Raw genomic sequence first — 57,671 nt, 5'->3', positions numbered from 1 at the left:
GTTGGTTGTTGTCGTGTTCCATAGAACAAAAGAATTTCAGTTCGCATACCAGCTGACGTTGGGCGTGCTGGGTAAATTAAGGAGAGTGAAGAAATGAATATTGCAGTTGCGGGTACAGGATATGTGGGTCTGGTTACGGGAGTTTGCCTGGCGGAGCATGGCCATGGCGTAACCTGTGTGGATGTAGATCAGCAGAAAGTGGAGATTATGCGCAAGGGTATCTCTCCGATATTTGAACCGGGCCTTGACGAGCTGATGTTAAAAAATATGGAACGGCTTACTTTTACCACGGACTATAAGGCGGCATACCGCGAGGCGGATGTGATCTTTATCGGTGTGGGAACCCCGGAAAAAAGAGACGGCTCGGCAAACCTGACTTATGTATACGAGGTGGCAGGGCAGATCGCCGCCAGCATCGAAAGGGACTGCGTTGTTGTGGTTAAGTCAACGGTGCCGATTGGAACAAACGATAAGATTGAAGCGTATATGAAAGCGCGCCTTGCACATCCCGTTCAGGTATGGATTGCCTCCAACCCGGAATTCCTGGCCCAGGGCACGGCCGTACAGGACACCCTGCATGCTTCCAGAATCGTTATCGGGGTCGAGGAGGATAAGCCTGGGGTTATCTTGCAGGAAGTTTATAAGGATTTTGACGCGCCGAAGCTTTTGACAAACCGCCGCAGCGCGGAGATGATCAAATATGCGTCCAACGATTTCCTGGCTCTGAAGATTTCCTACGTAAATGAGATAGCGAATTTGTGCGAGACGGTAGGCGCGGATATAGAGGATGTGACGAAGGGGATGGGATTTGACGGCCGTATCGGCAATCAGTTTCTGAGAGCGGGCATTGGCTACGGAGGTTCCTGTTTCCCGAAGGATACAAAGGCGTTGAGCTGGCTGGCCAGTTTTAATGACAATGAAATTAAGACCATTAAAGCGGCGATCGAAGTCAACGAGAACCAGAAATACCGGCTGATAAAAAAGGCGAGAAAATATTATGAGGATTTTAAAGGACTGACGGTTGCGGTATTGGGACTTACATTCAAACCCGGAACAGACGATCTGCGGGAAGCCCCTTCGCTGGTCAACATACCGGTATTCCTGGAGGACGGAGCGATTGTGAAAGCCTGGGATCCGGTGGGGGTTGGGAACTTTAAAAAGAAGTGTGACGGAGACATCAGCTATTGTGAATCCATTGAAGAGACCTTGCAGGATGCGGATATTTGCTTTATATTTACAGAGTGGCCTCAGGTAAAGGAATTGGATCCCCATATTTTTGCGGCATGTATGAAACACCCGATCATTTTAGACGGACGGAACTGCTATGAATTAGAGCGGATGGAACAGGCCGGTGTGATCTATGAAAGTATTGGCCGAAGAGCCGTCCAACCGGCGAAGGAGAACTGAAATGGGTAAAAAAATGGAATGGTATGCCGCCCGGGTCCGCAATATTTCCCGGAAAATATGTGGCAGAATTACCGGAAAACCGATGATCGGAAGCAGGTTCGGCAAAAAAGTGGTGCTGGAGCAGCAGATGGGCAACGAGCGGATTCAACAGCTGCTCAGCCGGAAGCAGCCGTTCATGGTGGGGCGGTTTGGCTCGACGGAGCTGGCCGTGATGCGTTCCGTGGTCGCATACCAGCTGGGAGTACGCAAAAACGTACACCCGGAGGTGGTGAACCGCATCTATGAGCTGTCCGGTTTTTTCCCGAAAGATGAGCAGTTAACGATCCGCTTCTCCGATCTCATGTGTGAGAGCTGTGCTCAGCTGGATCTGATCGGTACCTGGTTCAATCTGATGGAAGACTATATGATCGAGCATTTTGCGCCTCAGAGCGAGGTGACTTATCTGCGGGCCATCGAACCGTGGTATCATGAAAAGCCCTGGTCCAAAGCCCTGAAAGGCAAAAAGGTTCTGGTGGTTCATCCGTTTAAGAACACCATCGAGAGACAGTTTGCACGCAGGGAATTATTATTCCCCGGTACGGACATTCTGCCGGAATTTGATCTGCAGGTGATCCGGGCGGTGCAGACGCTGGCGGACCAGACCGATGAGCGTTTTGCCAACTGGTTTGAAGCATTGGATTATATGTATGAGGAAGCGATGAAACTGGATTTTGATGTGGCCATACTCGGCTGCGGAGCCTATGGGTTCCCGCTGGCAGCCAGATTAAAGGCAGCCGGCCGACAGGCAATCCATATGGGCGGAGCGACCCAGCTGCTGTTTGGTATCCGGGGATCCAGGTGGGACAGCCACCCGGTGATATCCAAATTATATAACGAAAACTGGGTGAAACCTAACGAAGATGAAAAGCCGGCCGGCTTCAAGAAAGTCGAAGAAGGCTGCTACTGGTAAAATAAAATGAAAATTGCCTTATGTGTAAACCATGATAAATATCTGAAGGACGGGATGTTTTCCGCGGACCGTTACGTGGAGAGCCATCTGCGGGAGTTCTACCGGCTGTTGAAGGAAGCGGTGGAGGACAAAGGAGACGAGATCCACACGCTGGACCTGTATGAGGATTTGGCCCAGCCGGACGTTTTCCTCTTTTTTGATTATCCGCTCTTTAATCCGTTAGAGTATTCTGCGGTGAAATGGAAAAACTACCGCCGAATGCGGAAGGTACTGCAGGATACGGGGCGCAAAATTCTGTATATTTGGGAAAGCCCGCTTTATAATAAGGGGAATTTCAACCCGGAGAATTACCGGCAGTTCGACAAAGTGCTGTGCTATTCTCCCCTGGAGATACCGAACTACGAATATTTCCCCTATTCCATCCGCAGGACGGATGTGAGCCGCTGCCGGGTTATCAGCCGGCAGGAGTTTGATAGCCGCAAGCTGTCCTGCATGATCACCTCCAACAAACTGATCCAGGGAAATGGCTATGATCTGCGCTATGAGATTGTGGATTATTTTGAGAACCGGTCGGATGGTTTTGACCTGTATGGCGTCAACTGGATTTTTGAGGGAATCAGCAAGGCGGCCAGGGTGATTCTGAGAAAGAAATATGCGGCGCGCCCGCCGAAGAATTATAAAGGCAGCTGCGATTCCAAGCAGGATACCTTTGAGCACTACCGTTTTGGGTTTGCCATTGAGAATCTGTATGGCTTTCCGGGATATGTATCCGAAAAATTGTTTGACGTGCTGACGGCAGACTGCGTTCCGGTCTATACCGGTTCGAATATTATGGAAGGCACCATACCGAAAGATATTTTCGTTGATATAGAGGCGTTTGCCTCTTTGAAACAGCTGGATGATTATCTCAGGGCGATGAGTTACGAGGAATACGCCGGTTTTCTGGAGAGGAAGATCGAATTTCTGCACTCACCTCAGTTTGCGGATTATTTTCATCAGGCGAACGTGGGGCGGATGATGGACGTTATTTATGGAAAGAATGAAGGATAGAGTCATGCGCGGTGTACGCGATACTGGAGGAAAGTATGAAGAGTGTATCTGTCATTGTACCGGTGTATAATGTAGAAAAATATCTTGCCAGATGCCTGGATTCCCTTTTGGGCCAGACACAGCCGGACATCGAAATTCTGGTGGTGAATGACGGCAGTACGGATACCTCCGGACGTATCGTTGATGAATACGCGCAAAAGTATCCGGACCGGATCCGGGCTTTTCATATGGAAAATGAGGGCGTTTCCGCGGCGAGAAACCGCGGGGTGGCGGAAGCGGAAGGGAAATATCTGACTTTTGTGGACAGCGACGACTATGTCACCGTGGATTATTTGGAACTCATGGTTGAGGCGGCTGAAAAAAATCATTCCGATCTGGTGGTCCAGGGGTTTCGGATGGTGGATGAAAGCGGTAATGTGCTGGCCGAGGTGTGCCCTACTGCGTATATTCCGGGAGAAAAGGAAGAATGGCCGCTGCGGATCATATCTGCCTGGGGACGGCTGTTCCGCCGGGAGTTCTGGATGCAACATAATCTGACCTTCCCGCTGGGAGTGCGGGCGGAGGATGCGCCGGTGAATCTGGCGGCCAATGCCCTGGCCCATCATATCCAGGTGGTTCCTCGCGCGGGGTATCAGTATTTTCAGCATTCCGCGTCCGCCATGCATAATTTTAAGGGTCTGCAAAAATACAGGCTGCCCTATGAGGCGCTGGAGAAAACGCTTCAATATATTCAGGAAACCGGCCTTGTGAACGATCGGTATTTTTATGAATATTGTGTGATGCGGATTCTGGCATTCTGGGTATTTGAATTCGCCAGAGGAAGTTCGGTTGCAAAAATCAAAGAATTGTGTCATTATATCATGGATATGTTAAATACCTACATACCGGAATATATGCGTAATCCTTATGTAAATCCGTTCCGAAAATTGGAGATACCGTTTGTACACCGGGCCTCCATTTGGGTACTGGCGGTTCTGTGTAAGCTGCATATATTAACGCCGGTAATCAGGGTTTATGCAAAACTGCTGCATTGATGAGAAGTTTGATGTCTTGCAAAACGGCTGCATTAATGGGAAGCTTGATGTCTTGCAAAACTGCTGCATTGATAGGAAGCTTGATGTCTTGCATAAATACAGGATACTGCATAGATGGATTCCGCGTCTGGAGGATCGGAAAAGTATGAAAAAATTAGTAATCATACCGGCATACAATGAGAGCAAAAGTATAGAGAGAACCGTACAGGACATTCTAACGAACGCGCCTGATTTTGATTATGTGATTATCAACGACTGTTCCACAGATAATACGCTGGAGGTTTGCAGAAAAAATAATTTTAATGTGGTAGATCTTCCGATTAACATGGGAATCGGAGGGGCTGTGCAGACCGGTTATCTCTACGCGTTCCGCAATGGTTATGATATGGCGGTCCAGTTTGACGGGGATGGCCAGCATGACGCGAAATATCTGGACTCCATGTCAGAGTATCTGACGGAAAACGCGCTGGATATGGTCATCGGGTCCCGCTTTCTGGAAAAAGAAGGGTTTCAGTCCACCGGGGCCAGGAGGATCGGCATCCGGTATTTCAGCCTGCTGATCCGTATCTTGACCGGTAAGAAGGTCAGTGACCCCACTTCCGGGATGCGTCTGATCAACCGGAGAGTCATGTCGGTCTATGCAAAGGATTATCCGAAGGATTATCCGGAGCCGGAGAGCGTGGTGGCTATACTAAAAGAGGGCATGGTGGTGAAAGAAGTGCCGGTGGTGATGAAAGAGAGAAGCGACGGGGTATCCTCCATTTCTTTCAAACGATCGGTTTATTATATGATAAAAGTAACCTTGGCGATTTTGATGGAGTGCTTAAGGCATTAGAAAGGGGGCGGCCGGTATGATGACACTGAAATTACAGATTATTCTGGGAGTGGTACTGATACTTGCGTTTCTGCTCCTGGTCAATATGATCCGAAAGAAAAGCCTGGAGTTAAAATACGCGCTGTCCTGGCTCATCGTCATATTTGCGCTGTTTATTCTGGACTGCTTTCCGGTTCTGCTGGATGATGTGGCCAGTTTTCTGGGGATCTTTTCCCCGGTCAATATGATCTTTTTCCTGGGGTTTGTATTTTCCCTGCTGATTATCTTCGTGCTGACCATCGCACTTTCCAGAATTTCCAACCGGGTGAGGGCTTTGGCGCAGAATCTGGCGTTGAGTACGAAAAAGCTGGAGATCCTGGAGAAAAAGCTTGAAGAGCTGGAAAAAGGGAATGAGCCAACGGAAACATAGTTACTGAGTGGAGTATGTATGTGAGGAGTATAAAATTAAAGTAAAGGAGAATTTGAAAATGAAGAAAATTATGGTTACCGGATGTAACGGACAGTTGGGCAGAGCGATCAATAAAGAGATGGGGCAGGATTCTTCTCTGGAATTCATAAATACAGATGTGGGAGAATTGGATATTACGGATGTGAATAAGGTCCTAAGCTTTGTGCAGGAGGTAAAACCTTATGCCATCATCAACTGTGCCGCTCATACCAATGTCAACAAATGTGAAACAGACGTGGACAATGCCTATAAAATCAACGCGATCGGCCCCAGGAATCTGAGCATTGCGGCGGCCAGAACCGGCGCGAAGCTGATGCATGTGTCTACGGATTATGTTTTTGATGGAAATGGTTCCAAACCTTATATTGAATTTGATCCGGTTGACCCGGTGGGGATGTACGGCGCCACAAAACTTGCGGGCGAGACTTTTGTACGGGAATTTGCGAAAGACTGGTTTATTATTCGGACCGCGTGGCTGTATGGGGACGGCAATAATTTTGTCAAAACGATGCTGCGCCTTTCGGAACAAAACGATACGGTGCGTGTGGTAGCGGATCAGTTCGGAACGCCTACCAGCGCGTCGGAGCTGGCAAAAGCCATCAAGGCGCTGATTTTTACGGATAATTATGGGATTTTCCACGGTACCTGTGAGGGGAGCTGCAGCTGGGCGGAGTTTGCGTCAGAAATTTTCCGTTTGGCAGGAAAGAGCACGAAGGTGGACTATATTACCACAGAGGAGTTTGCGTCTCCCGCGCCCCGGCCGGCCTATTCCGTCTTGGAAAATTATATGTTAAAACTGACCACGGATTTCAGGTTCGCGGACTGGCATGATGCGCTGGTGGAATATATGAACCAGGAGAAGTCTATTTGACGCATAGCTCCTTTGATGTTAGAATAAGTAAGTGTATGCCTATGAAAACAATAAAAGTTAAATGTATCGGATTTTGGGGGGCTTTTGATCCCCGGGATAATTTCATACTGGATCTGCTGAAGAAACGATATCAGGTGGAGCTGTCGGATGAGCCGGAGTACCTGTTTTATTCGACGTCCACGGAGGATTTTCTGGATTATGACTGCGTGCGGATCTTTTATACCGGGGAAAATGTCTGCCCGGATTTTAATCTATGCGATTATGCGATTGGTTTTGAACGGTTGACCTTCGCCGACCGCTATTTGCGCCGACCCTTTTATCTGGATGTCCCTATGTACCGGGAGGACCTGGACCGGGCCATGCATAAGCATGAGTTTCGTATGGAAGATTTGAAGGAAAAAACAGAGTTCTGCAGTTTTATTTATTCAAACAAAGAATCTGATCCGTTTCGCGACCAATTGCTGGACAAGATCAACAGTTACAAGGAGGTCCATTCCGGCGGACGCTACCGGAACAATATCGGGGGCAGCGTGGATGATAAGTTCGCGTATCAGTGGAAACACAAATTTTCGATCGCGTCCGAGAACAGTTATCATAGCGGATACAGCACGGAGAAGCTGGTGCAGTCGTTAGCGGCCCTGACCATACCGATTTACTGGGGAGATCCGTCGATTGCGCGGGATTTTAATGAGAAGGCATTTATCAATTGCCATCAGTACGATACCTTAGATGAGATTTTGGAACGTGTGATAGAAATAGACCAAAATGAGGAACTTTATCTAAAGATGCTCCGGGAACCTGCTTTTTATCCGGATTTTTCACTGGAAGAAAAGCGGCGGGAACTTGAGGAGTTTATTTATCATATTATCGACCAGCCATATGAGAAAGCCTTTCGGAAGACCCGGTACTGCTGGGGCGCCATCTATGAGGCCAATGCGAAGCGGCATCGGAAAATGGACCGGATGGCAGAGAAGTTGTTGAAAATTTTTCATAGATAAGAACAGGAGGGAACCCCATGGTGACCGTGGAACCCGGAGGCGGATTGTGTAACCGGCTGAGAACGGTGAATTCCGCTTACTTCCTTGCGAAGCAGCTGAATCAGCAGCTGAGGATTGTCTGGAAGTTGAATAAAGAATTGAATTGCGCATATGAGAAGCTTTTTAAAAAGCCCAAAAATATAGAAATTCTGAATTACCGCCATTCCTTTAACAGGGAACGAAAGAAATGGATTAGGACAGCGGATATGGTTCTCACGCAGGAGGATATCTCCTTGCAGACCGAGCGGGGGAACAGGATGCTTCCGCAGGAATTTATCGGTACGCTGGGGGAACAGATCTATATCAATACCTGCCAGCAGTTTATGGATCATCCCGACTACCATCTTTTTGTTCCGACGGAAGAAATGCAGAGCAGAATTGATGTGGTCAAGTCCAATTTTGGAAATGAGTGTGTCGGAGTGCACATCCGCAGGACCGACAGCATGAAGTCGATCGAGACCAGCACCACGGATGGGTTTGTGGATGCCATGCGTAAGGAATTGGAAAAAAATCCCCATGTCCGGTTTTATCTGGCTACGGACGATTTAAGTGAGGAAGAGAAGATCAGGAGGGAGTTTCCGGGAAAAGTGCTGACTCTGGGAAATAAGACTCTGGACCGGAACAGCGAAGACGGCGTCAAGGACGCCATGGTAGATTTTATGTGCCTGGCGGGGACAAAACGGCTGATTGGCAGCTACTGGAGTTCATTTACGGATATGGCGGCTGATTTCTATAAGATTCCGGTATATATCGTAGGTGGAGAAGCTAATACGGCGCAGTAGATGCGCCACAGGAGGAAAAGATGAAAATAATGCCGAACCGTATGGATCGAGGCTTTTATCTATATCAACAGGAATTTGAAGACAAGGCATTGGAAGTCCTTCGTTCCGGATGGTATGTACTGGGAAAGGAAGTCGAAGCTTTCGAGCAGGAATTTGCCGCTTATACGGGCGGGGGATATTGTGTCGGGCTGGCCAGCGGGCTGGATGCTTTGTGGATCGCCTTCCGGCTGCTGGGAATCGGCGCTGGGGATGAAGTCATCGTTCAGGGAAACACCTATATCGCCAGCGTTATGGGGGTTACGATCAACGGAGCCACTCCGGTGTTTGTGGAGCCGGATGCTTACTATAATATGGACTCTGCGCGGATAGAAGCGAAGATCACAGAACGGACCAGGGCGATCCTGGTTACCCATCTGTACGGCCAGGCGTCCCACATGGACGAGATTATGAGGATCGCCGGGAAATATCGGCTGAAGGTAGTGGAAGACTGTGCGCAGTCCCACGGAGCCTGCTATCAGGGACAGATGACAGGTACCTTTGGCGACGTTGGCTGTTTTTCATTCTATCCCTCCAAAAATCTGGGAGCTTTCGGAGACGGGGGCGCTGTAGTGGTCAAAGAAGAAAGCCTGGCCAGGGAATTCCGTATTTTCCGGAATTACGGCAGCGAGAAGCGCTATCACAATAAAGTGGTGGGGGCCAATTCGAGGCTGGATGAATTGCAGGCAGGACTGCTTCGGGTGAGACTTTCTCATCTGGAGGAGCTTACGAAAGAAAAAGAAAAAATCGCAAACCGCTATCTGAGAGAAATAAGGAATCCCGATGTAATCTTACCGGAAGTCCGGGAAAAAGCCACCAGCGTCTGGCATCAGTTTGTCATCCGCTGTGAGAACCGGGCCGGTTTGATCGATTACCTGAACGCCAGGGAGATCGGGACGATTATTCATTATCCGATCCCGCCCCATCTGTCGGAGGCTTACCGGTACCTGGGCCACAAGGATGGAGATTTTCCGATCACGGAACAATATGCAAATGAAGTTTTATCGATCCCAATGTATAATGGAATGACAGATGAGGAACAACAGATAGTAATCGATGCGATCAATCAATGGAGGGCGTAGTTTTATGCGTATTGAAGATCAATATAAAATACTGGAATTCAAGGATTTCGGGGATGAGAGAGGGAATCTGGTAGTAGTGGAAGGCAATGCGGATATACCGTTTGATCTGAAAAGGGTCTTCTACATCTATGGTTCCGATCCAGATGTAGTCCGTGGAATGCATGCCAACCGAAAGACGGAGTTTGTACTGATCAATGTTGGCGGAACTTCAAAAGTAAAAGTCGACAACGGTTTTGAGACGGTAGTGGTTGAGTTAAACCGCCCCCGTATGGGAATCTACCTGCCTACCATGGTATGGAAAGAGATGTATGACTTCTCAGAGGATTCTATTTTGCTGGTTTTGGCCAGCGAACATTATGATTCCAAGGAATACATAAGGGATTATAGTGATTTTCTCAAAGAAGTAGGAGGCGTTCATGAGTAAAATATCAATCATCGTTCCGGTCTATTATAATTCGGATACGCTGATGCTGCTATATGAGGACATGAAAGAAAAAATCCTGGGCAAGCTTGATTATGAGCTGGTTTTTGTGGATGACGGCTCCGGAGATAATTCCTGGGAGATCATGCAGCAGATCCGGGCATTGGATGAAAATGTAAAACTGGTCAAGCTCTCCCGGAATTTTGGGGAGCACTCCGCCATTCTGGCAGGACTGTCCCAGTGTACCGGAGACTGCGCCGTGACCAAACAGGCCGATCTGCAGGAGGATTCCGAGCTCATTCTCCAGATGTATGAGAGCTGGAAAAAAGGGAACAAGGTGGTACTGGCCGTGCGGTCTGACCGTGATGAGGGCGTGATTCAAAAGTTCTTTGCCAATCTGTATTACGGTATCGTTCGCAAATGTATCGCTCCCAATATGCCGAAGGGCGGTTTCGACTGCTACCTGCTGGACAGGCAGGCAATCGAAGTGTTAAAGATGCTGGATGAAAAGAATTCGGCCCTGACGCTTCAGGTCCTTTGGATCGGATTTAAGACAGACAAGGTCTATTTCCACAGAAAGGCAAGGGAGATCGGGGAATCCCGCTGGACGTTGTCTAAGAAGGTAAAGCTGGTGCTGGATTCCATGATGAGCTTTTCCTATTTCCCGATTCGTTTTATGTCTTTTATCGGAGGCGCGTTCTTTCTGGTCTCTGTGATTATGGTGATCTATCTGGTGCTGGCCAAGTTGATTTCCGGCGAAAATGTGGCTGGGTGGACGTCGCTGATGGCTGTGGTACTGTTGGCGTCCGGGCTGATTATGCTGATGCTTGGCATACTCGGGGAGTATGTGTACCGGGGTATGGACGCGTCAAGGAACCGTCCGCCGTTTTTGGTGGAGGAAGTGTTGGATTCCGGACTGGAGTCAAAGCAGGCGGCTGAGACAGGAAAAGCCGGTGAGGAAGAGCACTCCTTTGAGAATAAGAACGCTGCCGGGACGGGTGGCACAGACGGCCGGACCCAGGCAGAAAGAAAGTGATGGGGTAGAATGAGCAGGCTGGCAGAATGCATAAAACGCTATTGGCTGTTATACTTCATTTGCCTGGGTGTGATCATCTGGGGAATAGTAAGCTGGAACACAAGTTCCAGCTTTTATGAACGTGCATTTCAAAAAGAAGCACTGACGATATCGGAAGAAGTAGAACAATGCTATGTAGTCTCACCGGATGTGTATCTGGAACCGGGAGAATACGTGGCATTTTTGGCGTTATCGGCCGGCCATGGCAATATGGAGTTTACGGTATATGATACGTACGGGGTGTCCCGGGATAATGAAACAGGGATCGTCTTGGGGTCCTTTGTACTGGAAGCAGGCAGTGATGCCGGAAGTATTTCGTTCTCTGTGGAGCAGGAGATGAAGCATGTACATATGCAGCTGACCTGTTCGGAGGATGACGCGGAGCTGATATCGGAAATAAAAGTCCGGTCTGCAGAGCCTATTTATCATGATTCTCTCGTTTGGATACTACTGGCCTTGTTAGTAATGGCAGTATTTTCTGTCTATACACTATGGTCAGGTGATAAGAGTGATGCAGAGGAGAAAAGGAAACGTCTGGTGATAGTGGGAGTACTTCTCTTGGCGGCTGTCATCGCCAGTTTACCAATATTTTATCAGACTATCTATTGGGGACACGATATCTGGTTTCATTTGAGCCGGATAGACGGGATTGCCCAGGGAATTCTGAACGGACAGTTCCCGGTACGGATGCATTCCAACGGAAACCATGGATTTGGATATGCGTCGTCAGTTTTTTACCCGGAGTTTTTTCTGTATATACCGGCTGTTTTGAGGATTCTGGGTGTGTCCACTTATATGGCCTATAAAACGCTGCTGGTGGGTATGAATCTGGCAGCGGCAGTGATCGCTTATTATAGCTTCTCTAAATTGCTGAAATCGCGTAAAATTGGCCTCCTGGCGGCTGTTCTGTATATCCTGTCACTGTATCGTCTGATTAATCTGTATACAAGGGCCGCTGTAGGGGAGAGCCTGGCCATGGTTTTTTTTCCTCTGCTGATGTGGGCTGTCTATGAGATTGTCCGGGGAAATGAGGAAAAATGGCTGTGGACGGCAGCGGCGTATACTTGCATCATACAGTCCCATGTAATTTCCGTTGTTCTTGCGGCTATATGCATTTTGATTTATCTGCTATGCAATCCAGGATTTTTTCGGAAAAAAAAGAGGCTTATCGCTATGGGTAAGGCAGCAGGAACCACACTTTTACTGAACCTTTGGTTTTTCATACCACTATTGACGCATATCAGATACCCGTATTTTTCTACAGAGATGAATTACCGTATGCGGGATGGCAGCTTGTATCTGAATCAATTGCTGGCGGTAACCGGTTTTCAGCCACAGGCTTTGAGCATGGATCTGGGTGAGGCTGCCGGGGAGATGCCCTATGCGGTTGGATTCGGGCTGTTGGCCGGAGCGGCGTTATTTCTTGTCTGGTATTTATTGGAAAATAATGAAAAGGGATATTTTAATAAAGGCTCTCACAGCGGTGTGGGCTTACACAGGAAGATAGGTATCTTTTGCCTCTGGATGTCAATTGGAGCGGTTGTGATGACACTTTATCCGTTTCCCTGGGACATGGTGCAGGGTATACCGGGGCTAGGGAAAGTACTCGGGATTTTTCAGTATCCATGGAGATTTTTGTCTGTGCCTGCTTTATTCTTGTCTGTAACGGCAGCGCTTGGATTTTCATATTTTTGTATAAAAGCGGAAGCAGGAAGAATTATGTACGCCGCTGGTGTGGCAGCAGCAGTGTTTTGCGCGTTGCTGTATCTAAATGTTTTCTGCGAAGATTCTGTATATTTCCTTAACCGGGAAGAGATGCCGATGGATAAATATGATTACATGTATACGATGGCGGATGGAAACTGGGGTGCTTTCCAACAGAGAAATAATCAGCTGGAGGCCAGCCGTCCGGGAACGGTTTTCACGGAGTTTGAGCATGGATATGGGCACGTGTCCTTTCGCTATGTGATGGATGATCGGACAGAGGAAGACTATTTTGAAGTTCCGTTGATATTTGATCCCGATTACAGAATCATTTATAGTACTGGCAGTAAAGATAAGGAGTATGACAGCGGGAGAGAAATCGAAGGCGGGTGGAGCAGTAACAGCCTTCTGACGGTGTCGCCGCCGGAGAATGAAGGGGTGATTACGGTGGATTACCGGTTACCCTGGTACGACCGGGTAGGGGATTTGTTATCGCTGGTGACGTTGCTTGGGTTGCTGGGCGGAGTTGTTTGGCATAGAAAACACTGCCGTGTGAATAAAGGGCAGGGAACGGAGAAGAGGAATGGCTGAATTTGATTATTTGATTATCGGAGCGGGATTATATGGATCTGTTTTTGCGCACGAGATGAAAAACCGTGGAAGCAAGTGTCTGGTTCTGGAGAAAAGGGATAATGTCGGGGGCAATATTTATACGGAAGAGGTAGAAGGAATACAGGTACACCGGTATGGGGCCCACATTTTTCATACAAGTGATCCAAGTATATGGAATTATGTAAATCAATTTGCGGATTTTAACCGGTATACCAATTCGCCTGTTGCAAGATACAAAGATGAGTTATATAACCTGCCATTTAATATGAATACGTTTCATCAGTTGTGGGGAGTAATCTCACCGGCTGAGGCAAAAGAAATGATTGAGCGTCAGAAGAAAGAGTGTGGGATTAACGAACCGAAGAATCTGGAAGAGCAGGCGCTGATGCTGGTAGGTCGGGATATTTATGAAAAGCTGGTAAAAGGTTATACGGAAAAACAATGGGGAAGACGGGCAAGTGAGCTTCCTGCTTTTATTATTAACAGGCTGCCGGTCCGCTTCATCTATGATAATAATTATTTTAACGACTGTTATCAGGGAATACCAATCGGTGGTTATACGAAAATGATAGAAAATATGCTGGATGGGGTCGAAGTAAAGCTAAATACAGACTATCTGGCAGATAAAGAAGCCTGGGACAAAACCGCGGACAGAATCCTGTTTACCGGCGGAATCGATGATTACTTTGGCTACTGCTACGGGCCATTGGAATACCGGAGCCTCAGATTTGAAAGTGAGATGCTGGATATGGAAAATTATCAGGGGAATGCGGTGGTAAATTATACAGAATTTGAAGTGCCATACACCAGGATCATTGAGCATAAGCATTTCGAGTTTGGCAAGCAGGAAAAAACAGTGATTACACGGGAGTATCCGATGGATTGGCAGTGCGGAATGGAAGCGTACTACCCGGTAAATAATGAAAAGAACAATGCTCTTTATGAGAAATACAGGGGGCTTGGCGGGAAAGAGCAGAAGGTTATGTTCGGCGGTAGACTTGGCATGTATCGTTATCTTGATATGGATAAAGTGGTGAAAGCGGCGTTGCAGGCCGTAGAACGTATAACAGAGAAATAAAATACAGAAAGAAAAATAAAAGACGAAAAAGCACAGGATAAATACAAATCGTATTTACTAATCCTGTGCTTTTTTCTATAATTTTTAAATACCAATCTATATTGACTTATTAACTTGATAATAGATGCCGTGTAATAGAATCACAAAGAGATCAGTTCATGGACAGACAGGCAACTCGATAACTCCAGAAACCTACAAAACTAATACCAAGTACTATTACACAAATCAATATTTTTATCACTGTATTGGCCATTTTGTTCTTAATAAAACTATCAAGGAGTTTAGTAATGCCGTATACAGTAAAATACATGAGCGGTATCAACATCGGCATACTGTAGCGTCCCTGGGGCTGATAGTCAATCGCGTACGAGGCATACAGGTTCAGGACATTCGGAATGATGAGAGCAAGAATCATGAACCAGTTAAAGAATCCTTTTTCCAGCCATTTTCCGTCTTTGCGAAGAGCTAACAGTTTTGGTATTTCAATGATACAGCCTAAAATACCGACCGCAAAGATTATCTTATAAATAGTATAGCATACCGTCGGAATCAAAACTGCCATCTCTTTAAAGATACCGATGAAACTCTTGAATGTGTCGGAATGCCATTTCCACTCCCAGAACAGCATTTTTAAGGCTTCTGAGGCTGAGACACCCGACATCTTAATGGTCCAGTGCTTGGACGGTTTGAATGCGTCCTGGGCGTGCAGTTCACCGCAGATATCCCTGGCGGTTAATCCAAGGAAGTCACCCTGATAGAGGATGGCATTTCTAATAAACCACCAGCCGGCCAGTACCAGGAAAACAGCCAACACAACAAGACCTTTTTGAATCATGCTCTTGAAATCCCACTTCTTATCCTGACAAAGCAGGATCGTCAAACAGAACAAGAAAAAGCTGCATAGCAGGAAACCGTAAGCGGTCACATAGGAGAGCGCACAAAGAGAAAGCCCTACTCCAAGCCAGATACAACTTTTCATATCCCATTTTCTCTCCAGTCCGATGATCCAGCTATAAACGATCACAGCGGTACTGAAGATCGCCATACTTTCGCAGTTCATATAGGAATTCAGGTACACCATCTGAGGCAGGAAAGTGACGAGAAAGATAAAAATCCATCCATCCGCTTTAGCGGGAAGCAGCTTCCTGGCTATCTTTATGGTGAACCAGACAGTACCTGCTCCGAAAAATACACTGGCCAGCCGTCCGGCAAAGATCAGGACATGCATATCTTCCGTAAATAATTTCGCTATACGGATGAACAACGCGCTGAAAATATGGGGAATATAGGGCTGAAAAGCATAGCTGAATCCCCAAATCGGGTTTATGATGGAAGGATCGTCTCCTCTGGGAAGAGACCAATGTTCTACCAAGTAATTTACAATGTCATAGCGCATCAGTTCATCGGGACCGTCCATATAGGAGGACTGCCAGGCCCACAGCAGAAAGAAAACTGCTGCCAGACCGACGAAAATCAAATCAATCGCCAGCTGTCTTTTCTGCGCGCTGCCTGCAGTCATATCCCGGGTTTGAATCTTAGTCATACAATACCTCGCAATCCCAAACGTCTACGCCGCTGTCCTGGAAGACGCCGCGGAGCCGTTCTCTTAATTGTTCGTGGGTAACTCCCTTTTTCATAATTACCTGTATGAATCCGCCGCCGCCGGCTCCGGCGATGAAACGGGCGTCGATCAAATCCTCACAGGATAAGAATATCTGATCGATGCAGGTGTTCGTGGAACCATGGTCCAGCTGTTTGGAGAGTTCCCAATGTTGATTTATCAGTTCAGCAAAGCCATCCACGTTATCACGGTCCAGCTCAAATTTCATCAGCGCTGCCAGACGCTGAATATCATGAAGGGCATGAATAGATTCCGGCCGTGAGCCGATATATCCGCCGACCACATCCCGAAGTAGGTTTCTGGCCAGTCTGCGCTGTCCGGTATAGATCAGGGCGTAGCGGTCATTGATCTCCTTTTTCGTCTGATCGGAGAGATGAACCTGCTCAACCTGGATCTTCTGTAAAATACCGGGCGTAGTGGTACAATATTTTACACCAGGCGTCAGTCCGCCGACCTGATCCTGCCAGCCGCCGCCGGTGCTCATCACCTGCTCCATACACAGGACAATATCATATAATTCGTTGTCAGACAAGTCTTGTCCCAAAAATTCGAAGATTCCTTTTACGCAGGCTCCGGATAAAATGCTGCTGGTTCCAAGGCCAGAGCCTTTGGGCACGCCGATAACCTGAGTGGACAGATAAATGCCGCCGCCAAGTTTTTTCAAGTGTTCACTGAGATGACAAGGGCCCTCCAGTGGGATCACGCCGCAGGCGATCAAAGCGGCCTTGTGCAGCGCAAATGGATCAAATGGATCATGGCAATTCTGGATATCCGCAGCGTCCTCTACGGTACCGAACACACCGATGTCCTGGCTCTCGAATTCAACGTGGTACTCCGGTAGACGTTTTAACGTAATCTGGATCGGCAGGGTTCCCCGCAGCTTTAACGCAGCATTCAGAACTACACCACCGCATTCATTGCAGTGAGGAGGAGTATCTGACCAGCCGCCTCCCCAGTTGACACGCACCGGGAGACTCACGTCTACACGGTCTTTGCAGATGCGGTAGGAATCACTGTTTTTAATATTTGCGATTACACTATTATATATTTCTAACTGTATAGTCTCAAAACAGAGGCTTTCCACTTTGTCGTAGGAGTATTCACCGAAGATCAGGGAATGTTCCTTCATGAAGCGGGAGACCGCATAGTATATACGGATTTTAGTGGAGAAGGGAGCTGTTTCTGCCTTTTCTAAAAGTAAATCAAACTGATGATGCCGAATGCCGGAGATGCCGAATACGGCGAGGGCCTCTTTATAGTAGACGCCTGATTCCAGTTTATGGATGAACTTGTCCACCAGGATCCGGGTCTTTAGTTCCTGGGTCCATGGAATAACGGATTTTACATCCGCTTCGTTGAAGCTGGAATACAGGCTCATACGGGGGGCGGTTTTCCAGGCGGCTATTTCATCAGCGGATAGAGCTGTTCCCCCGGTGGATGCGGCCGTCTCATCAACTGATACGGATGAGTGAGCCATATGATAGAGTATGATAGCATAGTGAACAGCCTGCTCCATAGTGTCACAGATAGGATACAAGTTGGCGAACCACAGATATGCGGGCTGATCCGGCCAGATATCCGATTCGGTTAGTTGGTAATTATCCATAAATTTTCGGATGGGTTGGCCCAAGAAGGAAGTATCCTGCTCTAATGTGCCTTTTGGATTGTCATGTACGCCATAGATACGCACAATGTATTTCCCGCTTTTTAATCGAAGGCCGTGAAGAACGACGTCGCCAGGAACGGATATGTCTCTTAAAGTAAGATTTGAAACAACTGATCCGTTTCCAATGTTGGAAGAACCCAGAATTTTGCTGTTTTCGATATAAGAGCTAGCACCTACTTTGGAGGCATCTTCTATGAGACTGTTATGGGAAGCAAAAGGTACCGTTTCGGGCACATTCGTGATTACACTGCGCTTCCAGTCCAGAAATTCATAGTCAGCGATATCTGTGGTGACCAGAGAGAGCAATTCGGCGGTGGTACCAAAATGAATAAATTCCGCCGGGGAGAGACAGAGAAGTTTCATATTGAAATTGTGAAGCGCTTCCCATAATTTCGTCCGGCAATCGTGTAACTCCTGGCAGAATTCACCCTCGGGGGCTTCCGTGTAATATTGCTCTAATGTAGATTTACGCGCCAGAGGATAGAGAAAATCACCGTAGAAACTGATACGGGAGTTCTCGTTGACGAATTCGTTGAATTTGGTCTGATCCGGCTGATTGTTGGTGCTGATCAGGGAGTAGAGCGCGTTTAACAGGTCGCTGTCCATAATGACGGCGCCGGTATCAAGGTCCACGTGGTCATGGTCGTTGACCGCCCCCAGGGCACGAAGCTGGTCGATGGATTGTTTGTGGAGAAAACGGTCTACGTGGTCATGACCATCATTTAAGAAGACCCCGTGGTCTTTGCCGGTGTTTACGTGCTCTTTTATGGAGATGGCGGCCGCGCCGTGATATTGGAAATCCAGCTGAAGCGGATTGAACAACAAAAGGACATCGCCGGAAAGGATGAGCATACCTTCCTTTATGCGGGAAGGGATACCGGACATGGCGATGATGAATTCGTCAAATAAGGTGGATGGATAACCATTGGGCAGTTCTCTGGGCACCGGTGAGAAGAGCTTCCCGCAGGCAGAGTATTGAGGAACACGCTTGCTGTCGCCGCCTGAGTGGATAACCAGGATCCGCTTGTTGGCGAAATGGTTGGAGGCATCTGTTGAGAATCTTTGAGACTGGGCGTCAGCAGTTTCTGTGTCCTTTTGTATGTCTTGTTCGGCGATGTAGCGAAGAACGTTGAAAGTGGCACCGCCGGAACCGACCCGCTTGCCATCCGGGTCGGGAAGTACGACGTATTTGGTCGTCGCGGGGAGCAGATGGTGTTTTAGCCGGAAGCTGATCTGAGACTGGTAGGCTTCGGCCTGGTCTGAATTCGAGGCGGTCAGGATGATGTAGTCCCAACGGATGTAGCTTTCGTTTTGAATGCTTTTTTCGTAGTCTTCCCAGGAGTCTAGGTAGCTTTGACGGAGGAAGAGATGTTTTATTTTTTTGTATTCAGGGGGTGTTTGCATATTTGTATCCTCGCATTTCTGGAATGTATTCTATTGGCTGTTTGTATAAAGTACGATAGAATTGGAAACAGCCTACTTATGGGTTATGATAACATATTATAAGTATTTTTCATAGTTTTCAATAGAAATCCTTGCTAATATCGTTATTAGGGAAGTATAATACTTAAGCAGATTATCTATTATTAAGCGAAAAGGTATAAAAGTAATGAATAAAAATCATATACTTTTTTTAATAATGAAAACATGGTATAATACAGCAATGCAATATAACCAATTTAGAATTAGGAGATCAATCATGATTAGTTTTAATGTGCCACCTTATGTGGGGATGGAAGAAATATACATTAATGATGTAATAAAGAATAAAAAAATATGTGGTGATGGAGTCTTTACCCAAAAGTGTAATCATTGGTTAGAAAATAATACTGGTGTGTGTAAGGCATTATTAACTACATCATGCACACATGCGACAGAAATGGCAGCATTGCTTGCTGGTATACAAAAAGGCGATGAGGTAATTATGCCTTCCTATACGTTTGTTTCCACAGCTAATGCATTTGTTTTACGTGGAGCAAAAGTTATCTTTGTAGATATCCGTCCAGATACAATGAATATAGACGAGTCTTTAATAGAGGATGCAATTACGAAGAATACTAAAGCTATAGTACCAGTTCATTATGCAGGCGTAGGATGTGAAATGGATACTATAATGGAAATTGCATCGAGACATAATTTATTTGTTATAGAGGATGCTGCACAAGGAATCATGAGTACGTATAATGGAAAGGCATTAGGGTCAATGGGGGATTTTGGATGCTATAGTTTTCATGAAACTAAAAATTTAAGTATGGGTGAAGGCGGAGCTTTACTGGTTAGGGATCCAAAATATATTGAAAGTGCAGAAATAATTAGAGAAAAAGGAACAAATCGAAGTAAATTTTTTAGAGGAGAGATAGATAAGTATAACTGGGTGGAGATGGGATCGTCTTATTTGCCAAGTGAGATTAATGCAGCTTATTTGTGGGCTCAGCTTGAGGTGGCTGATAAGATTAAGGAAAATCGTATGGAAGCTTGGAATTTTTATTATGATAGTCTTGAAAAATTAGAAAAAAAGGGTTTTATTAAAAGACCATATATACCAGGGAATTGTAAACATAATGCTCACATGTTTTATATAAAGGTAAAAGATCTGAAGACAAGAACAGAACTTATAGCATTTTTAAGGAAGAATAATATTAATTCAGTATTTCACTATTTACCTCTTCACAATTCACCAGCAGGAAAAAAATATGGGTCATTTTTTGGCATAGATAAATATACGACCGTTGAAAGTGAGCGTTTGCTTCGTTTGCCGCTTTATTATGGAATTAACGAAAATGTTGAAATGGTTGTAGAAGCAATTTTAAAGTTTTATAATTAGGTAGAGAAATGATAAAAAAGAAAAATATAGCACTTGATTTAGCCTACTGTATTATAGCTGTAGGAATAATGAATCTTGTTTTACAACTGATAGTATATCCCATAATTAATGGTAGAGTTGGTGAAGCAAGTTTTGGTAATATTTTGTATTTTATTGGTGTAATGAATATATTATCACCAGCATTTGGATTGGCATTAAACAATACGCGCCTGGTAACACCAAATAGGGAAAGAACAGAAAATTATGATTACGTTAAAATTTTGTCATATTTCTCATTGGCTTCTGTTGTGATTGTCTTATTGTTAAGCATTTTTAACAATAATTTTTCAGTGGTTGATTTGGTTCTTTTTTCAATAGTTATTATATTGGCTTTAGTTAGAAATTATTCATCTGTTGAATACAGACTAAGCCTTAATTATAAAAGGCAAATGAATTTTTATTTGATTATATCTATTGGCTATTTGGGTGGCTTAGGTATTTGGTATGTAACGAGATACTGGCAGTTTATATTTATATTGGGAGAGGCGGCAGCACTGTTTTATATAAAAATAACAGGTAGGGTTTTCAATCTTTCAAATAAGAAAACATCGATATATTTCAAAGAAATATTCAAATCTTCTACTTTACTTGCTGCATCATATTTGTTAACTTATTTTATGTGTAACTTAGATAGGTTTGTATTACTAAAATGTGTGAATAGTGAAGCGGTTTCCCAATATTATGTGTTATCATTACTGGGAAAGACAATAGCTATTATAAGTGGGCCTATAAATAGTATAGTTATTGGATATTTAACCAAGGACAAACGTCAAATAACCAAAAATATATTCTTAAAATGTATCTTTTTAATGGTTAGTTTGGGCGGGCTTTTTTGGATAATATGTTCTGGGATTACACCTATATATATAAAAATTCTTTATCCTAATCTTTATACTAATGTTTTACAATTTAATTTATTGGTAAATTTAGCTCAAATATTATATTTTATAACAAATATACTATTAGTTGTTGTTCTTACGATTTGTAGTACTAAATGGCAATTTTGGGTACAAGGAATATATGCATTTTTTTATTTAGCCAGTTCTATATTTTTATCAATCAATTTTGGACTTTATGGTTATGTTTGTTCTGCAGTAATATCTAATTTGATATATTTCATACTTGCGTTCGTTGTTGGATATAAATTCGCTGGGAGGAAAATAAGGTGAAAAAAATAGTTATTATAGGTGCCAATAGTTTTCAGAATAGGCTTATTTTAGAAGCGAAAAGATTGGGATATGAAACTCATGTATTTGCTTGGAAATGCGGAGATGTCGGTGAATATACTGCTGATTTTTTTTATCCAATTAGTATAGTTGAGAAAGAGAAAATATTGGAAATAAGTAAAAAAATTAATCCTGTTGCTGTAGTTGCAATTGCATCAGATTTGGCCAGTTTAACAGCTAATTATCTAGCAAGGCATTTAGGCTTAATAGCTAATTCAGAAGAATGTGATCAATTATCAACAAATAAATATTTAATGAGACAAGCATTTTTGAATGCGGGTATTCCAACTCCGAATTTTGTATGCATAAATTCCAAAGATATAGATCTTAAAAGAGATATACGGGGCTTACAATTACCTTTGATAATCAAGCCTACTGATCGATCAGGTAGTAGGGCTATTACGAGGGTTGATGATATTATTGATATTCCAATTGCTGTGAATAATGCAATTAATCAATCATTCGAAAATGCAGCAATAGTCGAAGAATATATTGATGGAGAAGAATATAGTTGTGAATGTATTTCATTTAATGGTAAACATAGTGTGTTGGCTTTTACTAAAAAATTCACCACAGGAGAACCAAATTATATTGAGGTTGGGCATATTCAACCTGCTTCTCTAAGTTATAAGCTAATAGAAAAGATAACGGTTCAAATTTATGCTGCTTTAGATGCGTTAAAAATAAAATATGGCGCATCTCATAGCGAATTTAAAATAACTCCACAAGGGAATATAAGAATCATAGAAATTGGGGCAAGAATGGGTGGCGATTGTATAGGATCTGATTTAGTTAAATTATCAACAGGAAATAATTTTTTGGAATTAGTAATAAATGTGGCATGTGGTATTGAACCAGTGATCAAAAGACAACAATTAGGCTTTGCAGGTATTAAATTTTTTATGAATATGGCTGATATTATTGCTTTTAATTCATTTAAAAATAAATACCAAGACATGATTTTTTATGAAAGTCCATTAAAAATTTATGATAAAGTAGTTGATAGCTCTAGTAGATTAGGTTATTTTATAGTGCATGGTAATAATTTAAGTGATGTAATGAATATATTTTAAATCTTATAAAGAAGAGGGGTTTAACATGAATAGTAAAAAAAGAATTCTTATTTTTGGGGCAACAGGTGATACTGGGATATATGTAACTGAGTATTTCAACAATTTTTTAGATGAGAATGAGTATGAAGTTATACCCATCGGAAGAAGAAAAACAGATTATTTTAAGAGGTATAATCTAAGTTACTATTCCGTTGATATTGAAAAAGCAGAAGATTTTGATAAGTTGCCAACAGGTAATGTATATGCAATAGTACATTTGGCGGCGCTGTTACCTGCGAGAATGAAAGGGTACGAACCTGAAAAATATATTTTTACAAATATTTTAGGGACATTAAATGTTTTGGAATATTGTAAAAAAGTCAATGCAGATCGAATATTGTTTACAAAATCTGTCTCGGATTATTATGGTTACTTAACGGGGAATGATTTTTTTGAGGCGGATATGCCAGTAAAATACAAATACACGGGTGATCATACTATATACGCCATATCTAAATGCACAGCAGTAGAGCTTATAGAGCATTATCATCAATCTTTTGGAATTAAAAACTTTATTTTTCGCTTACCAAATATATATTCTTATTCGCCAGAAAAATATTATTATGTGAATGGTAAACGTCTGCCAATTTCGTATAGATATATGATAGATAGAGCAATAGCTGGTGAACCTATAGAGCTATGGGGGGACCCTAAAAAAGGGCGTGATGTTGTATATGTCAAAGATTTCGCTCAAATTTTATATAGAGCTTTACTAACGGATGTCGAAGGAGGGATTTTTAATGTTGGGTCTGGAAAATTAACCAATATGGTTGAACAAATTACAGGCATCATATCGGTGTTTTGTGATAATAAACAATCAGAAATTATATATTGTCCAGAAAAGAGAGACTGTATTAATTATCTAATGGATATTTCAAAAACAAAAGAAGTTTTGGGATACGAGCCCAAATATAATTATATTAATTACTTACAAGATTATAAGAAAGAAATGGAATCAAATAGATTTGAAGGGTTCTTTTAAGAGGGGAAAACTGTGATAGATAAGAAGATAAGCTTTGTTATTCCATGTTTTAAAAGTGAAAAGACGATTGGTGTGGTGTTAGATGAAATTGTTGATAGCTGTAATAAAAAGGGGTGGGATTATGAGATTATTCCGGTCAACGATGACTCGCCAGATAATGTTTGGAAAGTATTGAAAACCTATGCTACTGATAATAATAGAATAAAGCCCATAGCTTTAGCTAAAAACATGAATAGAACTCCAGCTATAATGGCTGGTTTGTCAAAAGTAAATGGTGAAATAATCGTTACAATGGATGACGATGGTCAATGCCCGGTAGATAAGTTGGAAATGCTTATTTCTCCTTTAGAAGATTCAGCAGATGTATCTATAGCAAAATATCCAAAAAAGAAACAAAGTAGATTTAAAAATTTTGGTAGTAAATTAAACGCTATTATGTCCCAAATTCTTATAGGAAAACCTTCAAATTTACAAATTTCAAACTTTATAGCAATAAAGAGATTTGTTGTTGATGAAATAATTAAATATAATAATCCATATCCTTATTTTAGTGGTTTATTACTCAGAACTACAAGTAGAATTGTAAATGTTCAGATGGAAGAAAGGAATCGGTTAGAGGGAAATTCGACATATACAATGCGAAAGCTGATTAGTGTATGGCTTAATGGTTTTACGGCATTTTCAGTAAAACCATTAAGGATAGCTTCTGTATGTGGATTTATATGCTCTACAGTAGGATTTTTCTTTGGATTATTTATAATAATACGTAAATTCATAAATCCTTCTATATTAGCCGGTTACAGTTCTATAGTTGCGATTTTATTGCTAATGGGTGGTATTATTATGATTATGCTTGGATTGATTGGTGAATATATTGGTAGGATTTATATATGTTTAAATTCCTCACCTCAATATGTGATAAAGGAAACTTTAAATTTAGACGACAATGATGATTTCAAATAAATTGATTTTGTCTAAAAAGATATAGGTTAAATATGAATAATAAGAAATTATTTAGAATATTATTTTTAATTTTTTTAGTTATTAATACCTTTTATTGTATCAACATAATGCGAGAACCAATTTTACAGTTAGTTTTTCCCGAAGAATATCCAATTGTTCAAATAGATGATATAAATAACTTGCAATCAAATGATTTTAAGTTTTTTAATAAGTGCTTATTAGAAGCTAAAGGGAAAGATCCTTATATTATATTAGATTGTGTACCTAAAAAAGTTAATTTTATTAAATTGAATATTACCGGGAAAACTAATCTTGGTGTTTTGACAATATATATTGACACAGGTAAAGGTTTTAATGAAGAAGAAAAAATTATTAAGAGTATTAATTATAATCGTAAACCGATTGAAATAAGAATATGTAGAGAAAAAATTGAAAGATTAAGAATTGATTATGATGTTAGACAATGGAGTCAAGTTACTTTAGATCCACCTTATTTATGTATTGAAAATATAATTTTAAATTATTACCCTTATCATAATATTTTAAGTTTTGCCATAATATATTTAATTTCAACGTTTTTAGTTTTTGGTATGTTTTATAAATTGGTAAGTACAAATAATTACAAAGTAATTTGGATTAAATTTTTAATTATTTTAATTTTAGAATTTGTTTTTAATAATTTCTATATTAATTTTACAATACCAATAGTAGTTAAGGTGATTGGGATTATGTTAGAAATGCTAATAATGTTTTTTTTAATTAAGTTTCCAGTAAGGAATAATAAATATGAGCCACAATTATAAATGGGATAGTAAAAAAACGGAATTAATTTTTTTGATTTTGATTTTTGTATTTTATTTATTATGGGCATTAGTAATACCATTTGGTGAAGGCCCAGATGAACTCATGAGATATGATATACCAAAATTTTTATGTAAATATGGATTCATACCTCATGGAGAAGATCCCAGAATAAGAAATGAGATATGGGGAACATCATATGCATTTTCTCCAATATTGAGTTATATGATTAGTGCTGTTCTTATGAAGATAACGAGTTTTTTTACCAACGAGAATCAATATCTAATAATAGCAGCAAGAATAGCAAGCTGCCTTTTTTCGACCGGCACGGCATTTTTTTGCTTGAAAATTGGAAACAAATTATTAACTAAAAAATTAAAATGGTTATTTGTTTTTTTTGTGACATTGTTACCTCAGTTTGCTTTTATATCGTCTTATGTAAATTGTGATGCAATAGCAGTTTTTGCGGTAGCCTGGTTAATATATGGTCTAATTTTAGGGACTGAAAGAGTGTGGGATTTTAGATCTTGTGCATTTTTAGGAGCAGGTATTGGGATATGCCTTCTAACTTACTATAATACTTATGGTATAATCCTTGTTATTATAATTTATTGTATTTTAAATGTATTATTAAATAAAGATATTAAAAATAAATTTAGATTCATTCTAATGAGGTTTTTATTTGTTTTTGCTGTATCATTTTTGATAGCTGGTTGGTGGTTTATAAGGAATTATATAATATATGATGGAGACATATTAGGAAGAAGTACAGCTAGATATTATGCTGAAATGTTTGCAGTTGAAAGTTTAAAACCTTCTAATAGAATGACACCATTAAAATTGGGATATACTTTAAAATATATGTTAATAGATTTAAACTGGATAAAGCTTACATGCAGAAGTTTTTTTGGTGTTTTTGGAAGAATGACAATTTTTTTAAATGATAAAATTTATTATATTTATTATACAATATTTTTATCCGGTTTATTTGGTACCTTTATTAAAAATAGAACTAGAAACAAAAAGTTTTATCTTTTATATTTGTGTATGATTACTATGTGTATAATTACTATTGGTATAAGTATTTATTATTCTTTTACAAGTGATATGCAACCACAAGGACGCTATTGTTTTCCAATGCTTATACCGTTATGTTACTTAATAACTTTAGGATTAGATAATATCTTTAATAAATTGAGGGGAAGATTTAAAATACTTACTCTATATAGTTTATATTTTTGTTTATTTAGCTTGTCATTATACAGTTTATTTTTTGTGGTTATTCCAATATATTATTAATTTTTCTGTTATAGATGAGCCATTGGATTTATTTTGATGATTTCGCTTGATTAAGGAGGATTATTATGGGCTCTATGGTAATAGCTAAGAGTTTTTGCACAAAATTGTAGGAAGAAATAATTCCATCAAAGCAGCTTTAACATGTGTTTTGTCCATAATACAGTGTCAAAGGAGGTGATATAGGACCTAATACAGAAACGGTTCAGTAGAGCATGAAATGTCGTTGCTGTGAAAAAAAGTCCTCGTTGTCCTTGTTAATAAGCGGTGTCTATTTAATCATAGTTTACTGTTACAAGTTTTTAACAGGCTTGTTAAAAATATTTATTGGTATTGTTATTTAGATATTCTGATGTTATAATAAAGCAAATTGTGTATATTTAATTTTGGAGGAAAAAATATGAGAACTTATTTAGTAACAGGTGGGGCTGGATTTATTGGATCGAATTATATCCACTATATGTTCAAAAAGTATCATGAAGATATAAAAATAATAAACGTTGATAAACTGACATACGCAGGAAACCTTGAAAACTTAAAAGAATTCGAAGCCAGAAATAATTATGTATTTATAAAAGCTGACATCTGTGATAGCGAGACAATTAGCAATATTTTCGAAGAATACGATATTGATAGAGTGGTTCACTTTGCAGCTGAAAGCCATGTGGATAGAAGTATAAAGAATCCAGATGTATTTGTTAAAACGAATGTTTTAGGGACACTAGTAATGTTAAATGCAGCGAAAGATGCTTGGGAAAATGTTGATGGTTCATATGTTGAGGGTAAGAAATTTCTGCATGTTTCCACAGATGAAGTGTATGGTTCTTTAGAAGATGACGGCTCTTATTTCTATGAGAATACTCCATATGATCCGCATAGCCCATATTCAGCGAGTAAAGCAAGTTCAGACTTTTTAGTAAAATCTTATATAGACACATATGGATTTCCGGCAAATATTACTAACTGTAGTAACAATTATGGGCCCTATCAATTTCCTGAGAAACTTATTCCCCTGATGATAAATAACGCCCTTCATGGTGAAAAATTGCCCGTATACGGTGATGGTAAAAACATTAGGGATTGGTTATATGTAGAAGATCATGCAAAAGCTATTGATATGGTGCAGGAATTAGGTAAAATTGGTGAGACTTATAATATTGGTGGACATAATGAAAAGTGTAATATAGATATTATTAATATTATCATTGATACATTAGCAGAAATATTGCCTGAGAATGATCCTAGAAAGAATTTAGTTAGTAAAAATCTTATCACATATGTCGAAGACAGAAAAGGTCATGACAGAAGATATGCGATAGCGCCAGATAAGATAAAAAAAGACATTGGATGGTTCCCAGAGACTATGTTTAAAGATGGTATTAAGAAAACCATTAAGTGGTATCTGGAAAATGAAGCTTGGATGGCAAATGTGACAAGCGGTGATTACCAAAAGTACTATAAAGAAATGTATAAGTAAAACAATTGATACAGCAGTATCCCTTTAGGATACTGCTGGTCTGTGTGTAATAGAGAAGGAGGATTTTTAATGAAAGGTATAATTTTAGCAGGCGGTTCCGGAACGAGGTTATATCCCCTTACAAAAGCAATATCTAAACAAATTATGCCAGTATATGATAAGCCGATGATATATTATCCTTTATCAATTTTAATGTTATCAGATATACGTGATATTTTGATAATTTCTACACCACGTGATTTACCGGTTTTTATTGAATTATTAGGAGATGGGGCTCAACTTGGGTTAAATATTGAATACGCAGTACAGGAAATTCCACGTGGTTTGGCTGATGCATTTTTAGTAGGAGAAAAGTTTATTGGTAATGATAAAGTGGCATTAATTTTGGGGGATAATATTTTTTATGGCCAAAGTTTTTCGCAAATTTTACGAAAAGCAGCAGCTAGAGATGAGGGAGCAACAATATTCGGATATTATGTAAGGGATCCCAGAGAATACGGTGTTGTTGAGTTCGATGAGAATGGAAAGGCATTATCTATAGAAGAAAAACCAGAAAAGCCTAAATCCAATTACGCAGTACCAGGATTGTATTTTTATGACAATAATGTTATAGAGATTGCAAAAAATGTTAAACCTTCAGCAAGGGGTGAAATTGAAATAACAAGTGTTAATAATGAATATTTACGAAGCGGTTTACTTCATGTAGAGACATTGGGAAGAGGATTTGCTTGGTTAGATACGGGAAATCATGATGCTTTATTAGAAGCATCAGATTTTGTTGCAGCATTTCAAAACAGACAGGGGTTATATATATCTTGTATAGAAGAAATTGCCTATAGAAGAGGTTTTATAGGAAAAGAGCAGCTAAATCGATTGGCTCAGCCTCTTTTAAAGACTGCGTATGGACAATATCTATTAGATATTGTAAACGGTTTATAACTAAAAGGAGAAATTTGGGATGGGAAAATTAATAGTTGAGAAATGTAAAATAGAAGGTTTAAAAGTTGTTCAGCCGCAGGTTTTTTATGATACGCGTGGCTATTTTATGGAGACTTATAATTATAACGATTTTGCAGAAGTTGGTATTAAGGACATATTTGTTCAGGACAATCAATCCAAATCTAAAAAGGGAGTTTTAAGAGGACTTCACTTCCAAATCAATTTTCCCCAAGCTAAACTGGTTAGAGTAGTTAAGGGCGAAGTTTTTGATGTAGCTGTCGATTTAAGAAAAGGATCCAAAACATTTGGCGAGTGGTATGGAGTAAATTTGTCTGAAGAAAACAAAAAGCAGTTTTATATTCCTCAAAATTTTGCACATGGTTTTGTTGTATTATCAGAAGAAGCGGAATTTGCATATAAATGTACGGATTTCTATCATCCGAACGATGAGGGTGGAGTGGCATGGAATGATCCAGAAATAGGAATTGATTGGCCTATTAAGGATACAATGGAATTGATTATTTCTGAAAAGGATAAGTTGTGGAAAGGGATAAAAGAATTTGTCCAAAAATAGTTACTATCTATACATGGAGGCAATATATGAAGTATGATTTTGATTTAGATTTAGTTCATACTACTTCGTTATCATTAATATATGAGAATATAGCGCCAAATTCTACGGTGTTGGAGTTTGGTCCTGCTAATGGACGGTTAACCAAATATTTAAAAGAAGAGTTAAAATGTGATGTTTATTTGGTAGAAATCGAAGAGGAAGCAGGAGCTGAAGCACTTAAGTTCGGTAAGGAGCTTATTGTAGGTGATATAGAAGAATTTAAGTGGGTACAGAAATATCGTAATATAAAATTTGATTATATGATTTTTGCAGATGTATTAGAGCATTTGAGAAATCCTGAAAAAGTTTTACTGCTTTCAAAAGGATTGTTAAAGCAGGAAGGTTCTATGTTTATTTCTGTTCCTAATTTGGCACACAATTCAGTAGTTATAGATTTAATCAACAATAAATTTCAGTATTCTGATATTGGTTTATTAGATAACACTCACATCCACTTTTTTACAGTACATCACTTGAATGAAATGTTGGCAAGGGCCGGTCTTTTTCCAGCTAATAAGTATGCTACCTATTGTGAAGTTGGAAAGAATGAAATAATTAATAATTATGATTCGGTAATTGGAATTGATGAAAGTTTTTGGAAAAATCGTGAATTTGGGGATATATATCAATTTATTTATGAAGTAAAAAAAGATCAGGAATTTATAAAAAAGAGTTGTAATTTTTTAAAACGGACAATAAATCATTATCATCTGCAATGTTTATGGGATGATGGATCCGGTTTTAGAGAAGAGTATAGTGAAAGATATTTTTATTCAAATATAATTGACCAACATAATATATCATTTATTATACCTGAAAATACTACAAATATAAGAATAGATCCTATAAAGTATCCATGCATTTTAAAAGTTATAGATTGTTCCTTGATAGATGATTATAACTCAACTAGTAGCCTTGAGTTAGTTGGTCATAATGCTGATTTGAATATTGATCAAAATTACGTTTTTTTAAATGGTTTTCCTAGTTTAGTATATAAACATACGAAAAATAGTAAAAAAGAAAAATTAAATATAAAGCTAGAAATTAAAACAATTGATAAATCAGTAATAACAAATTGTATGATATTAACAAAAGAGTTTTTGGAATCTTACCAGACAAAATATAATTTTGTCAAAGAGAATTTGGATAAGCAATGGGATATATCACAACAGTTAAGCAAAGCAAAAGAGGCATTGGATAATAAGAATAAAGAGTTAGATACAAAAGTTAATGATTTAAATAATGTTATCAGACTTAAAGATAGTAAATTATTTGAATTGCAGGAAAATTTTAATAAAGAAATTTCAAATCGTGATAACCAAATAAAAAATCTTAATCTTAAATTACAGGAAAAAACATCTGAGTTAAAATCTGAATTAGAAGAAAAAGAGAAAGAGTTAGAAACTTTGAGACAAAATATATTTGAAAAAATCAGGAAACGCTTAAATTAATGAGAGGATTATTATGAATACACCGGCGGTTGTTATTAATAATATCACAAAAATATACAAATTATATGAAAAACCTAGTGATAGATTCAAAGAAGCATTTAGTATAAGACATAATCATCATCATAAAGAGTTTTTTGCATTAGATAATGTAAATTTTCTTATTCAGCCCGGAGAAACAGTTGGTATTGTTGGTCGTAATGGTTCAGGAAAGTCTACACTGCTTAAAATTTTAACAGGAGTTTTAACTCCATCATCTGGAACAATTATGATTAATGGAAAAGTATCCGCACTGTTAGAACTTGGGGCTGGGTTTAACATGGATTTTACTGGTATTGAAAATATCTATTTAAATGGTACTATAATGAATATTTCGAAGGAGGAAATGACTAAGAGGATAGATGATATAATAGCTTATGCAGATATAGGTGATTATATAAATCAACCGGTTAGAACTTATTCGAGTGGTATGTTTGTCAGACTGGCTTTTGCTGTTGCAATAAATGTTGATCCGGACATTTTGATTGTAGATGAAGCTTTAGCTGTGGGGGATGTAAGGTTTCAACTAAAATGTATGGAGAAATTTGTAGAGTTTATGAATCAGGGGAAAACCATATTATTTGTCAGTCATGATATAAATTCTATTAAAAGGTTTTGCAATAGAACTATTTGGTTGAATAATGGTAAGTTAATCATGGATGGGGATACTGATGAAGTAACGGATAAATATATTGATTTTATTAAAAGTGAAAAACCAATAGAATTATTTTTTAAACAAGAAGACGCTAGCGTTGAAGATAATTTTTATAAATATGATAAAGAAATAAAGCTATCTGAGGGGCAAATAGCAGATATAATTGATTTGAAAATGTATAACCAGCAAGGAGAAGAAATAAGTGATATAAAACATGGTGAAACAGTACGTTTAAAAATTATTTACTATGTTAATGATATATCAATGAAAGAGGCGGTATTAGGCATAGCGATACGTAGTGTTGACGATGAATATATATGTGGTTTAAATACAAAATTAGACTCTTTTGATATAAGTTGGAAAAAGGGACTGAATGAATGTACTTTAATATATAATAAATTTAATTTGACGGGTGGAAGTTATTATTTTGATGCAGCAATTTTTGATAAAACGGCAACGGTAAATATTGAGTATAAAAGTAAAATAAAAAGTTTTTTTGTTAAAATGGATTATATCGCTGAAGGAGTAGTTGTTCTAAACCATAAGTGGTTTTAACTTCACAAAAGGAAAATTTTATGATGAAAAAAAGATTTATTATCAGTTTAATAGGTTTTGCTTTAGTTTTCGTAGTTGCATTTTTATTGAATCCACTATCTTCAAAAGAAATTAACATAAAATATTCTTTGACATATAACAAAGATGAAGCTAATCAGCTTTTTTATTCAGACAATCTAAATAGTTATAATGATCAAAATTCGCAATTTTATGCTATTAAAGCAAAAGAAAAAATTAATATTAACCAAGACTTTCCTTCGGTATATCATATTGTGCGTATGGACTTTGGAGCCAGTGATAATAAAGTTATTTTAGAGAATTTATCAATTGGAAAATATTTTTTTAAATATGATATCGATAAGAATTATTTAGTAGCTCAAAATGATATTAATGAAATTAAATCAAGTAATAATACTTATGAACTACAAGTACAGGCCAATGATCCTTTTGTAGTATTTGATATAACATCTTTTCTGTCAGAATTAAAGTATAAAATAAATATATTTTCGTATTTATTATATTTTTTAATAGCTTTAACTATTGGGGCTTTAATATTTATTAAATATAATATGTTTAAGGGGATATTGATTTGGATTAAGGATATTATACGTCATAGAGAACTTATTGTAAAATTATCCATTAATGATTTTAAAATAAGATATGCAGCATCATATTTAGGAGCTATATGGGCATTCGTACAGCCTATTGTTACTGTAACAATATACGTTTTTGTTTTCGGGTATGGTTTTAAATCTACCCCAGTTTCAGATACTCCATTTGTATTATGGCTGGTTGCGGGAATAGTACCTTGGTTTTTTTTCTTAGAGGCTTTAATGAGCGCAACTACAAGCTTAATGGATTATAGTTATTTGGTTAAAAAAGTCGTTTTTAAAATCAGCATTTTACCAATTGTTAAGATTACAGCTGCATTATTTGTACATCTTTTTTTTATAGTTATTACAATATTGTTGTATTTGCTTAATGGATATAAAATCTCGCCTTACTACTTGCAGATAATATATTATTGTTTTTGCACGATAGTATTAACTTTGGGCTTATCCTATGGAACAGCAGCAGTTACTGTATTTTTTAAAGATTTAAGCCAAATTGTAAATATATTATTGCAATTTGGCATGTGGTTAACGCCTATTATGTGGGATTATAACTTGTTTGGCCCAAAAGTTGCTAAAATAATGAAATTTAATCCTATGTTTTATGTCGTAGACGGCTATCGAGATTGCTTCTTTGGTAATGTATGGTTTTGGGAGAAGCCAGGGCAAACCGTGTGGTTTTGGTTTGTTTCACTAGTGATATTTATTGTTGGTGCGTTTACATTTAAGCGTTTAGAAAAACATTTTGCAGATGTATTATAATTGTTATTAAAGTGAGGATTTTATGATGGATTCTATTAAAAATGAAATATATGAGTTACAAGAATCAAAAGCTTTAAATATGAATTGCATAATTTTTATGTTAAATGAAAACCATCAGTATGATTTTTACAATTTATTAAATATTAAATATAATTATCGATGTAACTTTGAATTTGAAATTATGTGTGAGTTGTCTTATCCAGAAATAAAATTGGTATTCAACGGATTATCTTCTGTGATTATCAAAAATTTTGCGATTTTTGATAATCAAAAAGAATGTTCCTTTATGTTTTTAAACGGTGTAGCTGGTAGTGAGGGGCAATTATTTAATAATGAAATTCCTCAAGTACAGTTCATATGTAAAAATTTAGATTCATGTAAAAAAATCAAAATAAGTATGGATATAATAAGTAATGGCTCAACAGAATTTATGGAAAAATATATATTTTTATCTGAGAGTTATAAGGCATTACAAGGTATTATAAATACTTTGCAACAAGAAACTCATATGTTGGCTCAATATAAAGAAAAATATGAATCTGTAACTGAATCAACAATATGGAAAAGTACGAAAGGATTACGTTTATTATTAGATAAATTTAAGACGTCACATTATACAAGATTATTATATAAATCTCTAATAGTTTTAAAAAATGAGGGTTTTCATTCTGCGATACAAAGACTAAAGAATAGAGAAAGAATTAAAGTAATGAATACGGCCTTTGTAGGAGAATATGATATTGATGAGGGAGAGGCCAATGTACAAATAAATAAGCAAATGAAACGAGATATTAAATTTAGTATAATAGTGCCTTTATATAATACGAAAAAGGAACATTTAATCGAAATGATCGAATCAGTACTAAAGCAGACATATGGTAATTACGAATTGTGTTTAGCTGACGGTAGTGATAAAGGGCATGATTATATTAATAAAATAATAAAAAATTATCGTAATCAATATGATAATATTAAATATATTAAAATAAGTAAAAATAAAGGGATATCAGGAAATACTATTGAAGCGTTTAAACTAGCAAATGGAGACTTTTTTGTATTATTAGATCATGATGACATATTAACTAGAAATGCTCTTTTTGAATTAGTGAACGTAATTCATACAAATCAGTATGAGGCTGATTTTATATATTCAGATAGGGGTATATTTGATGATGGCAGTAAAGAGGTGCTGGCTTATCATTTTTTACCTGGTTTTTCTCCTGATTTCATGCGTGCTTGCAATTATGCTAGCCATTTAAATGCTTTTTCTAAGTATATTATTGAACAGGTTGGTTTTATTAGAGAAGGTTATGATGGAAGCCAAGATTATGAATTTGAATTAAGAGTAATGGAAAAGGCTAGAAGGGTAATCCATATTAATAAAGTGTTGTATTATTGTAGAGCGTGCGAAGGGTCCGTTGCGTTAGATCCGACAAGTAAAATGTATGCTTACGAAGCTGGGAAAAAGGCAATTGAGGAACATATTGCTCGTATAGGTCATAAAGGAAAAGTTGAATTCTTGAAAGACACATTTTCTTATAGGATACATTATGATATTAACCAAGCTGATTTGGTTGATATAATAATACCGAACAAAAATCATCTAGCTGATCTCAAACGATGTATTAATTCCATATTGAATAAAACTAGTTATAAAAATTATATGGTAACAATTGTTGAAAATAATAGTTCGGAAAAAGAAGTTTTTGAATACTATGATGAAATAAGCAAGTATGCTAATATTAGAGTATTGAGATTTGAAATAAATGAATTTAATTTTTCAGCAATAAATAATTATGCAGTTTCAATGAGCGATGGGAAATACGTATTGTTTTTAAATAATGATATTGAGATCATTAATAATGATTGGTTAAATGAAATGCTTATGTTTGCTCAACGTGACGATGTTGGAGCCGTTGGGGCTAAACTTTATTATCCAAACGATACGAATCAGCATGTAGGCTTGTTAGTGGGATTGGGCGGACATATTGCCTCGCATTATGATTATGGTAAAAATAAGAATGAAACAGGCTATATGCATCGGCTGACTATGCCACAAAATTACGATGCTGTTACAGCAGCCTGTTTGTTAGTTAAAAAAGATGATTTCGTTTTGGTTGATGGCTTTGATACTGTAAATTTTAAAATCGGGTTAAATGATGTGGATTTATGCCTCAAGTTGAGAGAACTTGGCAAATATAATATTGTTACTCCTTATGCAGAAATGTATCATTACGAAAGTGCTTCAAGGGGGAGGGACGATTCGGGGGAAGCTAAAAAGAGGTTTGAGAAAGAAACAATGCTTTTTAGAGAAAAATGGAATAAATATTTTGATCTTGGTAGTGAATATATTAATCCAAATTATAAGATTTAAAGGAGATTTATAATGACTTATTATTTTACAAGTATAACGGCAAATTATTTTGCAAAAGCACGTTTGTTATGCAAATCCCTTAAAAAATATAATCCTAATGCAAAGTTCGTTTTAGGAATTTCGGATACTATACCCAAATTTATTGATTTAGCACAGGAACCATTTGATGAAGTAATAGAGTCAAAGAATTTGCCTCAGATTAAGAATGTCAATGAGTTCTTTTTCAAGCATAACATAACAGAACTATGCACTGCGGTAAAGCCTATGATGGCTTATCAAATTATGACAACGTTTAATGCAAATGTGATTTATTTAGATCCTGACATCGCGGTGTTTGATGATTTGGAGAAGCTTGAAGAAATGTTTGAAACATCAAGTATACTACTGACCCCACATCAGCTACATCCAGAAAAAGATGATATCTATGTTAGGGAAAACGAAATTTTATTTTTGAAAAGAGGAACATATAATTTTGGCTTTTTCGGGGTTAAAAATGACGAAGAGGGAAGATCATTTTTAGATTGGTGGACGGATAGGCTAAGTACATATTGCTTTGATGATAGGTACGATGCACTTGAGGAATTGCAAAAAGAAGGATTACTGGGTTTGTTTACTGATCAAAAATGGGCTGATTTAATACCGGCATTTTTCGAGAATTACAAAATAATAAGAGAACCTGGATATAATGTATGTACATGGAATTTATCGAATAGATTTATTGAAGAAAAAAAAGGAAAATTCTATGTTAATGGTAAACCATTGTATTTCTTTCATTTTTCAGGATTTGACTCAGGAGGTCATGTTTCAGAGCTAAATAAATCATTGTGTTATTATCCGAAAAATAAAGATGTTTATAAGTTATCAAAATGGTATGAAGAGAAATTGAAAGAGAATGGACAATTAATTTTTGAAAAGATTCCAATAGAATATGCAATATATTCAAACGGTGTTAAGATAACTAATCTGGAGAGAAAAATTTATCATATACGCAAAGATATCTATAGTATATTTTCAAATCCGTTTTTAGTTACGGAGGAAGGTTGTTATTATGATTGGGTTAGACAAGAGTATAGAAAATATTTTTGATTTCCTGAAATTAACATTGTATTATTATTAAAGCATATGCTATTTTTCTATAGTAACTAGTAATGAGATTTGAAGAGGTTTAATAATGAATATAAAGTATAAGAAATTTAAAGTAATGACAGTATTATTAATCATAATAACGTTATTTAATAATTGTTTAATACTAGCATATGGTGAAGAGAATACTATAACTATATCTGAATCACAAACTAAAGCGTCAAAAGACTCACTAAATACTGACATCATTGAATCTGATGGGGAAAACTTGGACTTAAAAAAAGACGCTTATTTAAAACAAATAAAGATAATTATAAATTCTCAGGAATATATTATTGATATTAATAATGAAGACACAGATTATTTTTTTGAAGTTGAACCGGATATAAAGTCAGTGGTTATCGAACGTCTTATTATTGATAATCAAGATGCTCAGTATTGGGAAACATTAGGTGATTACGAATTAAATGATAATAATACAAAAATAAATATATGGGAAACACTGGAAACGCAGTATCAGCTATTTATAATAAAATCCGATATTGATTCTTCAGATTTAAATGTTGATTTGGAGAATCTTATGTTAGACTTAAGTACAGATAATATACAAAGTGAAATAGATATTTTAATATCGGATATTCCTAAAGATATTTCTTCAGATCAAATAAAAATTGGTATTTGGAGTGAGCGTGGTAGTAAAAGTAGTATAAAATATTATAATATCGAATCTATTGTAGATAATAGTACTATTTTAAAAGTACCTATAAGTGAATTAGACTATGAATGCGGTAATTATAATATTGAAGCTCAGATAGCAGATTTAAATGGTAATATTTTGAAGTCAATTACAGATAATATAGTAATAGAGGATATATCGAGTACCCCTATTAAAGTACAAGAAGATAAAAATGGGGGAAGTCTAGTTAATATATCTGTAGATAGTATATTCTCTCCAGCAAAGTTGTCGGAGGTAAAACTTCGTTTTTATAATGATAACGATATATTAAAAGAAATAGAAATGGTAACAGTAAATGGAATTTGGAATACCCGCATAAACACTGACGAGTTAAAAAAGTATACTAAACTGTCTCTTTATGTAAGGGATACGCGTAATGTAACGAAATGTGTAGCTGAATATAATATTAACATAAATTCGATAATTAGAAATCCGATCGAGCTGCAACGTACGCCACAACTGCAGGCATCTGTTAATAGTATTGAAAACAAGATTCAGATAAAGTTATTTGATACCCAATCTCAAACTGATTTTAATGGTATAAGGTTTGCTGTATGGAGCGAATACAATGGTCAAGATGATTTAAAATGGTATAATGCTCTTAAAAATCAGGATGGTTATTGGGAAGCATCAGTCAATATTTCGGACCATCAGTATGATACCGGTAGATATAATATTCACGCATTTCAAATTGATACTAAGGGTGATGCACAATTATTAACAACTACTGAAATTAATATAAATAGTATAGTATCTGATAGGATTGAGGTTATTAATCAAGATAATATAGCAGGTACTTTTCAGGCAAGTGTTAGCAATATAATGACACCTGCTGATGTAAAGATAGTGCGTGTGGCGGTATGGAGTGAGGAAAATGGTCAGGATGATCTAATATGGTATACCATGGAGAAAAAAGGCGATTCATGGTTAGCGGATATAAATATTGGAAATCATGGATATGTAAATGGTGCATATCAAATACATTTATATATAACTGATTCGCGTGGGGTTACGAAATGTACAGATACGAAGCAAGTCAAGGTTTATTCTACTTTAGATAATGGTAAGTTAGATATTTGGGCTAATAGTGTGCATAGTCAATTTTCTGTAAGACTTAGTAATGCAAGATTAGATAAGAATGTAAAGGCTGTTCGTTTCGCAGTTTGGAGTGATGTAAATGGACAAGATGACTTGAGATGGTATACTTCGAATAAGACGGGAGTATCCACTTGGGAAAGTGTAATTTCAATAGTTAATCATAATAATGATACAGGAAAATATAATGTACATGCCTATACATTAGATGTTAAAGGTAATTCTAAATTACTACAAGTAGGTACTGTAAATATAAAAGGTATTACAAGTAATAAGCTCGAAATTAAAAATCAGGATAATAATAAAGGAACATTCCAAGTATGGGTAAATGGAATTGAAACTCCTGCAGACATATCAAATGCTCGTGTTGCAATTTGGAGTGAAGAGAATGGACAGGATGATTTGAGATGGTATAATCTAAAGAAGAACGTGGATTCATGGTTAGCCAATATTGATATTGGGAACCATGGATATGTTAACGGTCCATATCAAATTCATTTATATGTAACTGATACAAGGGGTGTAACCAAATGTATAAATACTAAAAGAATTATAGTCAACTCGACATTAGAAGGATTAAAGTTAGATATTTGGGCAAATAGTGTAGGCAGTCAATTCTCTGTTAAATTAAGTGACGCTAGATTACCTGAAAATATTAAGGCTATTCGTTTTGCGGTGTGGAGCGATATAAACAATCAAGATGATCTTAGATGGTACACTGCTACAAAGGTCGGGACATCAACGTGGGAAAGTGTTATATCGATTATTAATCACAAGAATGATACTGGTAAATATAATATTCATGTTTATACACTAGATACAAAAGGAAATTCAACTTTATTAAAAACAGGTAATATCAATATACAAGGGGTTTCGAGTAATGACATAAAGATTAAGAATCAAGATAATAACTCTGGTACTTTTCAAATTTGGGTTGATGGAGTTAAAACTCCGGCACAAGTGTCAAATATTAGAGCAGCAGTATGGAGTGAAGCGTTTGGACAAGATGATTTGATATGGTATAATTTGAAAAAGAGTGGAAACGCCTATTATATTGATGTTGATAGTGGAAATCATGGATATACTAATGGCCCTTATCAAATACATATATATGTGACAGATACAAGAGGAGTTACAAAATGCGTATCAACAACTAGAATAAATGTATTTTCAAATTCAGAAGATATAAAGTTATCACTTTGGGCGAATAGTCCTCAATCGCAGTTTTCAGCAAGAATAGAAAATGTTAGATTTGGAAACAGTGTTACTGCTATTAAATATGCTGTTTGGAGTAATAACAATGGACAGGATGATTTGAAATGGTATACCGCCAATAAAATTAGTAATAATTCTTGGGAACAGACATTTTCTATTATAAACCATAAAAATGATACCGGTATTTATAACGTACATGCTTATTTGCAATATTCAGATGGAAGAATGAAGTGTATCCGGACAGGAACTATATTAATAAATGGAATTAATTCCAGCAAAATTTGGGTATATGATAATGATACTTATAAAGGTAGGGTAGGAATAAAAATCAACAATCCTATATCACCAGCTGGTATTGTAAATGTTCAAGTCGCTATCTGGAGTAATATAAATGGGCAAGATGACCTGAGATGGTATTCTGCTACGAAAAGTGGGGATGATTGGATAGTATATTTAGATTCTTCATATCATTATTATAACGAAGGTTTATATTCTGTTCATTTCTATGCAACTGATCTCCGAGGGGTTAAGACGAATGTTGCATGTATTGAAACAAGTGTATCTGTGTCACAAGAATATAAAAATAATCTGGCTTTTAAAGGAATAGACGTCTCTAGACACCAGGAAGGGATCAACTGGAGAAATGTTAAAAACAGCGGTATAGATTTTGCAATGATTAGAACCGGATATGGAAAAGACCAAGGGCAAGAGGATCCGTATTTCAGTTTTAATGTCGTACAAGCAAAGAGTAACGGTTTAAAAGTTGGAGCTTATCATTACAGTTATGCCGACTCGGTATCGCGTGCAATTGCGGAAGCTAATTATTGTTTATCTATTATAAGGCCTTATGGTAGTTTTGAGTATCCAATAGCTTTTGATTTTGAGGAAAGCAGTCGAAAGAAAGCAGAGCTAAAAGAAGAAAATACAGCTATGGTAATTGCATTTTGTAAGACAATCAAAAATGCCGGATATAAACCTATGTTATATTCAAATGCTAATATGTTAAATTATTATATTGATACACAACAAATAATAAATTCAGGTATTGATATATGGGTTGCCCACTATGGCGTTTCAAAACCAAATTTTAATTTAAATTATACCATGTGGCAGTACACGAGCAGTGGCAGTGTACCGGGGATAAATGGTAGGGTCGATCTGAATTATAGCTATTTTAACTATTGATGATATGTAAAAGAAGTTACAAAATAAAAGTGTAACTTCTTTTTAGCATATAAAGAAAGAGTGAAGAAAATGTTTATACAATGGTTCAGATATTGTAATATACTAGTGTTAATAAACTTGTTAAAGCAGGAAAAGTCATTACTAAAAAAAATATGCAATCTAATATATATTTATGAAGAAAGTAAGAAAAAAAATGAATATTTGGGTTGGTTATTACAAAAAAGTAAAATAGAAAGGTATAATTTGTTTTATAATAAATTTAAATATGAATTTATATACTATGATAATAAAGAAAATGAGGATAATAATAGAATAATAGATTTTGATATTATTAATAGTGATTATATTGTTTTTGTAAATAAAAATGGGAAAATAAGTAAAGAATTTAAAAGAGTAATAAGTAAATATATAAGTAAACATAAAGATTCCCAAATCATATATACTAATGAAGATGAGATATCAAGTAAAAAAGAGTTAATAAAATATAAAAACCCATTTTTTAAACCTGAATGGTCGATAGACACACTAATTTCATATATGTATTTTGGATCATGTATAATTATAAAAACAGATTTTATAAAAAAATATTTTAATACTTATACGATTAAGAGTAGGGCTGACATTTATCAACTATTATTAAGTTTAGTATGGCATAAACCGATTATAAATAGAGTAGAAAAAATATTATATCACTATAGTGATTTATCGAATTTATTGAACGAAAATTGCATTTTTGAAATAGCAAATGCTAAATATAGATTTTTAAATCATGATATAAATCAAAAATGTTTGTTACAGTTAGAAACAAATACTAAATGTTATCTTCCAATATATGAGCATAATATAAATGATATGGTTTCTATCATTATTCCGTCCAAAGATAACGCGTCAATTTTAAAAGTATGTATATTATCGATCTTAAAGTATACTAAAGACTTAAAATATGAAATAATAGTTGTTGATAACGGAAGTAATAAGTCGTGTAGAAAAGAAATAGAAGACTTATCGTTAGCATTTAATTTTAAGTATTATTATGAACCTATGGAATTTAATTTTTCAAAAATGTGTAATTATGGTGTAAAAAAATCCCAAGGGAATTTTATTTTATTTCTTAACGACGATATAGAAGTCGTACAATATAATTGGTTAAATATATTAATAGGACAGGCGAAACGGCCGTGGACAGGGGCTGTAGGTGCTAAATTATTATATCCAGACAAAGAACATATACAGCATATAGGTATAACTAATGGATTAAATGGTCCAATTCATAAATTGGCAATGTTTCGGGATGATAAAGATTGGTGTTTTGGCCGTAATCATCTTTTGTACAATTATATAGCGGTGACGGGAGCCTGTTTAGTTATAGAAAAGGAGAAATTTATTAATATTGGCGGATTTGATGAAAAATTAAAAATACGTTATAATGATGTTGATTTAGGTTGGCGTTTATATAAAAAAGGTTATTTTAATGTTGTGAGAAACGACGTTGAACTAATTCATTGTGAATCTATAAGCAGAGGTTTGGATAATGATAATAATCAAAAACTAGAGCAACTTAAAATAGAGAAAAATCTATTATTTCAGAATCATAAAGATTTTTTAAATCACGATCCGCTGTTAAGTGAGAATATTGTTCAAAGCAAGGCTGGCTTTGATCCAGATTACTGTCAAGACTATGACTTGAATAAGACAAATAATATCCGTAAAAGTAATCTAGTAATTAAAAATCAGTGGATTGATGATTCTATTAACTTATATATTGAAAAAGTAATTGATAATAAAGAATTGATATATATTGAGGGGTGGAGCTTTTTAAAAAGTCATGATAATTCATTTTATAAAAAGCAAATAATATTGAGAAAAGAACCTAATTTTAATACGGCACTAATTGCTTCTGTATATTTTAAATATAGAAATGATATAGTTGACTTATATAAGGCCGAAAAAAATATAGGATTAAGTGGATTCATATGCAAAATTCCTAGAGAGCTAATACAAAAAGATATTAAGTATAATATAGGCATACTTTATACTGATAAATTAAATAAAAGAAAACGATTTATAGCATCTAATAATCAGATTTTAGTAAAATAAAGGGTGAACTTATGAACGAAACGAAGACCGATTTAAGTTACTACTATAAATCTCTCTACGAATCAGAACAAAAAAAAGTAGAAGATTTAGAATCTCAGCTGGAAGAATCCGAAAAAGAAATAGAAGAGCTTAAATTTCATCTCGACCGCATAAAAAGCAGTTTTGTGTGGAAGCTTTCCAAGCCCTTTCGAGGTGCTCTGCATGTATATGAACGCACCCGTGACCGCCTGCGCCGTTATGGAAATGTAAGGGGGATTTTGCGCAAAATACGCAGCAAAATGCGGGAAAAGAAAGCGGCATCCCGTATCCACGGTACAAAAAGTTTTCCCAATCCCGAAGAAGCCCAGCGGCAGCAAAATGAGAAGTTCTCCAGGGACATCAAAATAAGCATATTAGTTCCCTTATATAACACTCCTGAAAATTTTCTGCGTGAAATGATCGACTCTGTCATTTGGCAGACTTATCAAAATTGGGAATTATGTCTTGCAGACGGCAGTGACGATGCACATAAATATGTGGGTGAAATCTGCCGGGAGTATCAAAAGGATTCCAGAATCAAATATAAAAAAATTACAGAAAATCTAGGTATCTCCGGCAATACCAACATATGTCTGGAATTAGCCACAGGGAACTTTATCGGCCTTTTCGATCATGATGATATACTACACCCCTCCGTATTATATGAAGCGGTAAAGGTCATTTGTGAAAAAAATGCAGACTACGTTTATACGGACGAAGCTACGTTTGAGGGGAAAAATATCAATAACATGATAGTTCTTCATTTTAAACCGGATTATTCGATTGATACGCTTCGTGCGAACAATTATATATGTCATTTCTCTGTGTTTGATGCGAAGCTATTGGACAAAACCGGATTGTTCCGCAGCGCTTATGACGGCAGTCAGGACCATGACCTGATTCTGCGGCTGACAACTGCTGCAAAAAATGTGCAGCATATACCGAAAATACTCTATTACTGGCGTTCGCACAAAAATTCCGTAGCTTCCGACATCAATGCAAAAACATACGCAATAGATGCGGCTAAGCGGGCTGTACAGGATCATCTGAAGCAATGCGGCCTGGAGGCTAAGATTGAAAGCACCAGGGCATTCCCGACGATATTCAGGTTGAAATATAAGTTGACAGCGGAACCGTTGATCTCAATATTGATACCAAATAAAGATCATAAAGAAGATTTATCACGGTGTATCGACTCGATCCTAAATAAATCCACCTATCAGAACTTTGAAATCATTGTAATAGAGAATAACAGCACGGAATCAGAAATATTCGATTATTATGAGGTGATCAAAAAGCATCCTCAAATCCAGGTCGTTACCTATAATGGAGAATTTAACTATTCCGCGATTAACAATTTTGGAGCCTCATTTGCCAAAGGAGAGTATTTGTTATTCCTGAATAATGATGTTAAAGTAATCACCAGAGAGTGGATCGAAGAATTACTGATGTATGCGCAGCGTCCGGATGTTGGAGCGGTTGGTTGTAAACTGTATTATTCGGACAATACCATACAGCACGCCGGGATTGTAATCGGTCTGGGAGCCCACCGGGCGGCCGGTCATACTCATTACAAAGAGCCGAAACAAAATCTTGGCTATATGGGAAGACTTTGCTATGCCCAAAATGTAACTGCGGTAACGGGCGCATGTTTATTGGTGAGCAGGAGTATCTATGATGAAGTGGGCGGCTTGGACGAATCTTTTGCAGTTGCTTTAAATGATGTAGATTTCTGTCTTAAAATCCGTAAAAAAGGTTATTTAAATGTATTCACGCCTTTTGCGGAGCTATATCACTATGAATCAAAATCCAGAGGCCTGGAAGATGACAAGGCCAAAGCAGAGAGATATAATGAAGAAACCGCCAGATTCAGGGAGAGATGGAAACAGGAACTGGAAGCGGGCGATCCCTATTATAATAAGAATTTCAGTCTGGATTACTCGGATTATTCACTAAAATTAGAATAGAGCAAAGATAGAAATGTATCATAGCAATGAAATAATTCCCCGATTTCTTAATTGAAAGTTGGGGGATTATATTTTCCTTTAAAGTTCGCAGGATTAAAGATATAATACTTAGTGTGTAAATCCCATCTATGAAGGTATACATACTATAGTGTCAGCATATCTTGTCGGAAATTATATGGTCTGTTAAGCGTAGTAAGCTATATAGTAGGACGAGATAAAACATAGCCCCTGTATTTAAATATAAACAGTACGTGAAATTTATGTAAAGTTAATCAAAGCTTTTGGGATACGCCATCATAACTACTTGGAACACTTTACTAAACACTTTAAGTATTACTATAGAAAAGCCAACTATTGAAATTATTTAAAAGGAATGCTATACTGGAACCCAAATAAGGTATCTAAATTTATTGTTAAGCCTAGTACACAAATTTATACTATCAATAAATGAATATAGGGTAAGTAAAACTTCCTTGCCAATATAAAGGCAGGGAAATTTTTATGAGACAGATAGTATTAGTAGGAATATAAAATAAATGAAATATAATTATAACTGTCAGCATAAAAAGTAGCCCATATACTATTTTCAAAGTTTAAATTATAATATCAATGTAATGTAGATACTGGCAAGGAGTAAGCAAATGAAAAAGTTATTCACCCAATTAATTCGTTTTGGAATAGTAGGCGCTATCGCATTCTTGATCGACTATGCAATTATGATAGCATTGACCGAACTTGCAGGTATAAATTATTTGGTTTCAAGTGGTATATCCTTTACTATATCGGTTATTGTAAACTATATACTCAGCATCACCATTGTTTTTAAGCCTAAGAAGGATGCTAACAAAACGAAGGAATTTATTATATTTGTATTTCTTAGTGTTATTGGTTTGGGACTTAATCAGCTTCTGATGTATATTCAGGTGGATATACTAGCTATATTCTATATGTTGGCAAAAATTGTTGCGACAGCTGTCGTCATGATCTACAATTTTATAACGAGAAAATTGTTTATTGAAGACCATACAAAAGGATAAGCTTTTATAATCAAACAGCATCCAACATCACATAAGGAAAGATATTATCAAATATGAGGAACACCCAATGATCCAAAATATCAAAAAAACCTGGTACTACTTCAAACGCAATGGTTTAGCTGCGGCCGTAGCAAAAGCATCTGAACAGATATCCCAGCAATCATCAGAACGCGGCTACCAGGTCTGGCTGGCAAAGCATCTGCCAACCCCGGAACAATTAAAAATACAACGGCAATACAAATTTACAAACCCAATCACATTCAGCATTATTGTCCCCACCTACCGGACGAATCCTGTATTCCTAAGGCAGATGGTAGATTCTGTGCTGGACCAGACCTATCCGCAATTGGAGCTTTGTATCGCCGACGGCAGTCCGGACGACAGCGTTTCGGATATTCTGAAAGAATATCGCGATTCCCGCATCCGGTATCAGCGCCTGGCTGAGAACAAAGGAATTTCCGGCAATACGAATGCCGCCTTTGCCATGGCCAACGGGGATTATATCGCCCTTCTGGATCACGATGATATTTTGACGCCGGATGCGCTTTACGAAATGGCAGCCGCGGTGGAGGCAGACCCAACGATTGACATGCTCTACTCGGACGAGGACAAAGTATCCGCGGATCTCAAGCAATATTTCAATCCGCACTTCAAACCGGATTTCAACCCGGAACTTTTACGCACCAATAATTATATTTGTCACTTCCTGGTGGTAAAAAAAGATCTGGCTGCCTGTGCCGGACATTTTCGGCCTGAATATGACGGAGCCCAGGATTACGATTTTATATTCCGGTGTTCGGAACAGGCGCGGAATATATATCATATCCCAAAGATTTTGTATCATTGGCGCTCACATATCGATTCCACCGCGGCTAATCCCCAGAGTAAACTATATGCTTACGAAGCGGGAAAGAGGGCCTTGGAGAGCCATCTGCAAAGAATGCAAAAGCAGAACAATTCAGGTAAACCAAGTGATCAGAATAAATCCAAGGATATAAACTTAAAAACCGAAGTATCCCACACCTCTCATCTGGGATTCTACCGTGTCCAATATATTCCGCTCTCCGGTTCGCATACGGAACAGTGCTATATGCATATTCGTGATGCAAAATCTCTAAAACCGCAAATACGGACCGAAATCCAACAGGAACTGACTGCAAACTGCATGCGTCCGGAGGTAGGGATCGTCGGAGGTAAAACCTTATACCCGGATGGCCGGGTCTTTCAGGCCGGTCTGCGGCGGACGAAAGAGGGAACCTACGAACCCGAATTCCAGGGACTGAAAAAGCGTTATTCCGGCTATATGCACCGGGCGGACTTACAGCGATGCGCCGACTCCGTTTCTTTTGATTGCTTTGCCGTAAAAAGGGAACTTTTAAAACAACTGGGAATCAGTCCGCAGGATCTGAAGACACAGGAGGATATCAACCGGCTGTGCGGGAAAATCAAGGCGGCCGGATATCTCGTAATTTTTACGCCATATGCTTGTATCAGAATGAAACATAGCGGTATGATACATGACGAAATGGAGCATATATGATTCAAAGCAGGTAGAAAGGCGAATAACGAACATGAAAAAAGTATCGATTGTGATACCAAACTACAACGGAAAAAATTATCTGGATACCTGCCTGCGCGCCGTATACCATCAAACCCTACCGGATTTGGATGTAATCGTTGTCGACAACGGCTCCACAGACGGCAGCCAGACTTTTATACGGGAGAACTATCCGCAAACGCGGCTCATCGAACTGGATGACAACTACGGTTTCTGCCGTGCGGTAAATGAAGGAATCCAGGCGTCAGACACAGACTATGTGATCCTGCTTAACAACGATACGGAAGCGGCGCCGGATTTTGCGGCGGAACTGCTGAAGGGGATCGAACAGTCCGCGGATATATTTTCCTGCGCCGCGAAAATGCTCTGCTTTCACCAAAGGGATGTGATTGACGACGCCGGGAATCTGTATTGCGCCCTCGGCTGGGCTTTTGCCAGAGGAAAAGGAAAAGCTGCGGACAAATTTAACCGTATGGAAAATATCTTTGCGGCATGTGCCGGAGCAGCCATATACCGAAGAGCGCTGTTTGAACAGATAGGACTCTTTGACGAAGCCCACTTTGCGTATCTGGAGGACGTGGATATCGGTTACCGCGCCCGAATTATGGGCTGCCGCAATCTCTACTGTCCGGACGCGGTCGTATATCATATAGGAAGCGCTACCACCGGTTCCAGATATAATGAATTCAAGGTGCGCTATGCGGCCAGAAACAGTGTCTACCTGGCTTATAAGAACATGCCTCTACTTCAGCTGTTATTGAATCTTCCGCTTCTAATTCTGGGATATCTGGTAAAAACAGCATTTTTTACCTCTAAAAAAATGGGCAGAGAATATCTGATTGGCATAAAAAACGGTCTTTCTATGTGCCTGAAAGGGCAGAAAGTGCGATTTTATTGGAAAAATATCCCGAACTATGTTAAAATCCAAATAGAACTGTGGGTAAATATTGTCAGAAGAGTGACATCGTAACTGCCCTTTGAAAAGCTGAGTAAAAAAGTACAAAGGAGAGGCATAGGAACATGTCCGATTTACAAAGTAACCCCAAGGATTGTGAAGATAATTCAGACAGGAAACAAAACAAAAAGTTCCGAAAATACCGCATAGCGTTAACGGTTGCCGTATGCATTACCCTGGTGCTGCTTGGCGGCGCACTGTATGTAAATTCCAAACTCGACAAACTTCAAAAAGACAAAGATTTCAAATCCACTGATGTACAAATTAATCAGGTGCCGGCAGAGGTTCAGGAGTTTATGGATGGCTATACGAACATCGCCATATTCGGCCTGGACGATGAAGACGGCAAAGGGAACAAGGAAAAAGGAATCCACAGCGATTCGATCATCGTGGCCAGCATCGACAATCAGACGAAACAGGTGAAACTGGTTTCCGTTTACCGGGACACTTACCTGAACCAGGCGGATACCAAAGACAGCAGTAAATACCACAAAGCCAACAACGCCTATTTCCGCGGGGGCGCAAAACAGGCGGTAGATATGCTGAATCTGAATCTGGACCTGGACATTGAGGACTACGTGGCGATCCAATACGATGCCATAGTGGCGGTGGTGGACGCCCTGGGCGGTGTGGAGATCAATGTGGAGGAAGATGAAATCTTCCATATGAATAATTATATCATCGATGTGTCGGATGTTACCGGGAAGCGCACCCAGGAGATACTGGAACCAGGTCCACAGACCTTGGATGGAGTACAGGCCTCCGCCTATGTCAGAGTCCGCTATACCACCGGAGATGATTTTAAACGCACGGAACGGCAGAGGCTGTTAATATCCAAAATCGCTGAAAAAGCCCAGTCCGCAAACCTGCCCACTATTTTGTCCATAATTAATAATGTGTTCCCGATGATCAGGACCAGTCTGGATAAGGATGAAATTATCAGTATGGCCAAAGATGCAGGGGCCTACAGCATTGCGGACACCACAGGTTTTCCGTTTGACAAGAATCCGGATGCCCATGTTGGGAGAATGTCCTGTATCCTGGTAGATGATCTGGTGCAGAATGATAAACAGCTGCATGAATATCTGTTTGAAGGGGAGAGTTACACCCCTTCCGCGGAAGTACTCAAGATCAGCGCGGAATTAAAAGACGTATACAATAAAGACGTTGCGAAGAAATGAAATCCTGTGTTTCCATCATAAAGGAAGTCATAAAATGTTTTAATACTTGCCCTTTTGGGAAAATTATTGTATTATATGAGTTACGGCAAGTTGGCAGAAGGAAAATACTGCCTTTTGAGAATGGGTGATAACCATTGATTAAGGATAATCAGAAGTATTTCAATAGATTACATGTTTTGGTCGACGCGTTGGTTGTGGCCGGATGTTACTCACTTACGTGGTTTATCCGCTTTAAGACAACGCTGGGACTTATGCTATTTGGACATCCCGGGGAATACCTGCCGCCGAGCCAGTATTTTGTGGTTCTGTTAGCGTTGGTACCGGGATATTTGCTGCTGTATTTTGCGTTTAATCTGTATACGTCGAAGCGGGTACAGGGCCGGCGGCTGGAATTTGGCAATATTGTAAAGGCCAATACGATCGGTCTTTTTCTGCTGGTCATGATTCTGTATTTCAATAAGCAGATGGATTTTGCCCGGTCCGTCATTATTACGTTTTATTTTATCAATATCGTGGTGGAGTCGTTGGTCCGGAACCTGATTCGGGTGGGACTGCGCAAGATCCGTAAAAAAGGCTTTAATCTTCGGCATATTTTGCTGGTGGGTTACAGCCGGGCGGCGGAAGAATATATCGACCGCATCAAATCCAATCCCCAGTGGGGTTACGTGGTCCGGGGGATTCTGGACGACAATGTGGAACGCGGCACCATGTACAAAGGTGTGAAAGTAATCGGAAGAATTGATAATCTGCTTGTCATTCTCCCTGAAAATAAATTGGACGAGATTGCGATCACGCTGGGACTGGATGAATATTCCAAGCTGGAGAGGATCGTAGGTCTGTGCGAAAAATCCGGAGTGCATACGAAGTTTATACCGGATTATAATAATATCATACCGACCAAACCGTATACGGAAGACCTGCTGGGGCTTCCTGTGGTCAATATCCGTCATGTACCGCTGACGAACACGTTTAATATGATGGTGAAAAGGGCCATGGACCTGGCCGGTTCCATATTGGCAATTATTGTTTTTTCACCGGTCATGCTGTTTACCATCATCGCGATTAAGATGACATCTCCGGGTCCTCTTGTTTTTACACAGGAGAGAGTCGGCCTTCATAATAAAAATTTTCATATGTATAAATTCCGTTCTATGGAAGTTCAGAAGCCCAACGAGGAAAAAGGATGCTGGACTGTTCAGAACGATCCCCGGGTGACGAAGGTCGGCCGGGTGATCCGGAAACTCAGCATTGATGAGCTGCCCCAGTTATTCAATGTGCTAAAAGGCGATATGAGTCTGGTCGGTCCCCGGCCGGAGCGGCCGTTTTTTGTGGAAAAATTCCGGGAAGAGATACCCCGTTATATGGTAAAGCACCAAGTCCGGCCGGGTATGACCGGATGGGCGCAGATCCATGGCTATCGAGGCAACACTTCGATTCGGAAACGGATCGAATATGATTTATATTATATAGAAAACTGGACAGTGGGCCTGGATATTAAAATACTGTTTTTGACAATATTCAGGGGATTTGTAAACAAAAATGCGTATTAAGCCGCGCAGGGAAGGAATGGTTACGAAATAATGGCAAATACTAAAGCATCACCGAAACGCAAAGGAAGCAAAAAGGCAAGAAGAAGACGGAGGAGGATCCTCCTTGTAATAGAAATCTTAGTTTTACTGATTTTGCTGGCCGTTCTGTTTGTCGTGTCGAAACTGGACAAAATTCAACAGGACAAAGAATTCAAAGGCGAAGATACGCAAAAGAATGAATTGGCCGATGAAGTGCAGGAAACTTTGGATGGTTATACCAACATCGCGCTGTTTGGACTGGATTCCCGGGAGAGCGGCAACCTGGATAAAGGCAGTCACAGTGATACTATCATGGTTGCCAGCATCAACAACAAAACCAAAGAGGTAAAATTAGTCTCGGTATACCGTGACACCTATTTAAACCAGGCCGACGGAAAAGACAGTTACCACAAAGCAAATCAGGCCTATTTCACCGGCGGTCCCAAACAAGCCGTGGATATGCTGAATCTGAATCTGGATTTGAAGATTGAGGATTACGTAACGATCGACTGGGCGGCGTTAGTAGCCGTGATCGATGATCTGGGCGGGATCGATATCGATATCCAGGAAGATGAGATCATCCATCTGAATAATTACACGGTCAGCGTATCGGAGGAGACCGGCGTAAAAACCAACAAAGTGACTCAGCCGGGCTTACAGACCCTGGATGGAGTGCAGGCCACCTCATATGCCAGAATCCGGTACACCGCAGGCGATGACTTCAAACGTACCGAGCGCCAGCGCCTGGTGCTGACCCTGGTGGCGGAAAAAGCCAAAAAAGCCAGCATCGGAACCCTTTCCAAAATAGTGGACCATGTATTCCCCATGATCAAGACAAGCCTGACCTATTCGGAGATAATCGCTATGGCAGGGGACATCACCGCATACAGTGTCGGTGAAACGGGAGGTTTCCCCAGCGACCACAGTACAGGTTCGGTGGGCAAGATGTCTGTAGTTTTTGCAAATGGTCTGGTTGAAAACGATAAAACCCTCCATGAATTCCTCTTCGACGGTGAGAATTACACCCCTTCTAAAGAGGTACAGAATATCAATGATTACCTGATTAAGAAAACAGGGAAAACACCAACGCAGAGTTCCGGACAGAGTGAAGCCGGGGCGGAGGAATAACGTGCAGATTTCCTATATACATTGAAGCGATCGACCAAAGGGGGCCATTTAGGCCCCCTTTTGCCGGTTGGCAGAATCCGATTTCTTAAATCAAGTGGACAAAAAGGGAGAAGTTTGCTAGAATGATCACTATGAAAGTAGATGTAATAATACCGACTTTTAAGCCGGATGAAAAATTTCGAAGATTATTGTTTATGCTCAGCAAGCAGAGTATCTCTTTTTCCCAGATTATAATTATGAATACGGAAGAGGCATGGTGGAATCCCGGATTTTGCGAGGGCATAGATCGGATTCAGGTTTATCATGTCCCCAAAAAGGATTTTGATCACGGAGGGACCAGAAATCTGGCCGCTCACAGGTCTGACGCGGACATTATGGTATTTATGACACAGGATGCGGTGCCGGCCGATGAATATCTGCTGGAACGGCTGGTGGAGCCCTTTGCAGATGAGCAGGTTGCGGCCGCTTACGCCAGGCAGCTTCCGGATGAACATTGCGGAGAGATCGAGAAATATACCCGGCAGTTTAACTATCCGGAGGAAGACAGGAAAAAGACGCTGGCAGATTTGGACGAGCTGGGCATCAAGACCTTTTTCTGCTCAAATGTGTGCGCTGCATACCGCAGGAGCACGTATTTCCAACTGGGCGGTTTTGTAAAGAAAACCATATTCAATGAAGATATGATTTATGCAGGTACACTGATCCGGGAAGGGTACGCGGTCAGTTATGCTTCAAAGGCGCTGGTGATACATTCCCACAACTACGGCTGCCTGACTCAGTTTAAGCGGAATTTTGACTTGGCCGTGTCACAGCAGCAGCATCCGGAGGTGTTCTCCGGGGTACGTTCCGAATCGGAAGGGATTCGCTTGGTCAAACAGACGGCCGGGCATCTGCGGCGCATTCACAAGCCATGGCTGATTGTGAAGCTGATTGTACAAAGCGGATTTAAATTTATGGGATACCGGTTTGGGAGAAATTATGAGAAATTGCCGAAAGGCGTTGTCAAACTATTTACCATGAATAAAGCTTACTGGAACGGATGAGAAACGAGAAAGGTATGACGGGGCTTTTACAGGAATAGATTTACTTAGAATAGTTACGTTACTGCAGTATGGAAAACGTCTTTAGAGGAGGAAGAAAACTATGTGCGGAATAGTTGGTTACACCGGAGATGAGCAGGCGGCACCGATCCTGCTGGACGGACTGGAAAAACTCGAATACCGGGGATATGATTCGGCCGGAATCGCGGTTTTTGACGGAGAAAAGATCCATATGGCGAAAGCGGCCGGGAGATTGAAGGTATTGAGCGAGCTGACCCATGACGGGAAGGAGCTTCCGGGCTTTATAGGCATCGGACATACCAGATGGGCCACCCATGGGGCGCCCAGCGATACCAATGCCCACCCCCATTGTAATAAGGACCAGTCTATCGTGGTAGTGCACAATGGAATTATCGAGAATTACCTGAAGCTTCGCAAGAAGCTGGAGAGCAAAGGCTATGAATTCCGGTCCGAGACGGACACGGAAGTGCTGGCCCATCTTTTGGATTATTATTATACCGGAGATCCCGTGTCCACGATCATCAAGGTGATGCATCGCGTGGAAGGCTCTTATGCTCTGGGCATTCTGTTTGAAAAGCATCCCGGTGAAATGTATGCGGTCCGCAAAGACAGCCCTCTGATTGTTGGAAAAGCCCAAAACGGGAATCTGATCGCCTCCGACGTGCCGGCGGTCTTAAAATACACCCGGGAAGTCTGTTTCATAGAAAATGAAGAGATCGTAAAGCTGACCGGTAATGAAATGCATTTTTACAATGTGGATGAGGAAGAGATCACCAAGGAATTCCAGACCATCGCCTGGGATGTCAGTGCTGCGGAAAAGGGCGGATATGAGCATTTCATGCTAAAGGAGATGTATGAGCAGCCAAAAGCGGTGAGCGACACCTTAAGCCCCAGAATCAAAGGAAATAGGATCGTCATCGAAGAATTAGGGATGTCGGACGAGGAGATCCGGTCAATCCGTAAGATCTATATTATTGCCTGTGGTTCCGCCTTCCACAGCGGGATGACCAATAAATATGTCTTTGAAGGCCTGGCCCGCATACCGGTAGAGGTGGATCTGGCCAGTGAGTTCCGTTACAGAGACCCGATCTTTGAGCCGGATACGCTGGTGATTATTGTAAGCCAGTCCGGCGAGACCGCAGACTCCCTGGCGGCGCTGCGGGAAGCCAAAGCCCACGGGGTACCGGTATTGGGTATTGTCAATGTAGTGGGAAGTTCCATCGCCCGTGAGGCTGATCACGTGATGTATACCTGGGCCGGCCCTGAGATCGCTGTGGCGACGACAAAGGCCTACAGCACGCAGCTGATTGCCCAGTATCTTTTGGCATTGAAGTTCGCCCAGGTGCGCGGAACCGTCACCGACGAAGAGTTGGAAGAAATGATCCAGGACTTAAAGGAGCTGCCGGATCAGATCGAGATGCTCCTGAACAACAAAGAAAAAATTCAGCATTTTGCAAACCGCTATATTGCGGCCCGTGACGTCTTCTTTATCGGAAGAGGGATTGATTATGCGATTTCCATGGAGGGCTCTCTGAAATTAAAGGAGATCTCCTATATTCATTCGGAAGCCTATGCGGCCGGTGAATTAAAGCACGGAACCATATCGCTGATTGAGGACGGTACTTTAGTGGCGGCTGTGCTGACGCAGGAAAGCCTCTACAAAAAAATGATCAGTAATATCGAAGAGGTCCGCACACGGGGAGCCTTTGTACTGGCCGTAACAAATGTGGGCAATCATGAAGTGGAAAAGACGGCGGACTATGTAATCTATATACCGAAAACAAACCGGTATTTTACCAATTCCCTGGCGATCATTCCATTACAGCTGTTCGGATATTATGTGGCAATCGGAAAAGGCTGCGATGTTGATAAGCCGAGAAATCTGGCAAAATCCGTGACGGTGGAGTAGGGTAAACCGCACAACCAGAGGAAAGTATGGAGTAGAATACTAATGATTAGAGTTTATGTCTGTCCAAAATGTGAAGCAATAAAAGTTGGTTCCAGAAGGAAGAAAGTGGTTTGTTACTATTGCGACGAAACACCCATGCTCATCACGGAACTGGAATTTCTGGAATATTCGGAGATGCTGCCGGAGGAAAGACAGGAATATGCCAGAGAGTGGATGAAAAAATATAGAGAGAAGAAAAAAAGCGTAAAGGAGAAGGAACATGCAGATGAAGAACAAAAGGGTTAAAAAGGCGGTGATCCCGGCGGCAGGGCTGGGAACCAGATTCTTGCCGGCCACCAAGGCGCTCCCCAAGGAAATGCTCCCCATCGTGGATATTCCGACGGTTCAGTATATCATTGAGGAAGCCGTGGCCAGCGGAATCGAAGAGATTCTGATTATCACCAACTCCAATAAGCACTGCATGGAGAATCATTTTGACAAATCGTATGAGCTGGAGGACCGTCTGGCGGCCTCCGGGAAAAAAGCCGAGGTCAAAATGATCAATGATATCGCAAACCTGGCGGATATCTATTATGTGCGTCAGAAGGAGCCGCGGGGTCTGGGACACGCAATCATGTGCGCGCGTTCCTTTATCGGGGATGAGCCGTTTGCCATTCTGCTGGGTGATGACGTGGTGGTCAATAAAGGCGGAACCCCGGCTCTTGGACAGCTGATTGACAGCTATTATAAAATCGGAGCGTCCGTAGTCGGTGTCCAGACCGTGGCAGAGGATCAGGTAAGCAAGTATGGTATCGTGGCGCCGGATCCTTCCCATAAACAAAAGGGCCGTCTGTGCAAGCTGACCGATATGGTGGAAAAACCGAAGAAAGAAGAGGCTCCCAGCCAAATGGCGGTTCTGGGGCGCTATGTACTGACTCCTGAAATCTTTGAGCTGCTGGAGACCCAGGAAGCGGGCGCGGGCGGAGAGATCCAGCTTACCGATGCCATAAAGCGCCTCATGGATATCCAGGCGGTGTATTCTTACGATTTTGAAGGAATCCGGTATGATGTGGGCGACAAGTTTGGCTTTATCAAAGCTACCATCGACTTTGCTCTGGACCGCCCGGAATTAAAAGATGACGTCATGAAATACATTCTGGAAGTAGCGGAAAAGGCGAAAGCAGTGAAATAGCCGGTACGAAAACACGGCAGATCCGGCGGAGAAAATCAGGGGTCCGGTGCCACGCTCCGAGGTTCTTCCTCGGGTTTGGGTATGCCCGCTGCTTAAGGGGCGGTGTGTGTCGGTGTCCCGGAATGCTCCGGGCAGCCGGATTCTTTTGTGTCTCCCCTGGAGCGCGGAGGGCTTACGCCGGCACCCGCTAAGTGGAATCGAAAAGCCGGGTTCAGGAACCGAGCCTATTCACCAGGAACACGTGATGTGTTCCCGGTTCAGAGGCTCTTGCCCGTCGGACGTG

The 57,671-nt window shown here is 39.4% G+C and carries 45 protein-coding genes (1 of these 45 running past the window's edge); 43 read left to right on the top strand and 2 right to left on the bottom strand.

From position 1 onward, the window contains the following. The 15 genes from KTH89_RS08575 to glf all read left to right on the top strand — a co-directional run. A protein-coding gene (locus tag KTH89_RS08575) for a lipopolysaccharide biosynthesis protein (protein ID WP_238721382.1) crosses the window boundary here: on the top strand, positions 1 to 97 show its final stretch. The gene continues 1,448 nt to the left of window position 1, outside the view; the window shows 97 of its 1,545 coding nt (coding positions 1,449–1,545); its start codon lies beyond the left edge, outside the window; the stop codon is at positions 95 to 97. Continuing rightward, on the top strand, positions 94 to 1,407 hold the full coding sequence (locus KTH89_RS08570) for a UDP-glucose dehydrogenase family protein (protein WP_158346213.1): 1,314 nt from the start codon (positions 94 to 96) through the stop codon (positions 1,405 to 1,407). The genes KTH89_RS08575 and KTH89_RS08570 overlap by 4 nt, the downstream gene beginning before the upstream one ends. 1 nt (position 1,408) lies before the next feature. Next, positions 1,409 to 2,356, top strand: a complete 948-nt coding sequence (locus tag KTH89_RS08565) for a hypothetical protein (RefSeq protein WP_238721381.1) — start codon at positions 1,409 to 1,411, stop codon at positions 2,354 to 2,356. 6 nt (positions 2,357 to 2,362) lie between these two features. Beyond that, a complete protein-coding gene (locus tag KTH89_RS08560; RefSeq protein WP_238721380.1) occupies positions 2,363 to 3,406 on the top strand; it encodes a glycosyltransferase family 10 domain-containing protein in 1,044 nt (347 codons plus the stop codon). Between the two features lie 35 nt (positions 3,407 to 3,441). Continuing rightward, on the top strand, positions 3,442 to 4,440 hold the full coding sequence (locus tag KTH89_RS08555; protein ID WP_238721379.1) for a glycosyltransferase family 2 protein: 999 nt from the start codon (positions 3,442 to 3,444) through the stop codon (positions 4,438 to 4,440). Between the two features lie 145 nt (positions 4,441 to 4,585). Beyond that, positions 4,586 to 5,275 carry a glycosyltransferase family 2 protein gene (locus KTH89_RS08550; RefSeq protein WP_158346205.1) on the top strand — a complete coding sequence of 230 codons (690 nt, stop codon included), beginning with the start codon at positions 4,586 to 4,588 and terminating at the stop codon, positions 5,273 to 5,275. Positions 5,276 to 5,291: 16 nt separating this feature from the next. Beyond that, positions 5,292 to 5,684: a DUF2304 domain-containing protein gene (locus KTH89_RS08545; protein WP_330654833.1), complete on the top strand. Its 393-nt coding sequence runs from the start codon at positions 5,292 to 5,294 to the stop codon at positions 5,682 to 5,684. Between the two features lie 58 nt (positions 5,685 to 5,742). After that, positions 5,743 to 6,594, top strand: coding sequence for a dTDP-4-dehydrorhamnose reductase (gene rfbD, locus KTH89_RS08540; RefSeq protein ID WP_158346202.1), 852 nt, complete (start codon positions 5,743 to 5,745; stop codon positions 6,592 to 6,594). Positions 6,595 to 6,635: 41 nt separating this feature from the next. Then, positions 6,636 to 7,592 carry a glycosyltransferase family 10 domain-containing protein gene (locus KTH89_RS08535; RefSeq protein ID WP_238721378.1) on the top strand — a complete coding sequence of 319 codons (957 nt, stop codon included), beginning with the start codon at positions 6,636 to 6,638 and terminating at the stop codon, positions 7,590 to 7,592. 17 nt (positions 7,593 to 7,609) lie between these two features. Then, positions 7,610 to 8,413 (top strand): O-fucosyltransferase family protein, encoded by an 804-nt coding sequence (locus tag KTH89_RS08530; protein ID WP_238721377.1) that lies wholly within the window; start codon positions 7,610 to 7,612, stop codon positions 8,411 to 8,413. A gap of 20 nt (positions 8,414 to 8,433) precedes the next feature. Further along, a complete protein-coding gene (locus tag KTH89_RS08525; RefSeq protein ID WP_158346196.1) occupies positions 8,434 to 9,531 on the top strand; it encodes a DegT/DnrJ/EryC1/StrS family aminotransferase in 1,098 nt (365 codons plus the stop codon). A 4-nt stretch (positions 9,532 to 9,535) separates the two neighbouring features. Beyond that, on the top strand, positions 9,536 to 9,955 hold the full coding sequence (locus KTH89_RS08520; RefSeq protein ID WP_158346194.1) for a sugar 3,4-ketoisomerase: 420 nt from the start codon (positions 9,536 to 9,538) through the stop codon (positions 9,953 to 9,955). Continuing rightward, on the top strand, positions 9,948 to 10,988 hold the full coding sequence (locus tag KTH89_RS08515; protein WP_238721376.1) for a glycosyltransferase family 2 protein: 1,041 nt from the start codon (positions 9,948 to 9,950) through the stop codon (positions 10,986 to 10,988). The genes KTH89_RS08520 and KTH89_RS08515 overlap by 8 nt, the downstream gene beginning before the upstream one ends. Positions 10,989 to 10,997: 9 nt before the next feature. Beyond that, complete coding sequence (locus KTH89_RS08510; RefSeq protein ID WP_238721375.1) at positions 10,998 to 13,322, top strand: glycosyltransferase family protein; 2,325 nt, start codon at positions 10,998 to 11,000, stop codon at positions 13,320 to 13,322. Then, positions 13,315 to 14,421 carry a UDP-galactopyranose mutase gene (glf, locus tag KTH89_RS08505; RefSeq protein WP_158346188.1) on the top strand — a complete coding sequence of 369 codons (1,107 nt, stop codon included), beginning with the start codon at positions 13,315 to 13,317 and terminating at the stop codon, positions 14,419 to 14,421. The genes KTH89_RS08510 and glf overlap by 8 nt, the downstream gene beginning before the upstream one ends. 151 nt (positions 14,422 to 14,572) lie before the next feature. Here glf and KTH89_RS08500 read toward each other — a convergent pair whose 3' ends face one another. Then, positions 14,573 to 15,964, bottom strand: coding sequence for an ArnT family glycosyltransferase (locus tag KTH89_RS08500; protein ID WP_158346186.1), 1,392 nt, complete (start codon positions 15,962 to 15,964; stop codon positions 14,573 to 14,575). Next, positions 15,957 to 19,112, bottom strand: coding sequence for a fucose pyrophosphorylase domain-containing protein (locus tag KTH89_RS08495; RefSeq protein WP_158346184.1), 3,156 nt, complete (start codon positions 19,110 to 19,112; stop codon positions 15,957 to 15,959). The genes KTH89_RS08500 and KTH89_RS08495 overlap by 8 nt, the downstream gene beginning before the upstream one ends. A gap of 295 nt (positions 19,113 to 19,407) precedes the next feature. Here KTH89_RS08495 and rffA point away from each other — a divergent pair, with 295 nt between their 5' ends. The 28 genes from rffA (at position 19,408) to galU (ending at position 57,388) form a co-directional block, all read left to right on the top strand. Beyond that, positions 19,408 to 20,532, top strand: coding sequence for a dTDP-4-amino-4,6-dideoxygalactose transaminase (gene rffA, locus KTH89_RS08490; protein WP_158346182.1), 1,125 nt, complete (start codon positions 19,408 to 19,410; stop codon positions 20,530 to 20,532). 8 nt (positions 20,533 to 20,540) lie between these two features. Further along, positions 20,541 to 21,740, top strand: a complete 1,200-nt coding sequence (locus KTH89_RS08485) for a lipopolysaccharide biosynthesis protein (RefSeq protein WP_158346180.1) — start codon at positions 20,541 to 20,543, stop codon at positions 21,738 to 21,740. Further along, the gene (locus tag KTH89_RS08480) at positions 21,737 to 22,870 is read left to right on the top strand and encodes an ATP-grasp domain-containing protein (RefSeq protein ID WP_158346178.1); all 1,134 of its coding nucleotides are present in this window, start codon (positions 21,737 to 21,739) and stop codon (positions 22,868 to 22,870) included. Before KTH89_RS08485 ends, KTH89_RS08480 begins: the two co-directional genes overlap by 4 nt. A 25-nt stretch (positions 22,871 to 22,895) precedes the next feature. Beyond that, positions 22,896 to 23,891 (top strand): NAD-dependent epimerase/dehydratase family protein, encoded by a 996-nt coding sequence (locus tag KTH89_RS08475; protein ID WP_158346176.1) that lies wholly within the window; start codon positions 22,896 to 22,898, stop codon positions 23,889 to 23,891. A gap of 12 nt (positions 23,892 to 23,903) precedes the next feature. Next, positions 23,904 to 24,854 (top strand): glycosyltransferase, encoded by a 951-nt coding sequence (locus tag KTH89_RS08470; protein ID WP_238721374.1) that lies wholly within the window; start codon positions 23,904 to 23,906, stop codon positions 24,852 to 24,854. Positions 24,855 to 24,886: 32 nt separating this feature from the next. Beyond that, a complete protein-coding gene (locus KTH89_RS08465) occupies positions 24,887 to 25,657 on the top strand; it encodes a hypothetical protein (RefSeq protein ID WP_158346174.1) in 771 nt (256 codons plus the stop codon). Further along, positions 25,641 to 26,954, top strand: a complete 1,314-nt coding sequence (locus tag KTH89_RS08460; RefSeq protein WP_158346172.1) for a glycosyltransferase family 39 protein — start codon at positions 25,641 to 25,643, stop codon at positions 26,952 to 26,954. Before KTH89_RS08465 ends, KTH89_RS08460 begins: the two co-directional genes overlap by 17 nt. A 397-nt stretch (positions 26,955 to 27,351) precedes the next feature. Further along, a complete protein-coding gene (rfbB, locus tag KTH89_RS08455; RefSeq protein ID WP_158346170.1) occupies positions 27,352 to 28,428 on the top strand; it encodes a dTDP-glucose 4,6-dehydratase in 1,077 nt (358 codons plus the stop codon). Between the two features lie 69 nt (positions 28,429 to 28,497). Beyond that, positions 28,498 to 29,367 carry a glucose-1-phosphate thymidylyltransferase RfbA gene (rfbA, locus tag KTH89_RS08450; protein WP_158346168.1) on the top strand — a complete coding sequence of 290 codons (870 nt, stop codon included), beginning with the start codon at positions 28,498 to 28,500 and terminating at the stop codon, positions 29,365 to 29,367. Between the two features lie 19 nt (positions 29,368 to 29,386). Next, a complete protein-coding gene (rfbC, locus tag KTH89_RS08445; RefSeq protein ID WP_158346166.1) occupies positions 29,387 to 29,941 on the top strand; it encodes a dTDP-4-dehydrorhamnose 3,5-epimerase in 555 nt (184 codons plus the stop codon). A 26-nt stretch (positions 29,942 to 29,967) separates the two neighbouring features. Continuing rightward, complete coding sequence (locus tag KTH89_RS08440) at positions 29,968 to 31,431, top strand: class I SAM-dependent methyltransferase (protein ID WP_158346164.1); 1,464 nt, start codon at positions 29,968 to 29,970, stop codon at positions 31,429 to 31,431. Positions 31,432 to 31,444: 13 nt separating this feature from the next. Beyond that, the gene (locus tag KTH89_RS08435; RefSeq protein WP_158346162.1) at positions 31,445 to 32,677 is read left to right on the top strand and encodes an ABC transporter ATP-binding protein; all 1,233 of its coding nucleotides are present in this window, start codon (positions 31,445 to 31,447) and stop codon (positions 32,675 to 32,677) included. Between the two features lie 20 nt (positions 32,678 to 32,697). Then, positions 32,698 to 34,050: an ABC transporter permease gene (locus tag KTH89_RS08430; RefSeq protein ID WP_238721373.1), complete on the top strand. Its 1,353-nt coding sequence runs from the start codon at positions 32,698 to 32,700 to the stop codon at positions 34,048 to 34,050. Positions 34,051 to 34,072: 22 nt separating this feature from the next. Continuing rightward, positions 34,073 to 36,424, top strand: coding sequence for a glycosyltransferase family 2 protein (locus tag KTH89_RS08425; RefSeq protein WP_158346160.1), 2,352 nt, complete (start codon positions 34,073 to 34,075; stop codon positions 36,422 to 36,424). Positions 36,425 to 36,436: 12 nt separating this feature from the next. After that, positions 36,437 to 37,510: a hypothetical protein gene (locus KTH89_RS08420; RefSeq protein ID WP_158346158.1), complete on the top strand. Its 1,074-nt coding sequence runs from the start codon at positions 36,437 to 36,439 to the stop codon at positions 37,508 to 37,510. Between the two features lie 85 nt (positions 37,511 to 37,595). Then, positions 37,596 to 41,738 carry a GBS Bsp-like repeat-containing protein gene (locus KTH89_RS08415; RefSeq protein ID WP_238721372.1) on the top strand — a complete coding sequence of 1,381 codons (4,143 nt, stop codon included), beginning with the start codon at positions 37,596 to 37,598 and terminating at the stop codon, positions 41,736 to 41,738. 69 nt (positions 41,739 to 41,807) lie between these two features. Beyond that, on the top strand, positions 41,808 to 43,835 hold the full coding sequence (locus KTH89_RS08410) for a glycosyltransferase family 2 protein (protein WP_158346154.1): 2,028 nt from the start codon (positions 41,808 to 41,810) through the stop codon (positions 43,833 to 43,835). Between the two features lie 11 nt (positions 43,836 to 43,846). Beyond that, positions 43,847 to 45,820, top strand: coding sequence for a glycosyltransferase family 2 protein (locus KTH89_RS08405; RefSeq protein ID WP_158346152.1), 1,974 nt, complete (start codon positions 43,847 to 43,849; stop codon positions 45,818 to 45,820). 641 nt (positions 45,821 to 46,461) lie between these two features. After that, the gene (locus tag KTH89_RS08400) at positions 46,462 to 46,857 is read left to right on the top strand and encodes a GtrA family protein (protein WP_158346150.1); all 396 of its coding nucleotides are present in this window, start codon (positions 46,462 to 46,464) and stop codon (positions 46,855 to 46,857) included. Positions 46,858 to 46,924: 67 nt separating this feature from the next. Then, a complete protein-coding gene (locus tag KTH89_RS08395; protein ID WP_158346148.1) occupies positions 46,925 to 48,397 on the top strand; it encodes a glycosyltransferase family 2 protein in 1,473 nt (490 codons plus the stop codon). 31 nt (positions 48,398 to 48,428) lie between these two features. Next, on the top strand, positions 48,429 to 49,385 hold the full coding sequence (locus tag KTH89_RS08390) for a glycosyltransferase family 2 protein (RefSeq protein WP_158346146.1): 957 nt from the start codon (positions 48,429 to 48,431) through the stop codon (positions 49,383 to 49,385). Between the two features lie 50 nt (positions 49,386 to 49,435). Then, positions 49,436 to 50,551 carry an LCP family protein gene (locus KTH89_RS08385; protein WP_158346144.1) on the top strand — a complete coding sequence of 372 codons (1,116 nt, stop codon included), beginning with the start codon at positions 49,436 to 49,438 and terminating at the stop codon, positions 50,549 to 50,551. Positions 50,552 to 50,685: 134 nt separating this feature from the next. Then, positions 50,686 to 52,101, top strand: coding sequence for an undecaprenyl-phosphate glucose phosphotransferase (locus KTH89_RS08380; protein ID WP_158346142.1), 1,416 nt, complete (start codon positions 50,686 to 50,688; stop codon positions 52,099 to 52,101). 30 nt (positions 52,102 to 52,131) lie between these two features. Continuing rightward, positions 52,132 to 53,247, top strand: coding sequence for an LCP family protein (locus KTH89_RS08375; RefSeq protein WP_158346140.1), 1,116 nt, complete (start codon positions 52,132 to 52,134; stop codon positions 53,245 to 53,247). A gap of 122 nt (positions 53,248 to 53,369) precedes the next feature. Then, positions 53,370 to 54,290, top strand: coding sequence for a glycosyltransferase (locus tag KTH89_RS08370; RefSeq protein WP_158346138.1), 921 nt, complete (start codon positions 53,370 to 53,372; stop codon positions 54,288 to 54,290). 100 nt (positions 54,291 to 54,390) lie between these two features. Continuing rightward, the gene (gene glmS, locus KTH89_RS08365) at positions 54,391 to 56,217 is read left to right on the top strand and encodes a glutamine--fructose-6-phosphate transaminase (isomerizing) (RefSeq protein ID WP_158346136.1); all 1,827 of its coding nucleotides are present in this window, start codon (positions 54,391 to 54,393) and stop codon (positions 56,215 to 56,217) included. 42 nt (positions 56,218 to 56,259) lie between these two features. Continuing rightward, the gene (locus tag KTH89_RS08360; RefSeq protein WP_158346134.1) at positions 56,260 to 56,502 is read left to right on the top strand and encodes a DNA-directed RNA polymerase subunit M; all 243 of its coding nucleotides are present in this window, start codon (positions 56,260 to 56,262) and stop codon (positions 56,500 to 56,502) included. Next, complete coding sequence (gene galU / locus KTH89_RS08355) at positions 56,477 to 57,388, top strand: UTP--glucose-1-phosphate uridylyltransferase GalU (RefSeq protein ID WP_330656662.1); 912 nt, start codon at positions 56,477 to 56,479, stop codon at positions 57,386 to 57,388. Before KTH89_RS08360 ends, galU begins: the two co-directional genes overlap by 26 nt. Positions 57,389 to 57,671: the final 283 nt, after the last annotated feature.

It is taken from the genome of Diplocloster agilis (assembly GCF_019042275.1).
GTDB lineage: Bacteria > Bacillota > Clostridia > Lachnospirales > Lachnospiraceae > Diplocloster > Diplocloster agilis.
This window is presented reverse-complemented; position numbering and strand designations above follow the sequence as displayed.

Excerpts from the sequence above, each read along its gene's own strand:
- rfbA (WP_158346168.1), top strand. The coding sequence starts at position 28,498 with ATGAAAGGTATAATTTTAGCAGGCGGTTCCGGAACGAGGTTATATCCC.
- KTH89_RS08475 (WP_158346176.1), top strand. The coding sequence starts at position 22,896 with ATGAATAGTAAAAAAAGAATTCTTATTTTTGGGGCAACAGGTGATACT.
- KTH89_RS08520 (WP_158346194.1), top strand. The coding sequence starts at position 9,536 with ATGCGTATTGAAGATCAATATAAAATACTGGAATTCAAGGATTTCGGG.
- KTH89_RS08410 (WP_158346154.1), top strand. The coding sequence starts at position 41,808 with ATGTTTATACAATGGTTCAGATATTGTAATATACTAGTGTTAATAAAC.
- KTH89_RS08560 (WP_238721380.1), top strand. The coding sequence starts at position 2,363 with ATGAAAATTGCCTTATGTGTAAACCATGATAAATATCTGAAGGACGGG.
- KTH89_RS08525 (WP_158346196.1), top strand. The coding sequence starts at position 8,434 with ATGAAAATAATGCCGAACCGTATGGATCGAGGCTTTTATCTATATCAA.
- KTH89_RS08395 (WP_158346148.1), top strand. The coding sequence starts at position 46,925 with ATGATCCAAAATATCAAAAAAACCTGGTACTACTTCAAACGCAATGGT.
- KTH89_RS08370 (WP_158346138.1), top strand. The coding sequence starts at position 53,370 with ATGATCACTATGAAAGTAGATGTAATAATACCGACTTTTAAGCCGGAT.
- KTH89_RS08425 (WP_158346160.1), top strand. The coding sequence starts at position 34,073 with ATGATGGATTCTATTAAAAATGAAATATATGAGTTACAAGAATCAAAA.
- KTH89_RS08565 (WP_238721381.1), top strand. The coding sequence starts at position 1,409 with ATGGGTAAAAAAATGGAATGGTATGCCGCCCGGGTCCGCAATATTTCC.
- KTH89_RS08400 (WP_158346150.1), top strand. The coding sequence starts at position 46,462 with ATGAAAAAGTTATTCACCCAATTAATTCGTTTTGGAATAGTAGGCGCT.
- KTH89_RS08360 (WP_158346134.1), top strand. The coding sequence starts at position 56,260 with ATGATTAGAGTTTATGTCTGTCCAAAATGTGAAGCAATAAAAGTTGGT.
- KTH89_RS08390 (WP_158346146.1), top strand. The coding sequence starts at position 48,429 with ATGAAAAAAGTATCGATTGTGATACCAAACTACAACGGAAAAAATTAT.
- rfbC (WP_158346166.1), top strand. The coding sequence starts at position 29,387 with ATGGGAAAATTAATAGTTGAGAAATGTAAAATAGAAGGTTTAAAAGTT.
- KTH89_RS08510 (WP_238721375.1), top strand. The coding sequence starts at position 10,998 with ATGAGCAGGCTGGCAGAATGCATAAAACGCTATTGGCTGTTATACTTC.
- KTH89_RS08570 (WP_158346213.1), top strand. The coding sequence starts at position 94 with ATGAATATTGCAGTTGCGGGTACAGGATATGTGGGTCTGGTTACGGGA.
- rffA (WP_158346182.1), top strand. The coding sequence starts at position 19,408 with ATGATTAGTTTTAATGTGCCACCTTATGTGGGGATGGAAGAAATATAC.
- KTH89_RS08435 (WP_158346162.1), top strand. The coding sequence starts at position 31,445 with ATGAATACACCGGCGGTTGTTATTAATAATATCACAAAAATATACAAA.
- KTH89_RS08530 (WP_238721377.1), top strand. The coding sequence starts at position 7,610 with ATGGTGACCGTGGAACCCGGAGGCGGATTGTGTAACCGGCTGAGAACG.
- KTH89_RS08515 (WP_238721376.1), top strand. The coding sequence starts at position 9,948 with ATGAGTAAAATATCAATCATCGTTCCGGTCTATTATAATTCGGATACG.
- glf (WP_158346188.1), top strand. The coding sequence starts at position 13,315 with ATGGCTGAATTTGATTATTTGATTATCGGAGCGGGATTATATGGATCT.
- KTH89_RS08465 (WP_158346174.1), top strand. The coding sequence starts at position 24,887 with ATGAATAATAAGAAATTATTTAGAATATTATTTTTAATTTTTTTAGTT.
- galU (WP_330656662.1), top strand. The coding sequence starts at position 56,477 with ATGCAGATGAAGAACAAAAGGGTTAAAAAGGCGGTGATCCCGGCGGCA.
- KTH89_RS08385 (WP_158346144.1), top strand. The coding sequence starts at position 49,436 with ATGTCCGATTTACAAAGTAACCCCAAGGATTGTGAAGATAATTCAGAC.
- rfbD (WP_158346202.1), top strand. The coding sequence starts at position 5,743 with ATGAAGAAAATTATGGTTACCGGATGTAACGGACAGTTGGGCAGAGCG.
- glmS (WP_158346136.1), top strand. The coding sequence starts at position 54,391 with ATGTGCGGAATAGTTGGTTACACCGGAGATGAGCAGGCGGCACCGATC.
- KTH89_RS08440 (WP_158346164.1), top strand. The coding sequence starts at position 29,968 with ATGAAGTATGATTTTGATTTAGATTTAGTTCATACTACTTCGTTATCA.
- KTH89_RS08415 (WP_238721372.1), top strand. The coding sequence starts at position 37,596 with ATGAATATAAAGTATAAGAAATTTAAAGTAATGACAGTATTATTAATC.
- rfbB (WP_158346170.1), top strand. The coding sequence starts at position 27,352 with ATGAGAACTTATTTAGTAACAGGTGGGGCTGGATTTATTGGATCGAAT.
- KTH89_RS08420 (WP_158346158.1), top strand. The coding sequence starts at position 36,437 with ATGACTTATTATTTTACAAGTATAACGGCAAATTATTTTGCAAAAGCA.
- KTH89_RS08550 (WP_158346205.1), top strand. The coding sequence starts at position 4,586 with ATGAAAAAATTAGTAATCATACCGGCATACAATGAGAGCAAAAGTATA.
- KTH89_RS08430 (WP_238721373.1), top strand. The coding sequence starts at position 32,698 with ATGATGAAAAAAAGATTTATTATCAGTTTAATAGGTTTTGCTTTAGTT.
- KTH89_RS08555 (WP_238721379.1), top strand. The coding sequence starts at position 3,442 with ATGAAGAGTGTATCTGTCATTGTACCGGTGTATAATGTAGAAAAATAT.
- KTH89_RS08485 (WP_158346180.1), top strand. The coding sequence starts at position 20,541 with ATGATAAAAAAGAAAAATATAGCACTTGATTTAGCCTACTGTATTATA.
- KTH89_RS08460 (WP_158346172.1), top strand. The coding sequence starts at position 25,641 with ATGAGCCACAATTATAAATGGGATAGTAAAAAAACGGAATTAATTTTT.
- KTH89_RS08500 (WP_158346186.1), bottom strand. The coding sequence starts at position 15,964 with ATGACTAAGATTCAAACCCGGGATATGACTGCAGGCAGCGCGCAGAAA.
- KTH89_RS08405 (WP_158346152.1), top strand. The coding sequence starts at position 43,847 with ATGAACGAAACGAAGACCGATTTAAGTTACTACTATAAATCTCTCTAC.
- KTH89_RS08535 (WP_238721378.1), top strand. The coding sequence starts at position 6,636 with ATGAAAACAATAAAAGTTAAATGTATCGGATTTTGGGGGGCTTTTGAT.
- KTH89_RS08495 (WP_158346184.1), bottom strand. The coding sequence starts at position 19,112 with ATGCAAACACCCCCTGAATACAAAAAAATAAAACATCTCTTCCTCCGT.
- KTH89_RS08375 (WP_158346140.1), top strand. The coding sequence starts at position 52,132 with ATGGCAAATACTAAAGCATCACCGAAACGCAAAGGAAGCAAAAAGGCA.
- KTH89_RS08545 (WP_330654833.1), top strand. The coding sequence starts at position 5,292 with ATGATGACACTGAAATTACAGATTATTCTGGGAGTGGTACTGATACTT.